Annotated in this window: 49 protein-coding genes and 3 pseudogenes (1 of these 52 only partly in view); 27 read left to right on the forward strand and 25 right to left on the reverse strand. The window is 71.3% G+C overall.

Going from position 1 to position 57,671, the window contains the following annotated elements; translation table 11 throughout:
* Nucleotides 1-106 carry the 3' portion of a RidA family protein gene (locus tag O7629_RS32905; protein ID WP_278174240.1) on the forward strand. 308 nt of this gene lie to the left of the window's left edge, so only the last 106 of its 414 coding nucleotides appear in the window; its start codon lies beyond the left edge, outside the window; it ends in the stop codon at nt 104-106.
* Between the two features lie 44 nt (nt 107-150).
* Here O7629_RS32905 and O7629_RS32910 read toward each other — a convergent pair whose 3' ends face one another.
* The 4 genes from O7629_RS32910 to O7629_RS32925 form a co-directional block, all read right to left on the reverse strand.
* Nucleotides 151-795: a response regulator transcription factor gene (locus tag O7629_RS32910; protein ID WP_278174807.1), complete on the reverse strand. Its 645-nt coding sequence runs from the start codon at nt 793-795 to the stop codon at nt 151-153.
* Nucleotides 796-842: 47 nt separating this feature from the next.
* Complete coding sequence (locus tag O7629_RS32915) at nt 843-2,087, reverse strand: histidine kinase (RefSeq protein ID WP_278174242.1); 1,245 nt, start codon at nt 2,085-2,087, stop codon at nt 843-845.
* Between the two features lie 80 nt (nt 2,088-2,167).
* Entirely contained in the window at nt 2,168-4,261 is a 2,094-nt protein-coding gene (locus O7629_RS32920) for a serine hydrolase domain-containing protein (protein WP_278174243.1), read from the reverse strand.
* 82 nt (nt 4,262-4,343) lie between these two features.
* A complete protein-coding gene (locus O7629_RS32925) occupies nt 4,344-4,706 on the reverse strand; it encodes a helix-turn-helix domain-containing protein (protein ID WP_278174244.1) in 363 nt (120 codons plus the stop codon).
* Between the two features lie 322 nt (nt 4,707-5,028).
* On the opposite strand from O7629_RS32925, the gene O7629_RS32930 reads away from it, so the two are divergent.
* Nucleotides 5,029-6,060, forward strand: a complete 1,032-nt coding sequence (locus tag O7629_RS32930) for a TerC family protein (RefSeq protein ID WP_278174246.1) — start codon at nt 5,029-5,031, stop codon at nt 6,058-6,060.
* Between the two features lie 15 nt (nt 6,061-6,075).
* Here O7629_RS32930 and O7629_RS32935 read toward each other — a convergent pair whose 3' ends face one another.
* Nucleotides 6,076-7,836 carry a S8 family serine peptidase gene (locus O7629_RS32935; protein ID WP_278174248.1) on the reverse strand — a complete coding sequence of 587 codons (1,761 nt, stop codon included), beginning with the start codon at nt 7,834-7,836 and terminating at the stop codon, nt 6,076-6,078.
* 636 nt (nt 7,837-8,472) lie between these two features.
* Between O7629_RS32935 and O7629_RS32940 the strand changes: the two genes are divergently transcribed.
* Nucleotides 8,473-9,489 carry an aldehyde reductase gene (locus O7629_RS32940; RefSeq protein WP_278174250.1) on the forward strand — a complete coding sequence of 339 codons (1,017 nt, stop codon included), beginning with the start codon at nt 8,473-8,475 and terminating at the stop codon, nt 9,487-9,489.
* Nucleotides 9,490-9,509: 20 nt separating this feature from the next.
* Here the strand turns inward: O7629_RS32940 and O7629_RS32945 are convergent, their stop codons facing one another.
* Entirely contained in the window at nt 9,510-10,145 is a 636-nt protein-coding gene (locus tag O7629_RS32945) for a hypothetical protein (protein WP_278174251.1), read from the reverse strand.
* A gap of 654 nt (nt 10,146-10,799) precedes the next feature.
* On the opposite strand from O7629_RS32945, the gene O7629_RS32950 reads away from it, so the two are divergent.
* The 3 genes from O7629_RS32950 to O7629_RS32960 all read left to right on the forward strand — a co-directional run bounded on the left by O7629_RS32950 (nt 10,800) and on the right by O7629_RS32960 (nt 12,366).
* On the forward strand, nt 10,800-11,456 hold the full coding sequence (locus tag O7629_RS32950) for a hypothetical protein (RefSeq protein WP_278174252.1): 657 nt from the start codon (nt 10,800-10,802) through the stop codon (nt 11,454-11,456).
* A gap of 382 nt (nt 11,457-11,838) precedes the next feature.
* A complete protein-coding gene (locus O7629_RS32955) occupies nt 11,839-12,117 on the forward strand; it encodes an NUDIX hydrolase (RefSeq protein WP_278174254.1) in 279 nt (92 codons plus the stop codon).
* Nucleotides 12,118-12,129: 12 nt separating this feature from the next.
* Complete coding sequence (locus O7629_RS32960; RefSeq protein WP_278174255.1) at nt 12,130-12,366, forward strand: hypothetical protein; 237 nt, start codon at nt 12,130-12,132, stop codon at nt 12,364-12,366.
* A gap of 29 nt (nt 12,367-12,395) precedes the next feature.
* Here O7629_RS32960 and O7629_RS32965 read toward each other — a convergent pair whose 3' ends face one another.
* Nucleotides 12,396-12,539, reverse strand: a complete 144-nt coding sequence (locus tag O7629_RS32965; protein WP_278174256.1) for a hypothetical protein — start codon at nt 12,537-12,539, stop codon at nt 12,396-12,398.
* Nucleotides 12,540-12,676: 137 nt separating this feature from the next.
* Here O7629_RS32965 and O7629_RS32970 point away from each other — a divergent pair.
* From O7629_RS32970 to O7629_RS32980, 3 genes and pseudogenes are all read left to right on the forward strand, one after another.
* Nucleotides 12,677-14,157: pseudogene (locus O7629_RS32970) on the forward strand (IS1634 family transposase).
* A 334-nt stretch (nt 14,158-14,491) separates the two neighbouring features.
* Nucleotides 14,492-14,770: an NUDIX hydrolase gene (locus O7629_RS32975; RefSeq protein ID WP_278174254.1), complete on the forward strand. Its 279-nt coding sequence runs from the start codon at nt 14,492-14,494 to the stop codon at nt 14,768-14,770.
* A 12-nt stretch (nt 14,771-14,782) separates the two neighbouring features.
* A complete protein-coding gene (locus O7629_RS32980) occupies nt 14,783-15,019 on the forward strand; it encodes a hypothetical protein (RefSeq protein ID WP_278174255.1) in 237 nt (78 codons plus the stop codon).
* Nucleotides 15,020-15,048: 29 nt separating this feature from the next.
* On the opposite strand, the gene O7629_RS32985 is transcribed toward O7629_RS32980, so the two are convergent.
* Together O7629_RS32985 and O7629_RS32990 are read right to left on the reverse strand one after the other, a co-directional pair.
* Complete coding sequence (locus O7629_RS32985) at nt 15,049-16,410, reverse strand: hypothetical protein (protein WP_278174257.1); 1,362 nt, start codon at nt 16,408-16,410, stop codon at nt 15,049-15,051.
* A gap of 152 nt (nt 16,411-16,562) precedes the next feature.
* Nucleotides 16,563-16,736 carry a hypothetical protein gene (locus O7629_RS32990; protein WP_233606159.1) on the reverse strand — a complete coding sequence of 58 codons (174 nt, stop codon included), beginning with the start codon at nt 16,734-16,736 and terminating at the stop codon, nt 16,563-16,565.
* Between the two features lie 155 nt (nt 16,737-16,891).
* Here O7629_RS32990 and O7629_RS32995 point away from each other — a divergent pair, with 155 nt between their 5' ends.
* The 3 genes from O7629_RS32995 (at nt 16,892) to O7629_RS33005 (ending at nt 19,840) form a co-directional block, all read left to right on the forward strand.
* Nucleotides 16,892-17,092 (forward strand): hypothetical protein, encoded by a 201-nt coding sequence (locus tag O7629_RS32995; protein WP_278174259.1) that lies wholly within the window; start codon nt 16,892-16,894, stop codon nt 17,090-17,092.
* A gap of 304 nt (nt 17,093-17,396) precedes the next feature.
* Entirely contained in the window at nt 17,397-17,660 is a 264-nt protein-coding gene (locus tag O7629_RS33000; RefSeq protein ID WP_278174808.1) for a DivIVA domain-containing protein, read from the forward strand.
* A complete protein-coding gene (locus O7629_RS33005) occupies nt 17,657-19,840 on the forward strand; it encodes a hypothetical protein (RefSeq protein ID WP_278174260.1) in 2,184 nt (727 codons plus the stop codon). The genes O7629_RS33000 and O7629_RS33005 overlap by 4 nt, the downstream gene beginning before the upstream one ends.
* Before the next feature lie 213 nt (nt 19,841-20,053).
* On the opposite strand, the gene O7629_RS33010 is transcribed toward O7629_RS33005, so the two are convergent.
* Nucleotides 20,054-20,698, reverse strand: a complete 645-nt coding sequence (locus O7629_RS33010) for a LysE family transporter (protein ID WP_278174261.1) — start codon at nt 20,696-20,698, stop codon at nt 20,054-20,056.
* 196 nt (nt 20,699-20,894) lie between these two features.
* Here O7629_RS33010 and O7629_RS33015 point away from each other — a divergent pair, with 196 nt between their 5' ends.
* The 4 genes from O7629_RS33015 (at nt 20,895) to O7629_RS33030 (ending at nt 25,567) form a co-directional block, all read left to right on the forward strand.
* Nucleotides 20,895-22,169, forward strand: coding sequence for an ABC transporter substrate-binding protein (locus O7629_RS33015; protein WP_278174262.1), 1,275 nt, complete (start codon nt 20,895-20,897; stop codon nt 22,167-22,169).
* A 78-nt stretch (nt 22,170-22,247) separates the two neighbouring features.
* On the forward strand, nt 22,248-23,201 hold the full coding sequence (locus O7629_RS33020) for a sugar ABC transporter permease (protein WP_278174809.1): 954 nt from the start codon (nt 22,248-22,250) through the stop codon (nt 23,199-23,201).
* Entirely contained in the window at nt 23,198-24,046 is an 849-nt protein-coding gene (locus tag O7629_RS33025) for a carbohydrate ABC transporter permease (RefSeq protein ID WP_278174264.1), read from the forward strand. The genes O7629_RS33020 and O7629_RS33025 overlap by 4 nt, the downstream gene beginning before the upstream one ends.
* Nucleotides 24,047-24,295: 249 nt before the next feature.
* Complete coding sequence (locus tag O7629_RS33030; protein ID WP_278174266.1) at nt 24,296-25,567, forward strand: hypothetical protein; 1,272 nt, start codon at nt 24,296-24,298, stop codon at nt 25,565-25,567.
* On the opposite strand, the gene O7629_RS33035 is transcribed toward O7629_RS33030, so the two are convergent.
* Nucleotides 25,542-26,171 carry a winged helix-turn-helix transcriptional regulator gene (locus tag O7629_RS33035; protein WP_278174267.1) on the reverse strand — a complete coding sequence of 210 codons (630 nt, stop codon included), beginning with the start codon at nt 26,169-26,171 and terminating at the stop codon, nt 25,542-25,544. The genes O7629_RS33030 and O7629_RS33035 overlap by 26 nt on opposite strands.
* Nucleotides 26,172-26,233: 62 nt before the next feature.
* Between O7629_RS33035 and O7629_RS33040 the strand changes: the two genes are divergently transcribed.
* Nucleotides 26,234-27,169: an SDR family NAD(P)-dependent oxidoreductase gene (locus tag O7629_RS33040; protein WP_278174268.1), complete on the forward strand. Its 936-nt coding sequence runs from the start codon at nt 26,234-26,236 to the stop codon at nt 27,167-27,169.
* On the opposite strand, the gene O7629_RS33045 is transcribed toward O7629_RS33040, so the two are convergent.
* The 7 genes from O7629_RS33045 to O7629_RS33075 all read right to left on the reverse strand — a co-directional run bounded on the left by O7629_RS33045 (nt 27,134) and on the right by O7629_RS33075 (nt 34,690).
* Nucleotides 27,134-27,745, reverse strand: a complete 612-nt coding sequence (locus tag O7629_RS33045; RefSeq protein WP_278174269.1) for a DUF3558 family protein — start codon at nt 27,743-27,745, stop codon at nt 27,134-27,136. The two genes, O7629_RS33040 and O7629_RS33045, sit on opposite strands and share 36 nt — an antisense overlap.
* The gene (locus tag O7629_RS33050; protein ID WP_278174270.1) at nt 27,742-28,617 is read right to left on the reverse strand and encodes an LPXTG cell wall anchor domain-containing protein; all 876 of its coding nucleotides are present in this window, start codon (nt 28,615-28,617) and stop codon (nt 27,742-27,744) included. Before O7629_RS33050 ends, O7629_RS33045 begins: the two co-directional genes overlap by 4 nt.
* A 190-nt stretch (nt 28,618-28,807) precedes the next feature.
* Complete coding sequence (locus O7629_RS33055; protein ID WP_278174272.1) at nt 28,808-31,513, reverse strand: LuxR family transcriptional regulator; 2,706 nt, start codon at nt 31,511-31,513, stop codon at nt 28,808-28,810.
* Nucleotides 31,514-31,603: 90 nt separating this feature from the next.
* Complete coding sequence (locus tag O7629_RS33060; RefSeq protein WP_278174274.1) at nt 31,604-32,515, reverse strand: oxidoreductase; 912 nt, start codon at nt 32,513-32,515, stop codon at nt 31,604-31,606.
* Nucleotides 32,516-32,517: 2 nt separating this feature from the next.
* Nucleotides 32,518-33,105 (reverse strand): TetR/AcrR family transcriptional regulator, encoded by a 588-nt coding sequence (locus O7629_RS33065; protein ID WP_278174275.1) that lies wholly within the window; start codon nt 33,103-33,105, stop codon nt 32,518-32,520.
* Nucleotides 33,102-34,046 carry an oxidoreductase gene (locus tag O7629_RS33070; protein WP_278174277.1) on the reverse strand — a complete coding sequence of 315 codons (945 nt, stop codon included), beginning with the start codon at nt 34,044-34,046 and terminating at the stop codon, nt 33,102-33,104. Before O7629_RS33070 ends, O7629_RS33065 begins: the two co-directional genes overlap by 4 nt.
* Before the next feature lie 68 nt (nt 34,047-34,114).
* Nucleotides 34,115-34,690: a TetR/AcrR family transcriptional regulator gene (locus O7629_RS33075; protein WP_278174279.1), complete on the reverse strand. Its 576-nt coding sequence runs from the start codon at nt 34,688-34,690 to the stop codon at nt 34,115-34,117.
* 101 nt (nt 34,691-34,791) lie between these two features.
* Here O7629_RS33075 and O7629_RS33080 point away from each other — a divergent pair, with 101 nt between their 5' ends.
* From O7629_RS33080 to O7629_RS33095, 4 genes are all read left to right on the forward strand, one after another.
* On the forward strand, nt 34,792-35,190 hold the full coding sequence (locus tag O7629_RS33080) for a hypothetical protein (protein ID WP_278174280.1): 399 nt from the start codon (nt 34,792-34,794) through the stop codon (nt 35,188-35,190).
* An 80-nt stretch (nt 35,191-35,270) separates the two neighbouring features.
* Nucleotides 35,271-35,870, forward strand: a complete 600-nt coding sequence (locus O7629_RS33085) for a DM13 domain-containing protein (RefSeq protein ID WP_278174282.1) — start codon at nt 35,271-35,273, stop codon at nt 35,868-35,870.
* Between the two features lie 5 nt (nt 35,871-35,875).
* Nucleotides 35,876-36,607 carry a response regulator transcription factor gene (locus tag O7629_RS33090; RefSeq protein ID WP_278174284.1) on the forward strand — a complete coding sequence of 244 codons (732 nt, stop codon included), beginning with the start codon at nt 35,876-35,878 and terminating at the stop codon, nt 36,605-36,607.
* Nucleotides 36,600-37,706, forward strand: coding sequence for a HAMP domain-containing sensor histidine kinase (locus O7629_RS33095; protein WP_278174285.1), 1,107 nt, complete (start codon nt 36,600-36,602; stop codon nt 37,704-37,706). The genes O7629_RS33090 and O7629_RS33095 overlap by 8 nt, the downstream gene beginning before the upstream one ends.
* A 13-nt stretch (nt 37,707-37,719) precedes the next feature.
* Here the strand turns inward: O7629_RS33095 and O7629_RS33100 are convergent, their stop codons facing one another.
* Together O7629_RS33100 and O7629_RS33105 are read right to left on the reverse strand one after the other, a co-directional pair.
* Complete coding sequence (locus O7629_RS33100; RefSeq protein WP_278174287.1) at nt 37,720-39,327, reverse strand: ABC transporter permease; 1,608 nt, start codon at nt 39,325-39,327, stop codon at nt 37,720-37,722.
* Nucleotides 39,324-40,226, reverse strand: a complete 903-nt coding sequence (locus O7629_RS33105; protein WP_278174289.1) for an ABC transporter ATP-binding protein — start codon at nt 40,224-40,226, stop codon at nt 39,324-39,326. Before O7629_RS33105 ends, O7629_RS33100 begins: the two co-directional genes overlap by 4 nt.
* Before the next feature lie 171 nt (nt 40,227-40,397).
* Between O7629_RS33105 and O7629_RS33110 the strand changes: the two are divergent.
* From O7629_RS33110 to O7629_RS33130, 5 genes and pseudogenes are all read left to right on the forward strand, one after another.
* Nucleotides 40,398-40,538 (forward strand): annotated as a pseudogene (locus O7629_RS33110) (helix-turn-helix domain-containing protein); the annotation flags it as partial.
* A 174-nt stretch (nt 40,539-40,712) separates the two neighbouring features.
* A pseudogene (locus O7629_RS33115) lies at nt 40,713-41,156 on the forward strand (helix-turn-helix domain-containing protein); the annotation flags it as partial.
* On the forward strand, nt 41,153-42,007 hold the full coding sequence (locus O7629_RS33120; RefSeq protein ID WP_347403710.1) for a ThuA domain-containing protein: 855 nt from the start codon (nt 41,153-41,155) through the stop codon (nt 42,005-42,007). The pseudogene O7629_RS33115 and the gene O7629_RS33120, both read left to right, overlap by 4 nt.
* Before the next feature lie 146 nt (nt 42,008-42,153).
* Nucleotides 42,154-46,815, forward strand: coding sequence for a hypothetical protein (locus tag O7629_RS33125; protein WP_278174291.1), 4,662 nt, complete (start codon nt 42,154-42,156; stop codon nt 46,813-46,815).
* Between the two features lie 28 nt (nt 46,816-46,843).
* On the forward strand, nt 46,844-50,485 hold the full coding sequence (locus O7629_RS33130; protein WP_278174292.1) for a hypothetical protein: 3,642 nt from the start codon (nt 46,844-46,846) through the stop codon (nt 50,483-50,485).
* Nucleotides 50,486-50,608: 123 nt separating this feature from the next.
* Here the strand turns inward: O7629_RS33130 and O7629_RS33135 are convergent, their stop codons facing one another.
* The 4 genes from O7629_RS33135 to O7629_RS33150 all read right to left on the reverse strand — a co-directional run bounded on the left by O7629_RS33135 (nt 50,609) and on the right by O7629_RS33150 (nt 54,753).
* Nucleotides 50,609-52,348 (reverse strand): family 43 glycosylhydrolase, encoded by a 1,740-nt coding sequence (locus O7629_RS33135; RefSeq protein WP_278174811.1) that lies wholly within the window; start codon nt 52,346-52,348, stop codon nt 50,609-50,611.
* Nucleotides 52,349-52,953: 605 nt separating this feature from the next.
* Nucleotides 52,954-53,250: a DUF397 domain-containing protein gene (locus O7629_RS33140; protein WP_278174812.1), complete on the reverse strand. Its 297-nt coding sequence runs from the start codon at nt 53,248-53,250 to the stop codon at nt 52,954-52,956.
* A 105-nt stretch (nt 53,251-53,355) separates the two neighbouring features.
* Nucleotides 53,356-54,366: an ADP-ribosylglycohydrolase family protein gene (locus tag O7629_RS33145; protein WP_278174294.1), complete on the reverse strand. Its 1,011-nt coding sequence runs from the start codon at nt 54,364-54,366 to the stop codon at nt 53,356-53,358.
* 45 nt (nt 54,367-54,411) lie between these two features.
* On the reverse strand, nt 54,412-54,753 hold the full coding sequence (locus O7629_RS33150) for a hypothetical protein (RefSeq protein ID WP_278174296.1): 342 nt from the start codon (nt 54,751-54,753) through the stop codon (nt 54,412-54,414).
* 348 nt (nt 54,754-55,101) lie between these two features.
* On the opposite strand from O7629_RS33150, the gene O7629_RS33155 reads away from it, so the two are divergent.
* Nucleotides 55,102-56,151, forward strand: a complete 1,050-nt coding sequence (locus O7629_RS33155; protein ID WP_278174298.1) for a glycoside hydrolase family 11 protein — start codon at nt 55,102-55,104, stop codon at nt 56,149-56,151.
* Between the two features lie 112 nt (nt 56,152-56,263).
* Here the strand turns inward: O7629_RS33155 and O7629_RS33160 are convergent, their stop codons facing one another.
* Nucleotides 56,264-57,463, reverse strand: a complete 1,200-nt coding sequence (locus O7629_RS33160) for an RtcB family protein (protein ID WP_278174299.1) — start codon at nt 57,461-57,463, stop codon at nt 56,264-56,266.
* Nucleotides 57,464-57,671: the final 208 nt, after the last annotated feature.

Genomic DNA, 57,671 nt, shown 5'->3' on the forward strand with positions numbered 1-57,671 from the left:
ACTCGCTATCCCGCAGCCGTTCCCACCGTCGTCGCTGATCGGCGTCGAGGTGCTGTACGCCCCCGACGTGCGCGTCGAGATCGAGGCCGACGCGGTCCTGGACTGAGCGGCCCGGCCGTGCGGGCGGCTGCGGCCGAGCGGGCTGTGGCGTCAGCGCGGAACCAGTCCGTTCTGGTACGCCCACACCACGGTCTGCAGCCGGTCCCGTACGCCGATCTTCGCCATCGCCCGTCCCAGATGCGACTTGACGGTGCTGGTCTCGATGAACAGTTCGTCGGCGATCTCGTTGTTGGACAGGCCCCTGGCGAGCAGCCGGACGATCTCCGCCTCCCGGGGGGTCAACTGCTGCGCGGCCGCCGACTCGGGTGACGCCGCCGGACGTCGTCGGGCGAATTCGGCGATCACCCGGCGGGTCACCGCCTGGTCGACCAGGCCGTAGCCGGCCGCCAGCCGGCGGATCGCGTCGATCAGGTCCTCGGGCTCGCAGTCCTTGAGGATGAATCCGCTGGCCCCGGCTTCGAGCGCGCCGAAGACGTACTCGTCGAGGTCGAACGTGGTCACCACCAAGACCGCTGGCGGTGACTCGCCGGCTTCGGCGAGGATCTGCCGGGTCGCGGTGAGCCCGTCCCCGCCGGGCATCCGCACGTCCATGCAGATCACGTCGGGGCGCAGCCGGCGGGCGGTGCTGACCGCCGCCGACCCGCTCGACGCCTCCGCCACCACCTCGATGTCGGCGGCCTGCTCCAGCAGCACCCGGAAACCGGCCCGGACCACCGCCTGGTCGTCCACCAGCATCACCCGGATCGTCCCGGCACCGGCGTCAGCCCCGGCTTCCGCAGTGGTCACGACCGCTCACCTCCGTCGTCCGTCAGCGTCACAGTGACAGACCAGCCGCCGTCGGCGGTCGGCCCGTCCGCGAACCGGGCACCGATCAACTGGGCCCGTTCCCGCATGCCGACCAGGCCGACGCCGCTGCTGCTCCGGGCCGCCGGCTCCGGGCGTCGGGCCGGTGGTGCGTTCACCACCGCCAGCGAAACCTCACGCGGCAGATACCGCAGCGTGACCTGGACCGGAGCGCCCGGCGCGTGCTGCCGGGCGTTGGACAGCGCCTCCTGCACCGTCCGGTAGAGCGCCACGTCGGCGATCGGCGACACCGGGCGGGGCGTCCCGTCGACGGTGACGTCGACCGGCGTACCGAGGTCCCGGGCGGTCCGGACCAGTTCGTCGAGCACGGCCAGCCCGGGCACCGGAACGGTGCCCTCGCCGTCGAGGTACGGGCCGGCACCGTCGGTCCGGTCCGGCGGACCGGCACGCAGCACCCCGACGACCAGTCGCAGATTGTCCAACGTCGCCTTGCCCTGCGCCCGGATCCAGGCCACCCCCTCCTTTGCCGCGGCCGGATCCCGGTCGATCAACTGCTGCACCGCCGCCGCCTGCACCACCATGCCGGACAGGTGGTGCGCGGCGACGTCGTGCAGCTCCCGGGCCATCTGGGTGCGTTCCGCGCCGATCGCCGCCCGTACCTTCGCCTGCTGGGTCCGGACCGCCTCGGCGGCCTGCTGACGGAGCAACCGCACATAGCGCCGGTGGGTGGCCACATAGCTGCCGACGAACGCGCCGCCGAGATAGGACAGCGCGCTCGACCCCGCCGGGCCGACCGCCGGCAGCAGGCCGGACGATGCCGCCACCGCGGTGCCGACCGAGGCCGCCGCCTCGACCGCCACCGCCGTCCCGACCAGCGCGAAGGACCGCCGGGTCGGCAGCAGACCCCCGATGGTGTACGCCACGACGAACGGCGCGAACCCCCGAATCGTCGCGTCCGGTGGAGACGACGCGATCATCACGACCTGGACGCCGACCACGGCGGCGAGGCAGACCAGCGGGCGGACCCGGCGCAGACACAGCAGCAGGGCCTGTCCGACGGCGAGGCAGACCAGCAGCCACTCCCGTGCCGGGGCGAGCGCGAACGCGTCCGGCGGCGTCACCACCCAGAACAGCGCCGCCAGCATCGTGAACGTCAGTGCGGCGACGCCGGCCGCGAGCAGACAGTCACGGACGAACGGCCGGCCCTCGATGTGGTCGTTCATGGTCGTCGGCATCCTCTGTTCCAGGTCGTGACAAACCGCGACGGGCGGTCTGGCCGGTGTCGAGTTGGCGGTTCGTGCTGTCAGTAGGAGATGTCCGGCGCGAGCAGCATGAACTCGATAGCGAACCATCCCGTACCGGCGAGGGCCAGCAGAACCAGGATGCTGCCGGCGGTGCGCGACCAGCCGACCCGACGGCGGACGTCGTCGACCAGCCGGACCGCCGCCGGGACCACCCCGAGCAGGCCGATCAGCTGGAACAGCTGCACGGTGCGCAGCGAGACGGTGGAGAGATCCTCCAGCCTCATGATCAGCACCAGACCCACCGCCCAGCTGGTGAGCGCGAGCAGGGCACTGCCGACGGCGACCCGGCTCAGCACCCGAGCGGTGCGTCCGGCCCGGTCGCGGGGTGCCCGGCGCAGGACCCGCCGGCCGATCGCCCCGACCGGCCAGGCGAGGACGGTGAGCAGCAGGACCACCGCCGACGCCCCGATCACGCCGAGGGCCAGGACGGTGCCACGGGCCGGTTCGACCGGCAGTAGCGCGAACGCGGAGTCGAAGGCGATCGCCTCCACCTTGCCGCCGGCCGCCCGCATCGCGATGGTGTGCTGACCGCCCACCTCACGCCACACCCACGGCTCGATCTCCTCGTAGACGGCGGCGGAATCGGACAGCGGACGCGGCTCGAACAGCAGGCGGCCGTCGTCACGGACGCTCACCGTGGTCCGCCCGGTCAGGCCGATCAGGGTCAGGAAGTTGCTCCGGACGGTGCGGGAGCTTTCGTACGTGCCGGCGGCCATCGCGGCCCGCTCGGCCGAGCCGGCCGGCGCGTTGGACACCGCCGCCGCCTCTGCCCCTGCAGCCGGCGTCGCCGCCGGGAAGTAGCGGTCGGCGAACTGTTCGGTCAGGGTCAGCCGCAGCTCGTGGTTGGCCAGCGCCGACGTGCCGGTGCTGTTCAGCGAGACGAAGAAGCCTGCGCCTTCCTCCGGGTAGATCTGCAGGTGGCTGTGGAAGTACAGGGTGTCGCCGCCGTGTCCGATGATCCGCCGACCGTTGCGGCTCTCGTCGAAGAATCCGAGGGTCATCCGGGGGCCGGCCGCGAGCGTTCCGAGCGACGCCGCGTCCAGCGCCGGCTGGTGCATCAGGTCGAGTGTCGACGCGTCCAGCAACGGCTGGTCACCGACCGGTTCACCCAGGTGGGCGAGCATGAACCGGGCCATGTCCGGGGCGGAGGCGCTCATCGCCCCGGCCGGCGGGGTGCCGACGATCTCGAACGGGCCGGCCTGGGCGGACGCGGTGGCGTACCCCTGCGACATGCGGCCGGCCAGCGGCGCGGGCAGCGGCTGGACGAAGGACGACGACGTCATGCCGAGCCGGTCGAAGATGTTGCGCTGGACGTACTCCTCGAACGGGACGCCGCTGACCCGCTCGACGATGTAGCCGGCCAGCGAGTTGCCGTAGTTGGAGTACGCCGGCACGGTGCCCGGCCGGAAGATCTGCTCCGGTGGGTCGGTGACCAGCGCCTCACGCAGATCGGCCGGGGTGCCTTCCTGCCCGATCAGGCCGGCGATTCGTTCCTCGAAGCCGGGGGTGTGGGTCAGCAGGTGCCGCAGGGTGATCGGCTCGTCGAAGCTGCGGGGGAGGTCGAAGTCGAGGTAGCGGTCGATGTCGGTGTCGAGGTCGAGACGGCCGTCCTGAACGAGTTGCATGACGGCGGTGGCGGTGGCGAGTTTCGACACCGAGCCGATCCGGAACAGGTGCTGCTCCGGATCGACCGGTACCGCTGTGTCGCCGGTGTCGCCGGTGCCGGTGTCGGCGTGGCCGTACCCCCGGGTGGTGACGATCTTGCCGTCGTGGACGACGGCGACGGTGGCCCCGGCGATGTCGTTACGCTCCAGCGCGGCCGGGAGCACGTCGTCGAGCCAGGCGTCGACGTCACCGCCGTCCAGCGGAGCTGGTTCGACGGCGGCTGCCGGGGTGCCGTCGGCCGGGGTGGTGGCTGTCGGGGTCGGGTCCGGTGCGGCGGCGCCCGCGTCGCGCCCGGCGACGCCTGCGCCGGCGCTCGCGCCGACGGCGACCGCGATCGCCAGGGCGGCGCCGACGCGCCGCAGTCGGCCGGTGGGCCGGGGCAGGTACGGCCGGTACCCGGTCTGCTCTGAGGGATTGCTCTGGATCATGCACAACAGCCTGCTGTGGCGGCGCGGCCAGGCCATCTGGCGCAGGGCCACATTCGACTTACGACCTTGGTAGGAGGTCGGATCAGCCTCCGGTAGGCGGCTCGGGTCGTGGCTGCGCCGGCCCGGGCCGGTCTGATCGCCGGGTGAACAGGTCGAGCAGGTCGCCGATCTGCCGGTTGGCTTCGGCAGGGTGTCGAAAGTGCCCGGTCGGGTCGACGGTGTACTGGTTACGGCGGCCGACGCGGGTGCGGCGCAGGTACCCGGCGGCCTCCAGGTCGGCGACGATGCCCTGGGCCGCGCGTTCGGTGATCCCGACGGACGCGGCGACGTCACGCAGCCGTACCGTCGGGTCCCGGGCGATGGCAAGCAGCACGTGCGCATGGTTGGTGAGGAAGGTCCAGCCCCGGGTGGGTGGCCGCGCGCCGGGCTTGGCTGACGCTGGCACCGACATGCTGATCCGCCGTCCCCTCGTTGTCGCGCGGCCTTCAGACGCAATATACGTAGGACGGTACGTGAAAGCGGGATCGTAGGTCCGGCCGATCGCCGCCGCGTCGGGTGTGGCGGTCCGGCCCTTGACGTGCGAACCATACTTCGCGAATACTTGTACGTAGTTCGAGGGGGAGTACCCGCGTACCGCCGCGTCGTCGTCAACACGGGCCCGGACCTGCCGCGCCCCGGCGACGCAGCCACCACCCGGTGGCCTGGGGAGACCTTCGTCCAGTAGCGCCGGCCCTGACCACGGGTCGGCCGGGCGAAAGGTCTGTCCGTTGACCGTTTCCTGGTGGGTCTGGGTCGCGCTGATGCTGGCGGTCGCCGCGATGTTGGCCGTCGACCTGTTCCTGCACCGCGACAACCACGTCATCGGCTTCCGTGAGGCCGCCATCTGGTCCGGCGTCTGGATCGCCGCCGGCCTGCTGTTCGGCGTACTGCTGTGGGCCTGGCAGGGCGGCGAGGTCGCCGGCACCTACTACGCCGGCTACCTGATCGAGAAGGCGCTGTCGATCGACAACGTCTTCGTCTTCGCGCTGGTCTTCAGCTACTTCGCCGTCCCGGCCGCGTACCAGCACAAGGTGCTGTTCTGGGGCGTCATCGGCGCCCTGGTGTTCCGGCTGGTGTTCATCTTCGTCGGCGCCGAGCTGCTGGAGACGTTCTTCTGGACCGCGTACCTGTTCGGCGCGTTCCTCGTCTACACCGGCTACAAGATGGCCTTCCGGCACGACGAGCAGACCCCACCGGACCGCAACCCGGTGGTCCGCCTGGTCCGCCGGGTCATCCCCACCGACCCCGCCTACCACGGCGAGAAGTTCTTCACCCGCGTCGACGGCAAGCGCGTCGCGACCCTGCTGTTCGTCGTCCTCATCGCGGTCGAGGCCACCGACCTGATCTTCGCCATCGACTCGATCGCGGCGATCCTGGCCATCAGCACCAGTACGTTCATCGTCTGGACGGCGAACGCCTTCGCCATCCTCGGGCTGCGCAGCCTCTACTTCTGCCTCGCCGGGCTGCTGCGCCGATTCGTTCACCTGCACTACGGCTTGGCGGTGCTGCTCGCCTTCGCCGGCGTCAAGCTGATCCTCTCCGAGACCCCGGTCGGCAAGCTGCCCATCCCGGTCACCCTCGGGGTCATCGTCGTCACCATCGCGGTGTCGATCATCTGGAGCCTGCGCAGCACCAGCGGAACCGGCGGCGGTGACGCCATCGGCGGCGGTGGCGACGACGTCAGCGGGCCGGACGCCGGTGTCTCCGGTGCCCGACCCGCTGAACCAGCTGATCAACCTGACCGTTCAGTTGTCAGATGATGGTCCGGCCCGTCGTCAGACGACGGTGCAGGGCGTTCCGTTCAAGGTGAACGCGGTCGGCTCCGCGGTCCCCGAACCGGTGCCGTTGAACCCGATGTTCGCCGTGCCCTGCGGCAGCAGCGTCGAGTTCCACGTCAACGAGGTCGCGGTGACGTCCTGGCCGCTCGTACCGTAGGTGGCGGACCACCCGCTGCCGAACGAGTGCCCACTGGGCAGGGTGAAGGCCAGGGTCCAGCCGTTGATCGTACTGGTGCCGGTGTTGGTGATGACGATGTTGCTGGTGAACGTGGAGCCACCGCTGTTGATCGTGTAGGACACCTGGCAGGTGCCCGCCCCCGTCGGCGTGTTGACGGTGACCGCCGACGAGAACGACGACAGGTTTCCGGCCGCGTCCTCAGCCCGTACCCGGAACTGGTAGCCGGTCCCCGGGGTCAGCCCGGTCGCCAGGAACGAGTTCGTCGCCGAGGTGCCGGCCGGCGTGAACGTACCGCCGCCGGTGGCCCGCTCGATCTCGTAGCCGACCACCCCGACGTTGTCGGTTGACGCGGTCCAGGTCAGCGTGGCCGAGGTCGCGGTCACACCCGAAGCCACCGGGGTGCCGGGGGTCGACGGCGCGACAGTGTCGGTCGACGTGCTACCCGGGTCGGCGTACAGCAGCAGGTTCGGCGACCCGGTGCCGATGCCGCTCAGCACGTTGCTGGTGGCCGCGCTCAGCAGCGCCGCCTTGGCCTGCGCCATCGTCGCGCTCGGGTTGGTCTCCAGGTACCGGGCCACCCAGCCGGTCACGTGCGGAGCGGCCATCGAGGTGCCCGACCAGCCGGAGGCGACGGCGCTGTCGCTGCTGTTGCCGGCCGAGGTGATGCTGTTGCCCGGAGCGAAGACGTCGATGCAGGAGCCGTAGTTGGAGCTGGACCACCGGCTGTCGGTGATGGTGGTCGCGCCCACCACGATGCCGTCCGGCGACCGCGGGTTGTTGTTGCAGGCGTCGCTGTTGTTGTTGCCCGCCGCGAACACCGCCAGCACCCCGGCGTCGATCATGTTCTGGGCGGCCGTGTTCACCACGACGCCGTAGTTCTGCAGACTGAGATTCGCCACCGAGCGCGGCGGTGCGTTCGTCGCCACCCAGTCCATGCCCTCGATGAGGTCCGCGTTGGTGCCGCCGTTGCTGCAGTTCAGCACCCGCACGTCGCGGATCTGCACGTCCTTGGCGACGCCGTACGTGGCGCCACCGACGGTGCCGGAGACATGCGTGCCGTGGCCGTGGCAGTCGCCTGGGCTGTTGCCGTCGTTGACGGCGTCGTAGGCCCACTGCGCCCGGGTGCCGAAATCGTCGTGCGTGGTACGGATCCCGCTGTCCAGGACGAACACGGTGGTCCCGGTGCCGTCGGTGTCGTAGCTGAACTCCTGGTCGAGCGGGAGGTTCCGCTGGTCGACGCGGTCCAGACCCCAGGACGGGGGATTGGGCTGGGTGGTCGCGCCACCACCGGTCACAGCTGGCTCGACGGCCTGGACCACGGCGTCGGCCTGGACGTACTCGACGTTCGGGTTGGCCCGCACCGCCTCGAGAGCGTCGGCGTCGAGCTTCGCGGAGAATCCGTTCAGCACCGTCGCGTACGGGTGGACCTCCCGGCCACCGGCCCGCTCGGCGACCACCACAGGGTCGTTCGCCGCGCCGCCGGTGAGCGGCTGGTCCTTGAGAACGACAATGTAGCCGCCGTTAGGCGTGCCATTCTCGGCAGGTAGCAGGGGAGCGGGAGAAGTCGCCGATTGAGCCATCGCTGGAGTGGCGCCGAGAACTACCAGAAGTGCGGAAGTCGCGGCTGTCGCGATTGCCTGGCGACGGTATCGATGCGGTCTGGACATAGGAGAAACTGGCCTCCTGGGCGCGGTGACGCATGGACTACCGGTGAATTGACGGCTTGCCCGGCTCGTCAGCTGCCGGGATCACCGGGCGCTGTGGCCGGACAGAGTGCTCGAGCCCCGTCTGCTGCAATGAGAGCACGGGTGTCGGCGTTCGCCAATGCCCGGACTATTTGAAACCTGAATGAACTATGTTAAGGATGCGGGGTGGCCAGGGGCTGTTCACAGGATCGAAAAAAGCGACTGCCCACGTGATTGCTCTCACGTTGCCAAACGATGCACTGGTCGATCTGCACCGGTCGTGCGCCCTCTCGGGGCTGCCGGGCTACTGCGCCGCCGGGGTTGTCGGCGAGAGCGGGTTGGGCCGCCGGCTGCGGGCACCAGCAGCTCAGCAGGATAGTGATCCGTCGATCCCGCGACCACCGGTGCTGTCGCAAGCCCGGGAACATCGGCCCAGCCCGGTCTCAGACATGGGTGTCACCGGTACTTTCGGCGCAGTCCGGGGCGGGGTGCGTTGCCCGTTCACAGTGCGAGTGGTGTCGGGAGTCGGCGATGAGTGGTGAGCAGGTGCTGGTGACAGGAGGCTCCGGCTTCGTCGGGGCGCACTGCGTCGTACGACTGCTGCTGCAGGGGTACCGGGTGCGTACCACGGTGCGTTCGGCGGGTCGTGCCGCCGACGTACGCACGATGCTGCAGACGGGGGGAGCGGAACCGGGTGACGCGCTCAGCTTCGCCGTGGCCGACCTGACTGCCGACGACGGCTGGGCCGAGGCGGTGGCCGGATGCGACTACGTACTCCACGTCGCCTCTCCGGTGCCGCTGGCCGAGCCCCGCGACGAGAACGAACTCATCGCGCCGGCACGCGACGGGGTGCTGCGGGTGCTGGGCGCGGCACGTACGGCCGGGGTGAAACGTACGGTGCTGACGTCGTCGATCGCGACGGTAAAGCACGGTCACCCGGCAGACAAGCGGCTGTTCACCGAACAGGACTGGACCGATCCGGAACAGGGGCGGGTCTCCGCGTACGCGAAGTCGAAGCTGCTCGCCGAACGCGCCGCCTGGGACTTCGTGCGTAAGGACGGCCAAGGCATGGAGTTGGTGGTGGTGAACCCGGTCGGCATCTTCGGTCCGGCCCTCGGACCGGACAAGTCCCTGTGGTCAGAACAGATCGACCGGATGCTGACCGGACGCCAGCCCGTCCTGGCCCGGATCCACATCGGTGTGGTCGACGTACGGGACGTCGCAGACCTACACGTACGGGCGATGACCGATCCGGCGGCGGCCGGGGAGCGGTTCCTGGCCAGCGCCGGCACCATGTCGATGCGGGACATTGCGGTGTTGCTGCGTACCCGGCTCGGTGACGAGGCTGACCGGGTGTCGACGCGGGTGCTGCCGGACTGGGCGGTGCGTCTCGCCGCCAGGTTCAGCCCGCGGATCGCGTTCGTGTTGCCTGAGCTCGGGGCGGTACGCGAGGCGTCGAGCGAGAAGGCTCGTCGGATGTTGGGCTGGCAGCCCCGGCCGGCTGAGGAAGCCGTCATCGACATGGCGAACAGCCTGATCCAACGCTGAACGGCTGCCCGCTGACCGGGTCAGTTCAGTAGCCGCTCGGCCCAGTAGATCTGCCGGTCGGGGCCGACGCTGATCAGAGCGACCATCAGGTCGTCGACGGCGGCGGGAGCGGACGCGATCGCGAACTCGGGTGGCGTCTGGGGATGTGCCGGGTGCAGGACGAAGGAGTACGTGACGGGGGTGGCGTCGACCGACGTGACCACGACGACGCTGCCGGAGGTATAGAAGCCGCCGTTGATCTCGCGGTCACCGACGCCCTGCAGCCAGGGATAGCGCTCTTCAACAGCGTTGAGTACGCCGTCGGAGCCTGATCCGACCTGGTCCGGTCGATTCGACCTGGTGGAGATGATCCCGGGCAGGGTGCGGGTCCGTTTGTCGATCACCGCGATGATTAGCATCGCGCCGGGTTTCGGCTGCGGTGGCGGCGTCCACCTGACCTGGCCGAGGAGGACCTGGGCGCCGTCGGAGGGAACTACCAGCTGTTGACCGTCGAAGGCGGCGTCCGCGGTCGCTTGGTCGACCAGCCGCAGCGTCGCGGTCGGCTTCAGGATCTCCGGCCCGTACGGCGACCGATGGTGCCACCACCGCCACCCGGTCAGGGTGACCACGATGACTACGGCTATCGTGCCGAGAGCCAGCATTCGCCGTCGTGTCACAGTGGAAGCTAATCACATCACCCGCACCATAAGCCACTACCGGTTCTCTTGGCAGCCGTTTTCCGCCTCCCAGAAGAGCCAGGGGCTACGGGAGAGAGACTTTAGGGACACCATCGGGCGCATGCGTCACAGGGTTTGGAGAACGTCGTCCGGACATACCTCCTGAGCGCATACCGTCGCATCATGGCATCGAGGGCGAGAAGGCGGGAGTGTCCCCAACCGCCGAGAGTGGCGGAGGGGCCACCGCTGCGTGGATTCCTCTTTGGTGCCACATGGCGTCAGAACGTTCTAGCGCGCGCTGACTATCTCGAAAGCATGGCCGCACTTATCCGTGTCAGGGACTGTGCCGACATGAGGCGAGCGTCACTCCATAGCGTATGTGAGTCTCTCAGAAAGGCCCGGAGTGCGGCCCGGCGTCGTGGAATTCTCAACGGAACGATGGAGTGTGCATGGCTCAGTATCCAGGCCGCCGAGTTGTTGATTCTGGAGATGCTCGATACAAAGGATCTACAGGGCTGGCTGCCGTCCGTCCTGGAGTTGGCCAAAGGTCGTCTGAAGGCGGACGACTGTCGTGTCGTCGAGCTACGGCGGCAATCCTCTCGATGTGGGCGGTGGCTGGTAGGGGGAAGCCAACCGGAGGAGCTCCGGTGCGCCATGAAGGCCGCCCTGGTCGGCGTTCATTTGGCGATGAACAAGTATTACTCACGTATCCGGAGGCTGCGGAATGCGATGTGGTCCGCGACAATGTTGACTACGGCCACCGTTGTCGCGCTTGCCATTTGGGGTGCCTGTGCCCCGGAAACGCTCAGTCTCTGCTTCGGCTATCCGGACGATCTGGTCTGTCCGCATGACAGGGCGACGACGGGACAGGGCCCCGAGCGTCAAGTCCCAGCGGACGATCCACAGACTGAGCCGGACCGTATCGACGTCCTTTTGGTTCTGGTGTACGGCTTCATGGGTGCCGTTCTTGTGGGTATTGCAATGCTAGCCAAAATCCGCGAGTCGGCAGTGCCCTACGACTTGTCGCTCGCCTCGACTGTTCTCAAGCTGCCGGTTGGTGCACTATCCGCTTTTATCGGGATAATATTTGTTCGGGGAGAGTTTGTTCCTGGGCTGACGCAGCTCGACACAGGGGCACAGATCCTTGGCTGGAGCGCCGCTTTCGGGGGCGCCCAATACTCGGTCACCAGACTTCTCGACAAGCGGGTCAGTGAGGTTGTCAATGATTCGCGCGACGGGTCGGATCCCAAAGAAAGTCCGGATTCCAAGAATCGGTGGCGTGATGGAGACGAAGTCAGGGCTCTGCAGTAGAGGGCGACGATACTCCTGCGCCGGGATCGATCGTCATCAAGGGTGTCGCGGGACGCGGCTGTCATTAGTCTCCGGGGTGGGCCGGCGACGTGCGCCTCTATCCCGTGTACGCAATGCCTACTGGTTGAGTCTGATGCCACAGGTGCATCAAGATGCACCTGTGGCATCAGGTCTCCGGAAGCGCCATGGGATTCCTCGGAGGAACCCGAGCCGGCGGTCGAGTCGGCGGCAGCCCGGGCGGTGCGGCTGAGAGGGCAGCACTTCTCTCGGGCTGTATGGATAGGCTGGCCGGCATGGGTAGGCGACGGGTGACGAACGGCCGTTGCTGGGCCGGACTGGCGGCGACCGCAGTCCTGAGCAGGCCGACGCCCATCGCTGGCACGTGTTTGGACGACGGACCGTGTACGAGCGGCGGCCGTGGGTCAGTCTCGACCTGGTCGATGTCCAGCCGCCCGGCGGCGGGCGGTTCGAGCACCATGTCGTGCGGCTGTTTCGTGCGGCTATCGGCGTTGTCGTCAACGATCGGGACCAGGTGTTGATGCTGTGGCGGCACCGGTTCGTGCCGGACCAGTGGGGGTGGGAGCTGCCCGGCGGGATCGTCGACGAGGGCGAGAGCCCGGAGACAGCCGTAGCGCGGGAGGTCGAAGAGGAGACCGGCTGACGGCCGAACGCGATGCGTCGACTGATCTCGTACCAGCCGATGGTCGGCATGGTCGACTCGCCGCACGACGTCTACTACGCCCGAGGTGCGACGTATATCAGTCGGCCCGTCACGTCCGACGAGGCCGGCGAGGTCGCATGGGCGCCGCTCGCCGGAGTCCGGCGGCTCCTCGACCGGAACGAGATCCTGGGTTCCGGATCGATCGTCGGACTGCTGCACGTGCTGGCGTTCGGCCTGCCAGAGGGCTGAACCGCTGAGGGCTGCGACAGGCGTTTTCGTCAGGCGGCGAGGCCGAGGAGTTCGGTGGCGCGGGTGGTGAAGTGGCGTACCTCGGGGAGGCTGGCGTACGGCTTCATGCGATGTTGGAGGTCCTTGACGGTCTCCAGGGTGCGGGACGAGTTGACGGTCCTGACTCTTATCACGGGGCTGGGTTTTGGCGGACCGTAGTTCGCTGACCTGGGGTTTTGGTGTGGTGGATGTGCACTAAACCGTGGCGTCTAGGCTGTCGGGTGTGTCGCCGTACGTCCGGACTGTGAAGACGGCTTCGGGTGCGAGGGCCGTGCAGATCGTGCACTCCTCGCGGCGGGGGTCACGCGATATCGAGCACATCGGGTCGGCGCACGACGAGACGCAGCTCGCGGTGTTGAAGTCGGTCGCGCGGCAGCGGTTGGCGGCGGGTCAGGGCGAGCTCGACCTGGGGCTGGACGACAGTTCGGACGCGGGCGGTCCGTTGGAGATCACGAGTTCGCGGATGGGCACCTGTGGGACGCGTTGTGCCGCGGCTACGACCAGCTCGGGTTCGCCGAGGCGACCGGCGGTGACGAGGTGTTCCGGCAGCTGGTCCTGGCCCGGATCATCGAGCCGACCAGTAAGCAGGACAGCCTGCGGGTCCTGGACGAGGTCGGCGTCGACGCGGTGTCGTATCCGACGGTGAACCGCCGCCTGCCGCAGTACGCCAAGGCCGGCTGGCGTCAACGCCTGTCGGCGGCGTGCGCGGCGCACGCCCGGCTGGGACCGGCGTCGTTGGTGCTGTACGACGTGTCGACCCTGTACTTCGAGACCGACACCGGTGACGGGTTCCGCGAGTCCGGGTTCTCCAAGGAACGCCGCCTCGAACCGCAGATCACGATCGGGCTGCTGACCGACGCGGGCGGGTTCCCGCTGATGGTCGAGGCGTTCGAGGGCAACAAGGCCGAGACGTTGACGATGGTGCCGACCATCCGGTCGTTCATGGACGCGCACCGGCTGCCCGATGTCACGGTCGTGGCCGACGCGGGGATGATCTCGGCGGCGAACCAGCGCGCGATCGAGGACGCCGGGTTGTCGTTCATCCTCGGCGCCCGTATCGCCGAGGTTCCCTACGTGGTGTCCGAGTGGCGGCGTGAGCACCCCGGCCAGGAGATCGGTGACGGGCACGTGTTCTGCCAGCCGTGGCCCGCCGGCCCCGGCGACCGACGCCGCGACCAGGTCATCTACTACCAGTACAAGGCGGACCGGGCCCGACGCACCCTGCGCGGCATCGACGAGCAGGTCGCGAAGGCCGTCAAGGCGGTGGCGGGCAAGGCCCCGGTGAAACGCAACCGGTTCATCCACCTGGCCGGGGAGACCAGGACCGTCAACCGGACCCTGGAGGCGAAGGCCCGCGCCCTGGCCGGGCTGAAAGGCTATGCCACCAACCTCACGACCAGCCCTGACGGGGCACCGGTCACCGCTGGGTTCGTGATCGACGCCTACCACCGGCTGTTCCAGATCGAGAAGTCGTTCCGGATGTCCAAGCACGACCTCGCTGCCCGGCCGATCTACCACCACAAACGCGAGTCCATCGAGGCGCACCTGACGATCGTGTTCGCCGCCCTGGCCGTCGCCAGATGGATCGAGGACCGCACCGGCTGGTCGATCAGGAAGTTCGTCCGGACCGCCCGCCGCTACCGCACCATCCGCATCCAGGCCGGCGACCACACCCTCACCGCAGCCGACCCCCTACCCGACGACCTCCGCCACGCCCTCAAGACCATCCACGCCCACCCAGGTGCGCACTAATTTGATAAGACTCGGGTTAGTCTCCGGGGTGGGCCGGCGACGTGCGCCTCTATCCCGTGTACGCAATGCCTACTGGTTGAGTCTGATGCCACAGGTGCATCAAGATGCACCTGTGGCATCAGGTCTCCGGAAGCGCCATGGGATTCCTCGGAGGAACCCGAGCCGGCGGTCGAGTCGGCGGCAGCCCGGGCGGTGCGGCTGAGAGGGCAGCACTTCTCTCGGGCTGTATGGATAGGCTGGCCGGCATGGGTAGGCGACGGGTGACGAACGGCCGTTGCTGGGCCGGACTGGCGGCGACCGCAGTCCTGAGCAGGCCGACGCCCATCGCTGGCACGTGTTTGGACGACGGACCGTGTACGAGCGGCGGCCGTGGGTCAGTCTCGACCTGGTCGATGTCCAGCCGCCCGGCGGCGGGCGGTTCGAGCACCATGTCGTGCGGCTGTTTCGTGCGGCTATCGGCGTTGTCGTCAACGATCGGGACCAGGTGTTGATGCTGTGGCGGCACCGGTTCGTGCCGGACCAGTGGGGGTGGGAGCTGCCCGGCGGGATCGTCGACGAGGGCGAGAGCCCGGAGACAGCCGTAGCGCGGGAGGTCGAAGAGGAGACCGGCTGACGGCCGAACGCGATGCGTCGACTGATCTCGTACCAGCCGATGGTCGGCATGGTCGACTCGCCGCACGACGTCTACTACGCCCGAGGTGCGACGTATATCAGTCGGCCCGTCACGTCCGACGAGGCCGGCGAGGTCGCATGGGCGCCGCTCGCCGGAGTCCGGCGGCTCCTCGACCGGAACGAGATCCTGGGTTCCGGATCGATCGTCGGACTGCTGCACGTGCTGGCGTTCGGCCTGCCAGAGGGCTGAACCGCTGAGGGCTGCGACAGGCGTTTTCGTCAGGCGGCGAGGCCGAGGAGTTCGGTGGCGCGGGTGGTGAAGTGGCGTACCTCGGGGAGGCTGGCGTACGGCTTCATGCGATGTTGGAGGTCCTTGACGGTCTCCAGGGTGCGGGACGAGTTGACGGTGGCTGCCAGCTCGACGACATGAGCGGCGCGGGTGGCGGCGGCTTCGACGTCTGCGCGGTCGAGGTCGGCGGTGGCGAGGGCGGCGTGGCTGAGGGCGGCGCGGCGGGCGCGGCCCTGCTGGCGTGCGGCTTCGGCGGATGCGGTGGCGAAGCGTTCGGTGTCGTCGGGCTGTCGGAGGTCGCGGAAGCAGTGGGCGGCTTCGCCGTACAGGTATGGGGTGTCGATGAATCTGGCCCAGACGGGTTCGTCGTCGTGGTCGACCTGGGCGAAGGTGTGTTCGGCCTTGGCTACGGCGGCGGCCGCCGGTGCTGATTCGCCGAGTGCGGCCAGGGCGCGGGCTTCGAGGACGTGCAGGTCGGCGAGGCAGGCGGGGGAGTCGCCGTCGGCGAGGCCGCGTCGGCCGGCGCGGGCGAGCATCAGTGCTTCGCGCGGGTGGCCGAGCAGGTTGGCCTGGTCGGACATGCCGGCGAGGACGTGCGCGCCGAGTGCGGCGTGGTTGGCGGCCTGGGCCAGCCGGAGCGCCTGGATGAGGTAGCGCTGGGCGAGCCCGTGTTCGCCGTCGTCGTACGCCATCCAGCCGACGAGGTACGACTGCTCGGCTGCTGCCTCGTAGAGCGCCTGCTGCACGTCCGGCTCGTGCTCGCGCCTGAGCAGCGGCAGTACGTAGCTCTGCATGTACTCGACGAGGGCGGTGCGGGCGTGGCCGCCGCCGCGCATCACGTCCAGCTCCTGGAAGAGGGCGAACATCTCCCGGATGCCGGCCACCTGCCGCATCCCGATCTGCCGGGGGCCGCGCTCCGTCGATGTTTCGTCGAGGGTGGCGAGCAGCCAGTCCCGGCTCGGTGCCCCGAGCGCGGCGAGTACGAACGGGGCTTTGACGATGTTGCGGCGCGCGACGTCAGCCTTGCCGAGGTCGATGATCGTGTCGACTGTGGTACGCGGATGGTCGGCGTACTGCAGGCCGCGAGCGGCAAGGGTTTCCTCGTCGGTCATGCCGAAGTCTGCCGGGGTGATCCGGCGACGCAGACGTTCACTGAGCGCCCGTGCCAGCAGCGTCGGCACCGGCGGTCGCGGACGTTCGCCGCGCTTTACCCAACGGTGCACCGCCGTGTAGTCGTAGCGCAGGGCGAGCCCTTCGTCCGCCCCGAGGTCGTTGACCCGCCGGGCCAGCCCGGCCCACGAGTAGCCGGCCTCGGTGATCAATGAGGCCAGAGCATCGTTGGATCCGTTCACAGAGCACACCTCCCCATGTGACTACCGCGAACGCTACCCGCTCACACATGCAGATGAACATGGCCGCACGAGAACTCGAACTTCACATGGGGATTCACATGGTGCTGGCGATGGCTGCGCTGCGGTTATCTCTCTGAGTGACAAACGGATTGTCAATCGTCGAGTTGGGAAGGGCGGTGCTCCTTGATCCACTCGGCGACCGCCTCGCGGGACCAGATCCGCCCTGCGTTCAAGGAGTCCAGAGGTGCGGGGAAGGTGGACCTCTTGACGATCTCGGAGGCTCGTTGGCGGGAAATGCCGCCGAGCATCTGCTGAATTTCTGTCATCCCAGCCAACCGCATGCGGAGAAGCTAAGGACTTGACGAGTGTCAACCCTGTCAACTTGACGGCCCTTGCATCTGCCTAGACGAACATCGAATTCTACGCTGAATCCACGAACGAGAACCGCCAACTGATTGGAGGGGAATCGATCATGACGCAGATGGATGACGACCGTTGGCGGTCGTGTGGGTCGGACTGGGACGACCCGGGAACCGGCCTTCGGCAGGTGCCGGTCGACGTACCGCCGCCGGTGCTCATGCCCGACGCCCGGCGCGGTGACGCCGACGTCCGGCCCCGTACCGCTGCCCGGAGCGCGACCGGGCCGGGCAGCGCGCACCCCGACCTCGGCGACTGCGCCTGATCCGGATTTCCGCAGCTCACGCAAGCGGGACCAAGGTCTGCCCCGGTCGCCGTACCGCCAAGGAGGGCTGCGGTGATCGGGGCGGGGGTGGCCCCGCCCGAGTCGGCAAGGGGCAGGGCCACCCCCATCCACCACGCACACCACCAAAGCAATCACCGCACCACACAGGGGAGGAGCACTGATGATGCGAAGGATGTGGCAACGGATGCGGGTCCGCTGGGGACGCCGGCGGATGGCGTCCACCCCGCCCAGCCGTTGGCCGGCCGGCGGCGACCCCGGCGTCCACCGGGTGCCCGGCACCAACATGCGCTCGGCGGCGTACCGGCCGATCCGGCCCTGGCAGGTGCGCAACCAACGGTTCCGCCCGGTCGGCGTCACGGCCCGCGGCCTCGACCCGGTCGAAGTCGGCGCGTTCCTCGACCGCGTCGCCTACGACCTCGGTGTCCTCTACGCCGAACTCGACCGCACCTGGGAGCAGAACAACCGGATCAAGGACGCGCTGCGCCGCTGGCAGTCCACCCAGGCCGCGATGAACCAGGCCGCGATCAACCAGGCCGCCGTCCGGTGACCGAGCCCGATAACCCCGGCGTCACCGTCGTCGACTGCACCACCTGCGACGGCGGTGGCGTCACCTCCCACCGGTGCAGCTGCACCTGGTACGGCGACCAGCTGATCGTCGACGACGACCAGTTGACCGTCGGCACCCCGGGCGGGGCGGCGTACCGCGACTGTCAGGTCTGTCTCGGCACTGGCACGAACTGCGTGACCTGCGACCGCTGCGCCGGGCTCGGCCGCCGCCGCGCCCAACTCGTCTACACCGTCGCCAACGCCGACACCGCCGCCGTCGCCTCCGTCAACATCGTGCCCGGCGCGCTCGACCCGGTGCACCGCGCCGGCCGCTGGTGGCTCGACCTCGACGCCGTCGTCACCGAACTGGCCGACCGGGTCGGCGCCGACCACCTCTACGACCCGGCTGCTGCACCCGAACGGGAACTTCTCGTCGGCGGGCTGGTGCTGCCCCGCGACTGGCGACCCGACCTGCCGCAGGCACGGCGGCACGCCCTGGAAGCGGTGGCGATCGCCAACTACACGTACCACCCGTGGCAGCTCTGGCTGGGCCGGACCGCCCCGCCGGACCGCCCCGACCCGGCCCGCCACCTCGGCCGACTCTGCGCCCTCGCCGAACTGCTCTGCCTCGACCTGGTCGTCGAAACCCGGCCCGACCCGTACGGCGACGACCGCTACGGCTGGCAGTTGCGCCTCGAACTGCCCGACACCGGAGTCGGCGACGCGTTCGCCAGCGGCGTCGGCAGCACCGAGAGCCTCGACGCGGCGATCGTCGCCGCCGACGCGACCCGCCTCGCCACCGGGATCGGCGACCGTGGTGTCGACGTACCCGCCCACTACCTGCGCCCCGGCCGACCCGGCCCGCCGATCGGGCCGCCGAAACTCGACCTGGACCAGCTCGAACGCCGCATGATCGCCGACTGCACCGCACTCGGCACCGGTGAGGCCACCCCCGGCGCGCAGGCCATCTGGCGCGACGGCCGCTGGTGGCACACCAGCCTGCGGGTGGTCGCCGTCGTCGAGGAACTCACCGAACGCACCACCGGACAGATCTCCCGGCGTACGGTCGACAAGCTCGCCCGCTCGTGGCAACCGCCGCCGCCCAGCTGGCAGGGGCCGGCGATCCCGTCCGAACCCTGCCCGTACTGCGTACCGGAGCAGGGGTTGCGCCGCTGCGTCTGCACCGTCGGCGCGCCCGCCGCCGACCCGGAGTGCCGCCACTGCGGCGGTGCCGGGCGCAGCGGCCGGTACGCCGCCGGCCTCAGCCGTTGCTTCAGCTGCGGCGACACGCTGCGCATCCGGCACGGTGCGGTCGTCACCGTCACCGACGGGCAGCACTGGGCCCGCCACCTGAACTGGGCACTGCCCGACGAAGCCACCGCCGAGCTGTCGCAGATCGGCAGCCAGCCGGGCGGCAAACCCATCCACCAGGTGCCGCCGCAGTTCCGGCTCCCGTTCCACGTCGGCGATTTGACGGTACGCGGCCAGCCGATCGGCCCGGACCAGCTCGCGCCGCTCGACGAGTACGAGATCCTGCTGGTGCAGGAGCTGTGGTACGGCTACGTCACCCTCGACCACCCTGGGCAGGACCCGCTGACCGCGTACCTGGCGAACGTCGCCAACGGGCACCCCGGCGGCCGGGTGCTGCTGCACGCCGCCGAGCCGGACGCGCCACCGCTGGCGCGGGTGCTCGCGTTGGCGTACGGGCTGGGGCTGGCGCTGATCGTCACCGTCGCCGACCACCGCAACGACGCCGGTACGCCGTACCGCATGCAGGGGGTGTCGTGGGGCGCGTACTTCGCCGCGCCCGGTGCCGCGATCGGCCTGCGGGCCTACCCGCACCGGCCCACCCTGGGGCACGCGCTCGCCCAGGCCGTCGAGTACGTGTGCGCCGCCACCCGCTCGGCGACCCCGGTCGACCCGGGTACGCCGATCGCCGTACCGCAATCCGTACCGCAGAACGTGCCGACGCCAGCGGCCGACGGTGACTCCGACGACCTGGTGCCGTCGCTGTCGGTGCTCGCGGGGTACTACGCCGGCGAGACGGTGATCGTCTCGCTCGCCGCGTCCCACTGTGAGGTGCACGTACGCGAAGGTCCCGAGACCACCCGCCGGGTCGCCACCGCCGCCGACCTGCCCGCCGCCGTCGCCGCCCTGCGCCTGCGCCCACCCGCCACCTGACGATCCACACGGCCGGCAGCAGCCCGCGTCGATGTGAGGCTGAGATACCCTACGCCGCAATCATTCGGTATCTCAGCCTCACATCGCCGCATGCGATTTCCCAGGTATTGCAGCCCGCCGTACCGCATGCGTGCACGATGTCTCGATCATCACCCGCACCTGCTCGATGAAGATCGAAGACGGTGACCGACCTCGTCGAGCCCTGACCGTCGGTCAGCTGACGGCCTGCCAGGCGAGGCGGATGGCGAGCAGGCCGATGATGCCGTTGCCAACCAGCGCCGTCACCAGCCGGCCGCGTGGGCTGGCGAGCGTACGGCCGAGAAGCGCGCCACCGGATGCCAGCAGGACTTGCCAACTGGCCGAGGCAACGAACGCCGCTGCGACGAACACCGCCCCGACGAGTAGCAGGCTGCTGGTCGAATCTGCCGCTCCGCCCTGGTGGCCGACCACGAGCGCGGCGAAGTAGACGATCGTCATCGGGTTGAGCAGGGTCAGCCCGACGAAGGTGGCGTACGTCCGGATCAGGGACCTGGCCGGTGTCGACCGGGTCGCGTCGGCCGGCGCGCGGCTCGCCCGGACCGCGACGACGATGCCGCGTACGGCGATCGCGGCGAGCACCACGGCGGCGGCCGCCTGCAGGACGGCGATGGCCGGGCTGACCAGCCTGGCGACGGTCACGCCGCCGACGACCGCGGCGAGGGCGTACAGCCCGTCGGCGGTGGCGACGCCGAGCCCGGCCGCCGCGCCGTGGCGCAGCGACACCCGCGCGGCAAGGGTGACGATCAGGACCCCGATCGCGCCGACCGGGACCGCGATGCCGTAGCCGGCGAGCAGTCCGGAGGTCAGCGCGTCGATCACGGCAGGACTATGCCGACCCGCCGGATCCGGCGACAACCAGTTTTTTTGCGCCCTCGTCCGGTTGACGGCATCCATTGCATTGACTACCGTCACTCCCAGTCTGGAGATGTTAACGTTCGTCAATGTCTTGCGCGTAGGGGTGATCCTGACAATCGCTGAAGCCGCGGCAGTCGACGACCACCGTATGGAGGGCCGCTTGAAGCGCGTCGTCACCACCGCCACCGCCGTCGCTGCGGCGGCGGCCATGATCCTGACCGCCGGCTGTACGCCAGGTTCGGGCGGGTCCGGATCGTCCGATCCGAACACCTTCGAGTTCTGGTCGTTCACCGGGATCAACCAGCAGGCGTCCGTCGATGCGTACACCAGTGACCGACCGGACATCGACGTCAAGCTCACCGAGGTAGGCGACACCAGCGAGACGGCCCAGGCGCTCACGGCGGCACTGGCCGGCGGCAAGGTGCCCGACCTGGTGCTGATCCAGGGCGACAACATGCCGAAGTTCATGCAGGCCCCGGAGAACTTCGTCGACCTGACCACGCTCGGCGCCGACCAGATGACCGGTGACTACCTCGACTGGGTCATCTCCCAGTCGACGACCGAGGACGGCAGGGTCATCGGAATACCGACGGACGTCGGCGGCATGGCGATCGCGTACCGGACCGACCTGTTCGCCGCCGCCGGCCTGCCCACCGACCGGGACGAGGTCTCCGAGCTGTGGCCGACCTGGGACGCGTTCCTGGAGGTCGGCGAGCAGTACGTCGCGGCTACCGGCAAGCCGTTCCTGGACAACACCCCGACGAGCATCTTCTTCCAGGCGGTCAACCAGGGCGCGGAACGCTACTACGACGAGAACCGCGAACTGTCGTACGACAAGAATCCACAGGTCAAGGCGGCGTTCGACCTGACGTTGCGGATGTACGAGGCGGGCATCTCCGGTCGGATCGCCTCCTGGACGCCGGCGTGGACCGCCGGCATGAGCAAGGGCGACTTCGCGGTGATGTCGGCACCGTCCTGGATGCTCAACGCGATCAAGACCAATGCCCCGGACAGCGCCGGAAAATGGGACGTCGCCACCATTCCGGGTGGTTCCGGGAACTGGGGCGGCAGCTACCTCGCCATCCCGGCGCGGGCGCAGAACCCGGCGGCGGCCTGGGACTACATCGCCACGATGCAGTCGCCCGAGGGCCAGCTCGCGCACTTCCTGGAGCACGGGGCGCTGCCGACCACGCCGTCGGTCTACACCGACCCGCAGTTGCTCGCGAAGACCGACCCGTTCTTCTCCGACGCGCCGATCGGCCAGATCTACACCGAATCAGTGGTGAACATCGAGCCGTTCTACATCGGCCCCGACGACGCCACCATCGGCACCGAGCTGCTCAACACGCTCACCAGCGTGGAGCAGGGCCAGGTCGAGCCCGACGAAGCGTGGGACACCGCGTTGACCAACGTCAGGAACGCCCTCCGCGGCTGAGCAGACGACTGACCTGCGGCGGCCGCCGGAGCCTCCAGCCGGCCGCCGCACGTGCGGAAGGTGAGCGCTGTGACCACCATGCTCAGCCCGGCCACGGCCCGCAAGGACACCGGCCGGCCGACCCGGTCCCGTCAGATCCAGCAGGGCGTACGGGAACGACTGGCGCCCTACGCGTACATCGCGCCGTTCTTTCTGCTCTTTTTCATCTTCGGGCTGTTCCCGCTGCTGTTCACGTTCTACATCGCCCTGTTCGACTGGAATCCGATCGGCGAACGCAGCTACGTGGGGCTGAAGAACTTCTCCGATCTCGTCGACGACCCCCGGTTCTGGGGTGCGCTGCGCAACACGTTCAGCATCTGGGTGCTGTCGACGGTTCCCCAGCTGCTGATCGCGCTCGGCATGGCGCACGTGCTCAACCACGTACGGCTGCGGGCGGCCACCCTGTTCCGGATGTCGATGCTGGTTCCCTACGTGACCTCCGTGGCCGCGACGACCATCGTCTTCGCCCAGCTGTTCGACCGCGACTACGGCATGCTCAACTGGCTCCTCGGGCTGCTGGGATTCGAGCACATCGACTTCACCGCGTCGCTGTGGGGCAGCCACTTCATGATCGCGGTGATGGTCGCCTGGCGGTGGACCGGCTACAACACGCTGCTGTACCTCGCCTCACTGCAGGCGGTTCCCCGAGACCTGTACGAGGCCGCCGCCGTGGACGGTGCCAACGGCTGGAAGCAGTTCCGGCACATCACCGTTCCCTCGCTGCGGCCGATCATCGTGTTCACCGTCATCACCTCGACGATCGGCGGGCTGCAGATCTTCACCGAGCCGCTGCTGGCCAACCCGGTGGGTGGACTCACCTGCGGCGCGGCGCGGCAGTGTCAGACCCTCACCCTGTTCCTCTACGAGCAGGCCTTCGGCCGGTTCCACTTCGGCTACGGCGCGGCCATCGGTGTCGCGCTCTTCGTGCTGGTCGTGATCATCTCCGCGATCAACTACCTCCTGGTCACCCGGATCCGCTCGGAGCGCCCATGAATCCCGCACCGCACCGGCGACGCAGCGCCAACCGGATCCACCCGGCCGTGTACGTGGCGCTCGGCGGCATGGTGTTCTTCAGCGTGTTTCCGCTCTACTGGATGTTCGTGGTGGCCACCACCGATTCGGCCACCGCGTACAGCCTGCCGCCGCACGTGCTGCCCGGTGGCAACTTCTTCCACCTGGCCAGCCTGGTCTTCGAGATCGTGCCGTTCGTGCAGGCGCTGATGAACAGCCTGGTCGTGGCCACCTCGATCGGCGTCGGTCAGGCGTTCCTCTGCGCGCTGGCCGGGTTCGCCTTCGCCAAACTGTCCTTCCGGGGCCGCAACACGTTGTTCCTCATCGTCGTGCTGACGATGACGGTGCCGACCCAGCTCGCCGTCGTACCGCAGTACCTGATCATGTCCCGCTTCAACTGGGTGGACACCCTCCAGGCACTGATCGTCCCCGGGCTGGTGAGCGCGTTCGGCATCTTCTGGATGCGGCAGCACATCGGCAACGTGGTCAACGACGAGCTGATGAACGCCGCCCGGGTGGACGGCGCGACGACCTGGCAGATCTTCTGGCGGATCGCTTTCCCGGTGGTCCGCCCGGCGGCGTTGATCCTGGGCCTGTTCGGCTTCGTCAACGCCTGGAACGACTTCCTGTGGCCGTTCATCGTGCTGAAGTCCCCGGAGCGGTACACCGTCCAGATCGCCATCAAGGCACTGCAGAACAACCGGGACATCGACCTGGGCCTGGCCATGTCCGGCTCGTTCCTGGCCACCTTGCCCGTGCTGGTGTTGTTTGTCTTCGTCGGCCGGCGCCTGGTGCAGGGGATCATGGAAGGGGCGTTCAAGGGGTGACCAGATCCAGCGTCGCCCCTAACCCGGCTGTCCGATCCTGACGGTCGTCTGTGTACTACCGTGCTTCGGCTTAGTGTGCCCGGTGTCAACGGCTACGCCGGATAGTCAACTCTGTCGATGTTGTGACGTTTTCGGCGCACTGGGTCGGGGAGCATCTGGCGCACCCACCGGCGGTTCCCGGATGCCGCGCGACGTGCACGGCCCGACCGCCGCGACAAGCAAGAAGAGGGGCTGGTCGCCATGCTGATCATGGATCGACGACGACAGCGGCGGTGTCTGGCCGCCATCCTGGCCGGCGTACTGCTGACCGCCGGCCTGACGCCACCGGCCGCGACGGCCGCCCCGACGGCGGCATCGCAAGCGGTGTGGCAGGTGGATCCGCTCGGCTCACCGGTGCCGGACCCCACCTCGATCCGGCTCGTCGGGGCGGTGGCGGTGCGAGACGCGCCAAATGCCAAACAGCGGCCGTACGTGTTCAACGTCGTCGACGGTGAACTGTGGCTGAACTGGTGGAACGGTGGACAGTGGATCTGGACCGGGTTCGGTGGTGTGCCGTCGGGCAGCCCGATCGCCAAGGCCGTCGGGGCGATCACGGTCCAGGACAGGTCGAACGGGGCGGACTACCCGTACGCCTTCGTCAGCACCGCCGACGGGCACCTGTGGGTCAACCGGTGGACCGGCGACAGATGGCTCTGGCAGGACCTGGGCCTCCCGTTCGACGGTGTCCGGGTCGCCACGCCTGTCGGTGTCCTCGCGGTCCAGCAGACTCCGGACGGCCCGCAGGTGCCGCAGACCTTCGCGGTCGGCTCGGACGGCAACCTGTGGCTGCACAACTGGGTCAGCGGCACGGGCGACTGGCTCAACTACGGCACCCCGCGCACCGGCACGTTCGACAATTTCCGGGAGAGCCGGGTGGTCGGCGTCGCGAACCTGCGGACCACCGCCACCGGCCCGGACCGCGCCCAGGCGTTCCTGCTCGACCGGCAGGGCAACCTGTGGCGCGGCGCGGACACCGGCTATTCCTGGGCCTGGACCAACCACGGTCTGGCGCCGTTTCCGAACGCCGGCGCGACCAACGGCGTCGGGGCGACGACGGTTCTCGGTGCCCCCGGCGAGGGGACCTTCCCGCTCGCCGTCGTCGGCAACCTCAGCATCATGTACGCGCTGAGCTGGACCGGCAGCGAGTACAGGTGGACAGCTCAGGGTGGTCCCGGTTCCGTGGTCTATCTGCGGCGCACCGGTGCGGTCGCGGTCCGGGACACTCCACTGGTGCGGCAGCGGCCGTACGTGTTCACCGTCGATCTGGAGGGTGGCGTGATCGAGTGCAACTGGTTCACGCCGCAGCAGCAGTGGACCTGGTCGGCGCAGGCGGGTACGGACGCCCTCGGCATCGACCCGACCGCCGGGGTCGCCGTCGGTATCCAGGATGCCCCGCTGCTGCCGGAGCGGCCGTACGTCTTCTACTGGTCCCGGCAGGGTCCCACCCAGCTGATGGTCAACTTCCGGGGCCTGGCGCCCTGACCGGCTGGTCGGCGGCGGTGCCCGTGGTGGCCGCCGCCCAGCGGGCGAGGGCTTCGCCGACCCGGTGGAAGCCCTCGCCTGCGGCGCTGAAGGCGTACCTGCCGTCGGCGAGCCGCTGGATCAGCCCGCGCTGCTCCAGGTCGGCGAGGCGCTGGGTGAGGGTGACCTGGTTGACGCCGGTGTCGCGGGCCAGGTCGGTGAAGCGGCGCGGCCCGACCAGCAGTGCGCAGTGCAGCTCCAGCATCCAGCGTTCCTGCATCAGTGCCAGCAGGCCGTCGAGCTGGTGGTGGCGGGTGTCCGGGTCGCTGGTGTCGCCGGCCCAGGTCGCCATTTCGGCGAGCACCGGGCGCAGTCCGGTGCCGGTCGACGTCAGTGTGTAGCGGGTGCCCGGTGGGGTGGTGTCGATCACCGTACGGCTGACGACCCCGACGGCCTCCAGCTCGCCGAGCCGGCGGGCGAGAGTGCTCGGCCCGACCGCCGGGACCGCCCGGCGCAGGTCGTTGAAGCCGGCCGGTCCGTCGAGCAGCGCGTGCACGATGTGCAGCGTCCAGCGGCCCCGCAGCCGACCCACGGCGGCCAGCAGTACGCCCTGCTCGACCTGCACGTCGCCACTGTATCCAGCGGCACACTTGTTAAAGCTCAGTAGCTAGTACTATTTTCTTAGTCATGACTGAGTCAACGAAGCGGGCCCTGGTCACCGGTGGTACCGGCGGGATCGGCCTGGCCACCGCCCGTGCCCTGGCCGGCCACGGCTACGCCGTCACGATCGTCGGGCGCGACCAGCAGCGAGGCGACGCCGCCCGCGACCAGGTGAGCGCCGCCGGTCCGGTTCCCGCCCGGTTCATCCGGGCCGACCTCTCCGCACTGTCCGCCGTCCGCGCACTGGCCGACGACACCCGCGCCGCCGGCCCGCTCGACCTGCTGGTCAACAACGTCGGCGGGGTCTACCGCCAGCACTGGCACACCGTCGACGGCATCGAGGCGACCTTCGCCATGAGCCATCTCTCCGGCTATCTGCTCACCGAACTGCTGGTCGACGACATGGTCGCCGCCGGCCGGGGGCGGATCGTCAACCTCACCTCGGGCGCGATCCGGCTCGCCGACCGCACCCCGCTGGACCGGGTCGAGGTGGCCGGGCGCTACTACGGGTTCTCCGCGTACGGGCGGGCGAAGCTGGCCAACCTCGCGTACACGATGGGTCTGGCCGACCGGCTCGCCGGCACCGGCGTCACGGTGCTCGCCGCCGACCCGGGGGCCAGCGCCACCGAGATGGGCCGGTCGATGCGTGCGGACCTGTTCCCGATGCCGGCCCGGCTGGCCTTCCCGCTGATCTACCTCAACCTGTTCCGGACCAGCGCGACCGACGCCGCCCGCAGCTCCATCGCCGCCGCCACCGGCGACCTGCCATCCGGTACCGCCGCCTCCGGCGACCTGCCATCCGGTACGGTGCTCGGCCCGAAGGGCACACCGGTGCGCCCGGACGCGCGGGCCACCGACCCGACGGTCATCCAGACCGTCACCGCGCTCAGCCAGGCGACCTGCGCCTCCACCCGCACCGACAGCCGGTCAGCGACTGCGGGACAGGATGCGCTGCCCGAGTAGCGTCACATGGATCAGATCGGCGGTCTCGTCCGTACCGTCGCCGGTCTTCACCGCGAGCAGCAGCCCGGTGTCGGCGGCGGTGAACGCGGCAGTGACGCCGCCACGCTTGGCCACGCCGATGCCGACCGTTCCCGGGAAGGTCACCGAGCCGGCACCCAGCCCGGTCGCGCCGTCGCGGGTGGTGAGCTGGTCGATGTAGTCGGCCTGCAGGTTCTCCGGCGGCACCACACTCAACCGGACGAGCTGCCCGGCCGGGTCCTGCCACACGCATTCGCCGAAGCCCGCCCCGTAACCGGTGCCGGTTGGCTCCGGGACCTCGTCGAAGACGGTGGCCAGCTCCGGCCGGGTCAGCAGGGTGCACGGGTCACTGAAGTCCGGACCGTCGGCGGTGGTGCCTGCGGCGGGCGTCGCGGCCGCTGCGGAACCGGCCGATGCCGACGGCGCGTCCCCAACGGCGGGTCGGCCCGCCCCACCGGCTCCCGGGCCGGCCGGGTCGCCGCCGCAAGCCGCGAGCGCCGCGAGCATGGCCACGAGCAGGCCGGCACCGGACACGCGGTTCGAAGCCGTCGGAGTCATCGGTCACCTCCACTGACGAACCGGATGCGCCGCCGACGTACCCCGGCGAGCAGGGCCAGGCCGGCGGCGACCAGGACGACACCGCCGACCGCGTACGCGATGCCGGCCGCTCCGGTGACCGGTAGCTCGCCGCCTGCGCTCCCGCCACCGCCCGGTGTCGCAGCCACGGTCGGCGTGCCCGGCGTGGCTGGCAGGCTCGCCCCGGGCGTCGGGGTTGCCCCGGGCGTCTGGGGCGGACTCGACGCGTCGCAATCCGCCGGTGGGGCGTACGTCCCGGTCATCCAGGTCGGGGCGTCGAGCGCGAACGGCCCGGTGATCAACTGGTACGCGGTGCCGTCGGGCAGCGCGAAGGCAAGCTCGGTGGTGCCGGGCGGGACCGGCGCCAGGGTCTCCCCGGCCGGGAACGTGTCGGCCGTGACCAGCAGCAGACCGTCGACGGCCGTGGTGCCCCGGTTGGTCAGCGTCAACTCCAGCCCGGTGCAGCCGTTGTCGGCACTCACCTCGAGGACCGGGGTGCCGGTGCAGCCGTCCGGTGCCCGGAACGGCACCGGCGGGGTGTCCCGTTCGCCCGCGCGCCGGATCACGAACAGGTCGCCGTCGGCCGCACCGTACCGGTGGAATCCGCTGCCGACCATGGTGAACTCCTCCACCACGACGTCGTTGCGCAGCACCACGGTGCCGACCGGCTCCACGCTGTCGTCCAGCGGGTCGGAGGTCCACCGTACGTCCAGCGCGCCGCAGAGCATCTCCACCGCCAGGGTCGGTGGGGCGGCCGCTGCCGGTGCGCCGACTCCGAGCACGAGCCCGGCGGCGGCCACCGAGGCGGCGCCGACGACGCCGGGCAGCTGGCGGATCAGCTGGCGTACACGCATGACAGGACTACCTCTTCCAGGGAGCCACCGAGACAGCGGCCACGACGGCAGCCGGGGCGGCGATGTTGATCGAGCAGAGCGGGCACAGTCCAGCACGACACAGACCGATCCGGCGTGAGCGGTGGCCTACTCAATTTCGGCGCGCGGGACACTCAGCGTGGTACCCGGCACGGGCATCCGGTGCGCCGGTTCAGCGCGAGATCAACGCCGCCCGCAACTCGGCCCGACCGGCGACGCCCAGCTTGGTGTACGCACGGTGCAGGTGGTTCTCCACGGTCCTGGCCGACAGGTGCAGCCGGGCGGCAATCTCCCTGGTGGACTCGCCGTCGGCGGCCGCGAGCGCCACCTCCCGCTCCCGGCCGGTCAGCCCGGCGGCCGGTCGACGACCCCGCCGTAGGGCCGGCGTCGTCGGCTGTTCGCACCGGGCCAGCTCCCGGTCGGCGAGCAGCCGGGCCGTGGCCGCCGCCCGCCCGGCCCCGGCCCCGGCCCCGGCACCGGACGCGGCACCGGACGTGGTGGCGGCCGTCGCGAGCGTCGCCGCCTCCGCCGCGTGCAGTGGCATGCCGTACCCGGAAAAGTCCCGCGCGACCCGCAACAGACCTGCGGCGTCCCGGTCGGCGGCCGCAGTTGCGTAGTCGACCACGACCCGCCCCAGCGTCCACCGGTCCGGTGGCGGATGGTCGGTGAGGAGCCGGACGGCGACGGTGGCGCCGCCCAGCCGGATCAGGTCCAGGACCCCGAGGGTGCCGGCTCCGACGGCCCCGGTCGTCCCGTGCCGGACCACTTCCTGCTCCAGCAGGCGCAGCCCGTGGTCGGTGTCACCGGTCAGCGTGGCCAGCCAGGCCCGACCCCGGGCGACCTCGATGTCGAACAGTCGCACTCCGTCCGGCCCGCCGGGATGCCGGTCCAGGTCGGCGGCCGCCTGCCCAGCGGTGGTCAGATCGCCGAGCTGGGCGGCGGCCTGCAGCCGCAGCCCGGCCGCCCACCGGCGCACCCCACGCAGCTGGACGTCGTCGGCGACCAGGTACGCCTCGTTCGCCCAGCGAAGCGCGGTCGCCGGCCGGCCCCGCAGCAGCGCGACCTTGGCGAGGAAGAACGCGGCGAGCGCCTGGCCGACCCGGTCCGGCGGTTGCAGACTGGCCCGGTAAGTCGACTCGGCGGCGGCCAGCGCGCCCGCCACGTCCGGCAGATCGACCAACAGCGACGCGACGGCCGCCGGGAAGCCGTCCGACTGCACCTGGCCGGGCCCGATGTGCCGGTGCGCCACCGGGACCACGTCCGCCAGCAGCTTGTCGGCTTCGGTGAACCGCCCGGCGAGCAGCAGTCCGCAGCTGGCCGCGCCGGCTGCGGCCAACCGCAGGTCGACCGACCCGGCGGTGTGAAACAACGCCAGCGCCGGCGTCACGACGGAGCAGTCGAGCCGGTACGCCCGCAGGTACAGCCGGACCGCGTCGAGCTGTTCGCGACAACCCGGTTCGGTGGCCGCGACGGCGTCCAGAGTGGCGCGAGCGGCCGCCACGTCGTCGGCGCCGTGCACCAGGATCACCGCCAGTTGAATGGCGATCTGGGTCCGTTCGGCGTCACCGTGCCCCGGCCCGGTGACCGCCGACCTGCTCAGTTCGGCGCTACGGCGTACCGCCTCGTCGAGCCGGCCCTGCTGAAACAGCGCGCGTACCACCGCCAGCCCGGCGGTCACCGCACCACCGGCCTCGTACGCCCGTTGCCCGAGTCGCGCGGCCAGTTCGTACTCCCGCAGGTACGCCGCTTCCCGCGCGGCGGCCAACATCAGGTCGACGTCGATGTCACCACCGCCGTCGAGACGCCACAACGCGACCCGCATCACGTCTGCGCCATGCAATTGCCCGGCAGCTTCGAGCGTGTCGGCGAGTCGGCGGCTGTGCCGCAGCCGGGCCAGCTCCGGCGTGGCGGCCCGCAGCATCTCGGCGTACAGCGGGTGGCTGAGCTGGACAATCTGTTGCCCATCCACGGTGGCGACGGTGACCAGGCCGCGCCGCTCCAGCGCTTCCAGCGTCGCCGACCCGGCTACGGCGACTGCGGCCGGCAGCGGCAGGTGCTGACTGAGGGCGAGTAGTTCCAGGGCGTCGCGTTCGGCCGGGTCGGCGGCCGTCAGCCGGCTGCCCAACAGCTCGGTGAGGCGTGGTGCCGCATCCAGCGGCCCGGCCAGCCGCCAGATGCCGGCCGGTCGGTCGATCAGCCCGGCCTCCCGGGCCGAGGTGATCAACTCACGCAACAGCAGCGGGTTGCCGGCGGCCGCGTCCCTGAGCCGGCGCAGCGTCCGGCCCTCAACCGGCCCGCCCAGCACGGCCACCACCAGCGTCTCGGTCTGCGGCGGGCTCAGCGGCGCGAGATCGATTCGGTGTACGCCCGCGTCCTTCCACAGCGCTGTCACCGCGTCCGGTGCGGGCTCGTCGGTACGTACCGTGACGAGCACCGGCACCGTACCGTCGGCCACCAGCTGATGCACGACCGCGGCGGAGACCTCGTCGAGCAGGTGCGCGTCGTCGATGACCAGGACGTTGCGGGTCCCGCCGACCGCTGCCCGGAGCCCAGCCAGCGCGCGCTGCACCGGTGTGGACGGCGGCGGCGTGGTGGGTGTCAGCGGTCTGGTGGGTGTCAGCGGTGGGATCAGGCCGGCGAGCGCGGCCAGCGGCAGGCCGGTGCCCGAACCCGAGGCGTGGGCCCGCGACAGCCGCCAGCCGGCGGCGGCCAGACCGGCTGCGACCTCCTGCGCGAGCCGGGTCTTGCCGACGCCGGCCGACCCGGCGATCAGTACGCCGCGCCGGTGCGTCGGCGGGCCGCTCAGCGCGGCCCGTATTGCCCGCAACTCGTCCTGCCGGCCCACCATCGGCGGCTGGTCCACCGCCTCGCGACTCATGGGGTCAGGTTCGCAGGTGGCGTCCACTGCCGGCCATCGGACCGGCCGTCGAGTTCCCGACCCGGCGGCCGGCGGCGGGGCGTGCCGCGGCTAGCCGGCGACGGGGAACTCGACGCCGGTCAGCTTCTCGCTCTCCGTCCACAGCCGGCCAGCGGTGGCGGCGTTGTCGGCCGCCGGGCTGCGTCGCGCGGCGACCGGCGGGCCGACCGTCTCGAACCGTCGGCCCGGCCCCCAGTAGCTGCCACCGTCGACTGCCGGGTCGGTGGCGGCGCGCAGAGTCGGCAACGCCCCGTCGTGTGGCGTCATCGCGATCAGCCGGCCGACGGCGGTGACGAAGCCACCGGTGTGCCGGGCCAGGTCGGTGGCGGTCCACCCGGGATGGGCGGCGGTGGCCAGCACCGGCGACCCGGCCCCGGTCAGCCGGCGCTGCAGTTCCAGGGTGAACAGCAGGTTGGCGAGTTTGCTCTGCCCGTACGCGCCCCACCGACGGTAGCGACGCTGTTGCCAGTTGAGGTCGGCGAAGTCGATCCGGCCGGCGCGGTGGGCGTTGCTGGCGACGGTGACCACCCGGGCGCCGACGCCGGTGGACAGCAGCAGCGGCAGCAGCCGGCCGGTGAGCGCGAAGTGGCCGAGATGGTTGGTGCCGAACTGCAGCTCGAAGCCCTGCCGGGTGCGCCGCAACGGGGTCAGCATCACCCCGGCGTTGTTGATCAGCAGGTCGATCCGGCCGTGGTCGGCACGGTACGCCTCGGCGAACTCGGCCACCGAGTCGAGGTCGGCCAGGTCGAGCCGGGCGCAGCTCACCGTGCCAGTCGGCCGTTCGGCGCGGATCCGGTCGGCTGCGGTGCCGGCTCGTCCGTCGTCGCGGCAGGCGAGCACCACGTGGGCGCCCCGGGCGGCGAGCATCCGGGCGGTCTCGAAACCGATGCCGGAGTTCGCGCCGGTGACTACGGCGATCCGGCCGCTCTGGTCCGGCAGGTCGCCGAAGGTCCACGGTGTCATCGTCACTCCCGGGCCAGGTTCTCGCCGCCGGCGAACACGATCGTCACGGCGGTCCGCATTCCGTTTCGGTACTCGTCGACCGACGAGAGCTTGTGTTTCAACCCGAACGAGGCGGCGTGCAGATGCTCGGCCAGGTCCCGGGCGGACAGGCCGGCGGCCCGCCACCGGTCGGCGACCCCGCTGTCGGCGAGGACCTGCTCAACCCCGTCGACCAGCCCGCGCTCGATCCGCTCGGCCAGCGAGCAGCGCAGCGTGGCCGCGGTGGTCAGCAGCTCCTCGAAGTTGCCGTGCACCGCGGCCCCGACCGATGGGCCCTGGCACGCTTCGAACGCGGCGAGGATCCGCCCCGGCGGGTCGAGGTCGTCGCGGGCGAAGGCGGCCCCGGTCGCCGCGCACACGCCGGTCACCATCCGGTCCACGGCGGCGACGAACAGCTCGTCCTTGGTCTTGAAGTGCAGGTAGAGCCCTTGCCGGGAGATGTCGGCCGCGCGGGCCAGGTCGTCCATCGAGGTCTTCCGGAACCCGTACCGGATGAACACGTCGATCGCGGCGTCGGCGATGGTGTCCCGTCGGGTACTGCCCGACGTCACGCCGGGCGCTCCGTACGTCCCAGTGCCGAGAACGGGTACGCCACCCCGGTCAGCTGTTCGCTCTCGGACCACAGTCGGCTGGCCATGACGGTGTCCTTGGCCCGTGCGGAGCTGCGGGCCGGCGCGGGTGGCCCGGAGGTGCCGAACCGGCGGGCCGGACCCCAGTAGCTGCCGGCGGCGGCCTGCGGGTCGGTCGCGGCGCGCAGGCTGGGCAGCGCCCCGGCCGATGGTCGCATCCGAATCATCCGCTCGATCCGCGACCGGCTCTCGTCGGTGGACCGGCCCTGGTGGCGGCCGATCTCGGTCGAGGTCAGGCCGGGGTGGGCGGCGACGGCCCGCACGGTCGACCCGGCCTCGGTCAGCCGGCGCTGCAGTTCCAGGGTGAACAGCAGGTTGGCGAGTTTGCTCTGCCCGTACGCGGCCCACGGCCGGTAGCGGCGTTGCCGCCAGTTGAGGTCGTCGATGTCGATGCCGCCGGTCCAGTGGGCCAGGCTGGAGACGGTCACCACCCGGGCCGCCGGTGCCGCGTCGAGCAGCGGCAGCAGTTCGCCGGTGAGCGCGAAGTGCCCCAGATGGTTGGTGCCGAATTGCAGCTCGAAGCCCTGCCGGGTGCGTCCCAGCGGCGGTGCCATCACGCCGGCGTTGTTGATCAGCAGGTCGAGCCGGTCGTGGTCGGCGCGGTAGGCGTCGGCAAACGCGGTGACCGAGTCGAGGTCGGCCAGATCCAGCTCGGCCCCGGTCACCACGCCGGCCGGCTGACCGGCCCGAATCCGGTCCAGCGCCGCTTCGCCCTTGCCCTTGTCCCGGTACGTCAGCACCACGTGTGCGCCCTTGCCGGCGAGCATCCGGGCGGTCTCGAAGCCGATGCCGGTGTTCGCCCCGGTCACCACCGCGACCCGGCCGGTCTGGTCGGGAATGTCATCGAATGACCATGCAGCCACGCTGACGCCTCGCTTCTCCGTTGCCTACTTGACATCCGCGACAAGCTTTACTTGATGTGCTCAATCTGTCAAGTGTGCTGGTCCGGCGTTGGCTCGAAGAGCAGTCGGATCACCGGGCCGGCGAGCGCCGCCGGGTCGTCGTCCGCGTCGTGCGGCAGTGCTCCGGACAGCCACAGGGTGGCGAAGCCGTGCACGATCGACCAGGCAGCCAGGCGCGCGTTGTCCCGGTCACCGGCCGGTACCCGGGTGTCGTCCAGGCTGTCCCGTAGCGCCCGGCCGGCCCGCTGCCGGGCGGCGGTCAGCTCTGGCGCGTCGAAGTGCAGCAGGCTCGGTTGGAACATCACCTCGAAGTGCGCCCGGTGGGTCGCGGCGAACCGCACGTACGCCTGGCCGGCGGCGAGGATGTCGCCGCCGGCCGCCGCCAACTGGGTCGCCAGCAGGTCGAGGCCCTCGGCGGCGATCGCGGTGAGCAGGCCGGTCTTGTCGCCGAAGTGGTGTGTCGGGGCGGCGTGCGAGACCCCTACCCGTCGGGCCAGGTCGCGCAGGCTCAGTGCCGCCGCCCCGGATTCGGCGATCGCCTCGGTGGCGGCGGTCAGCAGGGCCCGCCGCAGGTCGCCGTGGTGGTACGGCTGTTGCCGCATCACGCCTCCCCTCATCTTGCCGTTGACAAGATGCTACCCGGAGCGGCTATCTTGTCGGTGACAAGATGCCGGGCGCGTGTGGCGCCGACCCCGAGGAGCACCTGATGAGTACGGCGGACCGATGGCTGACCGTGATTGCGCTGGTCAGCGTCCCGACGGTGATGTTCGGCGGCTACTCGTTGATGCGGCTGGCCGCCGCCCGAAGACTGACCGACTTCCAGCTGTCGCTGTTCCGGGCCGGCCACGCCCACGCCGGCGTGCTGCTGGTGCTGACTCTGACCGCACTGAGCATCGCCGCCCGCGCCGGACTGTCCGACCCGTACACCTGGGTGGTCGGCGCGCTGCTGGCCGCCGGCACGATCAGCCAGTCCGGCGGCTTCTTCCTGCACGCCGGGATCGGCCGCCCCGGACAGTGGTCGTTCGGCAACACCCTGACCGTGCTCGGCGCGGGGCAGCTCACCGTCGCGCTGCTGCTGCTCGCGTACGCCGTCGCAACCAGCTGACCTGCCGGTACGCCGACCGTAAGACTTTTGCAAGAGATCAACTACGGTCGGCCGGGCGCTGCCGCCGTAGGCTGATCCGCGTGTGGAAACGACTCCTTGCCAACCCGTTGAGCTGGCTGGTCGCCGTCGTCGTCGCCGCCGGACTCGCGTTCGGCGGCTACTGGTACCAGCCGTGGAAACTGTTCACCGACGACGTGGTCGACGAGGCGCTGCCGCAGGTGCAGATCGCGGCGACCGGCACCCCGGCAGCGGACCCCGCCGCGTCCGGGTCCGCATCGCCCGGGTCAGCATCGCCCAGCGCCGCACCGGCCAGCCCGTCACCGGCCGGCAACCAGCTGCTGGCCTCCGGCGAGTTCGTCACCCACGAGCACGAGACCAGCGGCACCGCCGAGGTCGTCCAGTTGGCCGACGGCCGCCGTCAACTCGTGTTCCGCGACTTCGCCACCTCCAACGGCCCGGACCTGCGGGTCTGGCTCTCCGACCAGCCGGTGCTGGACGGCCGCGACGGCTGGTTCGTCTTCGACGACGGGCAGTGGGCCGAGCTGGACCGGCTCAAGGGCAACCGGGGTGACCAGGTGTACGAGATCCCCGCCGACGTCGACCTGACCAGCCTGACCAGCGTCTCCATCTGGTGCAAACGCTTCTCGGTGTCGTTCGGGGCAGCCGAGTTGGCCGCCTGACAGCCATGGTCGCGCCCACCACCGGCGGACCGTCCCTACGGGTGCTCGTCGTCGACGACGATCCCACCGTGTCCGATGTGGTCCGCCGGTACCTGGAACGAGCCGGCTACCAGGTCACCCGCGCCGCCGACGGGGTCGCCGCGCTGGCCGCGGTCGACCAGTGCCGGCCCGACCTGGTGGTACTGGACCTGATGCTGCCCGGGTTGGACGGTCTGGAGGTGTGCCGGCGGCTGCAGCGGCAGGCCAGCGGCGTACCCGTGATCATGCTGACCGCACTCGGGGAGGAGTCCGACCGGGTGATCGGCCTGCAGCTCGGCGCCGACGACTACGTCACCAAGCCGTTCTCGCCCCGGGAGCTGGTGCTGCGGGTGCAGTCGGTGCTCCGCCGCTCCGGGCCGCCCCCCGGCCCGGTCGGCGGTGAACCTCCGGTGGTCCGCGACGGCGAGCTCGCGCTGGACACCAGCCGGCGGTCGGCCCGGCTCGGCGACACCGAGCTCGCGCTGACCACCCGTGAGTTCGACCTGCTGCTGCACCTGGTCCGCCACCCGGCGAAGGCGTTCCGCCGGGAGGAACTGCTTGCCCAGGTGTGGGGCTGGAACTTCGGTGACCAGTCCACCGTCACCGTCCACGTGCGACGGCTGCGGGAGAAGGTCGAACGGGATCCGGCCCGACCCCGACGGATCGTCACCGTCTGGGGCGTCGGCTACCGCTACGAACCGGCGGCCGGCAATGCCTGACCTGCCCACCGGCGACGTCCTCGCCGTGTTCGCCATCGGGCTGGGCGCATCGTTGCTGATCGGTGTGCCGGGCGCGGTCGCGCTGCGGCTGCTGCGCCGGCACAGCATCGTCGTGCACCTGACCGTCCTGCTCACCGTCACCGTACTGGCGGTCCTCGCCGGCGTCGTCGGCGCGGCCCAGGCGATGTTCCTGTCCGTCCACGACCGGGACGTGGTGCTGCTGGTGCTCGCCGCGTCCGGAGCGGTCAGCCTGGCTGTCGGCTGGTGGCTGGGTGCCCGGCTGGCCCGGCAGGCGGTCTGGGCCGACCAGCTGCGTCAGCGCGAACGCCAGGCCGAGGCGAACCGGCGGGAGCTGGTCGCCTGGGTGTCGCACGACCTGCGGACGCCGCTGGCGGGGCTGCGGGCCATGGCCGAGGCGCTGGAGGACGGCGTCGTCGCCGACCGGGCCACCGTCGCCGACTACCACCGGCGGATCCGGGCCGAGACCGACCGGATGACCCAACTCGTCGACGACCTGTTCGAACTGTCCCGGATCAACGCCGGCGCGTTGCGGCTGTCGCTGCGCCGGGTGCCCCTCGCCGAGGTGGTCTCCGACGCCCTGGCGTCGGCGGAGCCGCTGGCCCGGGCGCGGGGCATCCGGCTGGTCGCCGCCGAACGCGGCTGGCCGTCGGTCACCGCCAGCGAGCCGGAACTGGCCCGGATCATCGGCAACCTGCTTCGCAACGCGATCCGGTTCACCCCGTACGACGGGGTGGTGCAGGTCAGCGCGGGCCGCGACGGCGGTGCCGCCTGGCTGGCGGTGCACGACACCTGCGGCGGCATTCCCGAGGCGGACCTGCCGAGGGTGTTCGACGTGGCGTTCCGGGGCGAGACGGCGCGCAGCCCCGCTCCCGCCGGCCCGCCCCGAGCGGGGTCGCGGGTCGGGCCGGCGTACCTGCCCGGTTGGGCCGGACCGCCCCGTCCCGAGCCGCCGCCGGCCGGCGGCGGGCTCGGCCTGGCGATCGTGCGCGGCTTGGTCGAGGCGCACGGCGGTCGGGTCGAGGTGGCCAACGCCGGCCCTGGCTGCCGGTTTCTCGTCCACCTGCCCGCCGCCGGTTGACCCTCGCGCACGGTCAGCCGACCGGCAGGTCCCGCCGCCGCAGCCCGATCATGCCGGCGGCGGCGGAGCCGGCCGCCAGCAGTGCCAGGACGACCAGCGGTACGGCCGACACCTGCCCGCCCGGCAGGCTCGGCAGATGCGTGAACGGGGAGAGATCGCGCAGCGGCTGCGGCAGTTGCAGCAGCGCACCGAACAGGTCGAGTCCGACCGTCACCGCCAGCACCGCCCACCCGGCCATCGCCAGCCGGGGCACCAGCCCGACCAGGGCGAGCGCGACCGCCGCGAGCAGCCACACCGCCGGCAGCGTCGCGAACGCACCGACCAGCACCCGGGCCGTCGTCGGGCCGACGTCACCGCCGGACAGCCCGTACGCCGCACCCATCGTCGACCCGGCACCGGCCATCAGCACGACCGGGCCGACCAGGGCGAACAGCAGATGACTGGCCGCCCAGCGGGACCGGGACACCGGTGCGGCGAGCACCGGCTCGGCCCGACCACTGGTCTCCTCGACCCGCAGCCGGCCCACGGCGGCGATCGCGTACCCGGCCGCCCCGACAGCGAACAGGCCGAGCATCGCGGCCAGGAACAGGTCGACCAGGCCGGCGGCCCCGCCGAGCCGGGCGAACAGGTCACGCAGTGTGGGATTGTCGGTCAGCATGTCGCCGACCCCGCCGGCCACCGCGCCCAGCAGCGCACCGGTGAGGGCGAACCCGGCCGTCCAGCCGGCCAGCGGCCCCCGGTGCAGCCGCCAGGCCAGCGCGACCGGGCCGGCCAGCCGGGGCCCGCCGGTCGCCGGCCCGGTGCCGGCCGCCAGCAGCCCGGACCCCAGGTCCCGGCGGCCGTGCAGCCCGGCCGCGACGGCGACCAGCCCGGCGGTCGCGGCGGCGAGCGGGCCGAGCACCCACCAGGCGTCGTCGGCGTACGGACGTAGCCGCATCACCCAGCCGAACGGCGACACCCAGCTCAGCCAGCCCAGCGGCCCGCCGGTGTGGGCGCTGAGGTCACCGACGACCCGGCCGGCCACGGCGGCGCCGAGTACGCCGGCGGCGATCCCCCGGGCCGCTGCGGCGGTGGTGGCGAGCTGGGCGGCGACCGCCCCGACAGCGGCGAACAGCCAACCGGCCGCGGCGAACTGGGCACCGAGGGCGGCCGACCCGGCGACCGGCAGCCCCTGGCCGGCCAGCCCGGCGGCGACCGCCGCGGCGAGCAACAGGTTGGCGGCGAAGACGACGACGAGGGCGGCGGCCGGGCCGGCGTACCGGCCGATCGGGGCGGCGCCGAGCAGTTCCCGCCGGCCGGCCTCCTCCTCGGTACGGGTGTGCCGGACGACGGTGAGCAGGCTGATCAGCGCCACGATGACGGTGACGATGCTGATCCGCCAGGCGACCAGCCCGCCGAGGTCGGCGGTGTGCACCGGGCCGTACAACGCGACCAGCGCGGCGTTGGCGTTGCTGGTCTGCGCGAACGCCGACCGTTCGGCGGCGGTGGGGTAGAGGGCGGGGAAGGCGGCGGCGAAGTTCGCCGGCATCACCGACAGCCAGATGATCCACAGCGGCATGACCAGCCGGTCGCGGCGCAGGATCAGCCGGACCAGCTGCCCGGTGCCGGCCAGCGGGTTCACCGCCGTGCTCCGGTGCCGTGGTAGTGCCGCAGGAACAGTTCCTCCAGCGTCGGCGGCTGGCTGACCAGCCCGCGTACGCCGGCCTCGGCCAGCCGGCGCAGCACCTCGGGCAGCGCGGCCGGCTCGACCTCGCAGCGCAGCCGGGTCCCGTCGACCCTGAGCCCGTGCACCCCGGCCAGGTCGGCCACCTCGGGCAGGTCGGCCACCTCGGCCAGGTCGGCGACGATCGTGGTACGGGTCAGATGCCGCAGCTCGGCGAGGGTGCCACTTTCCACGGTCCGTCCGTCGCGGACGATGGTGACCCGGTCGCACAGCGCCTCGACCTCGGCGAGGATGTGGCTGGACAGCAGGACGGTCCGGCCCTGCCGGGCGGCGTCGGCGACCCGGTCGCGGAACACCGCCTCCATCAGCGGGTCCAGCCCGGAGGTGGGCTCGTCGAGCAGCAGCAGCTCCACGTCGGCGGCGAGGGCGGCGATCAGCGCCACCTTCTGTCGGTTGCCCTTGGAGTAGCTGCGGCACTTCTTCGTCGGGTCCAGCGCGAAGCGCTCCAGCAGGTCGGTGCGGCGGCGCCGGTCGAGGCCACCGCGCAGTCGACCGAGCAGGTCGATCACCTCACCGCCGGTCAGGTTCGGCCAGAGGCTGACGTCGCCCGGCACGTACGCGAGGCGACGGTGCAGGGCGACCCCGTCCCGCCACGGGTCGCCACCGAGCAGCGACACCTGCCCGCCATCGGGCCTCAGCAGGCCGAGCAGCACCCGGATGGTGCTGGTCTTGCCGGCACCGTTGGGGCCGAGGAAGCCGTGCACCTCGCCGGCCGCCACGCTCAGGTCGAGCCCGTCCAGCGCGGTGCTGCGGCCGTACCGCTTGGTCAGGCCCCGGACCTGGATCGTTGTTTCCATATCTAGAAAGCTACGTTGCGTTCGCAAGGTGGTCAATGAAAAGCCCGCCACCAGCGGGCATTACTGCGTTTAATCGGGCCTTGCGTTGCAATGGCGGTTGCGGTTAACGCAACGATCGGCCAGGATGTGTTGCAATGAATTGAGGCTGAACGCAGCGGAGGGCGGGGGCGGATGCCCGGCGGACGGTTGACCTATCAGGACCGGCAGCGCATCGAGCAGGCACTCGCCGACGGCGCCGGCTACGCCGAGATCGCCCGCCGACTCGACCGCCCGACCTCCACGATCAGCCGGGAGGTCGGGCGCAACGGCGGGCCGGGCGGCTACCGGGCCACCGCCGCGCACCGGGCCACCGCGCACCGGGCCCGCCGTACCGGACCGGTCACCCGGCCGCCGGCCGGCCAGAGCACCGGGTACGGCCGGGACGCGGCCGCCGTGCAGGCCTTCGAGCAGCAGTTCGCCGCCCTGATGATCCAGTCCGGTTTCCCTCGGATGACCGCCCGGGTGCTGGTCAGTCTCTTCGTCAGCGACGGCGGTGCACTCACCGCCGCCGAGCTGGTCGACCGGCTGCGGGTCAGCCCGGCGTCGATCTCGAAGTCGATCGCTTTCCTGGAGCGGATCGGCTTCGTCACCCGGCGACGCGAGCCGGGGCAGCGGCGCGACCGGTACGCCGTCGACGACGGACTGTGGTACCGGGCCTGGTCGCTGCGGGTGCACGTCTTCCGGACCTGGGCGGACGCGGCGACCCACGGCGCGGCCGTACTTGGGCCGGACACCCCCGCCGGGGACCGGCTGCAGTTGATGGGCGAGTTCTTCGGGCTGGTCTGCCGGGACGTCGAGCGGATCACCGCCGAGTGGCAGGCGTTCCTGTCCACCCGTGGTCTGCCGCCGCAGCCTGATGCGCCCACCGCCGTCGCGGAGCCGGTCCGGTGACCGGCGTGCCGGTCCGGCCCGGTGCCGGCCTCACCCGACGGGCGGTCGGCACCGGCCTGCTCGGCGGTATCGTGGCGCTGGTGACCACCGGCTGCACCGATTCGAGCGTCGAGTCGAGCACCGAGTCGAGCGTCGAGACCGGGTACCGGGTGCTGGTCTACAGCCGCACCACCGGGTACCGGCACGATTCCATCCCGGCCGGGGTCGCGACCGTCGGCGAACTCGGCGCGGAGCACGGCTTCACCGTCGACGCCACCGAGGACCCGGCCGTCTTCACCCCGGACAACCTGAGCCGGTACGCCGCCGTCGTCTTCCTCAACACCACCGGCGACGTGCTCGACGCCGCCGGCCGGGCCGCGTTCGAGGGCTACATCAACGGCGGCGGCGGATTCGTCGGGGTGCACGCGGCCGCCGACACCGAACACAACTGGCCGTTCTACGGCGAACTTGTCGGTGCGTACTTCGCCCAGCACCCGCCGGTGCAGCCGGCCACCGTCGAGGTCGTCGACCGGACCCACCCGGCCACCGCACACCTGCCGACCCGCTGGAAGCGCACCGACGAGTGGTACGACTACCGGACCCGGCCGACCGACGCCCGGATCCTCGCGGTGCTCGACGAGACCAGCTACACCGGCGGGCAGATGGGGCAGCCGCACCCGCACGCCTGGTGCCGGACGTACGCCGGCGGCCGCGCCTTCTACACCGGCGGCGGCCACACCATCGAGGCGTACGCCGAACCGGCGTTCCGCACCCACCTGCTCGGCGCGGTCCGCTGGGCCGCCGGCCGGTCGGCCGACGACGCCGACGGGGGCCGGTCGGCCGACGACGCCGACCGGGACGCCACAGGGTGACGGCCGGGCCCCGGGCTCATCCGGACGGTCAGCGCTGACCTCCGAAGGTCGGTAACTATCCAAGATCTGATTGAACACGGAGTGTGACGTAGCGCACGCTGCAGACCGGTCCGAGTCCGGCTGCAGCAGCCTCCGAGGAGGAGCGCGTGTCAGAGCCAGTCCGTGGAGATCTCCCCGTCGTCCGTACCGTCCTGACCAGTCTTGCCGCGTCGGCCGCTCAGCGCGCCGCAGCCGAACTGCCCCGCGACACCCGGCTGGTGCACCGCCGTGACGAACGCGAAGAACTCCTCGCCGGCCGGTTCGTCGACAGCCGCACCGGGCTGACCCCGGCCCGCAGGGTCGGCCCGTTCCGCACCCCCGGCGGAGTCGACGTCTGGTACGAAACGTTCGTCGCCGCCCGCCGGCTCCAGGTCCGCGAGGCCGGCGCCGCCGCGCCCGCGTTCGTGGTCACCCAGGCCCGGCCGCCGACCGTGCAACGTACCGGCACCGTCGTCGACATCGAAGCCGGTACCGTCTGGATTCGCGGCGACCTGTTCGGCGGGCTGCCCGCCGACGCGTACGCCGGGCTGCTCGTCACCGGTGGGACGCTGACACTGGGCACCGCGACGGTATCGGGCGACGTCGTCGAGGTGCCCGCGCCGCTGAGCGCCGTACTGCGACTCGACCCCGCACCCGACCCGCCGCCGGCCGGCGGCGTCGGCGGCTGCCACAGCGCCGGGACCGCCAGCACACTGCCCACCTCGGTGACCTTCCGCTTCAAGTCCGGCGTGGTCGAGATCGTCGGCGACCCCGGGGCGGCCAAGGCCTGGGGGCAACAGTTCCGGTTCGGCCCGGCCACCGGGGACTGGACGTTCGTCGAACAACTCTGGACGCTGGCGCTCGGCTACACCGCCGAACCGACCACGGTGGACGCAACCCCGGTCGGTGCCGACCCGGCCGGCGACCCGTTGATCGACTTCACCGGCATCGGCGCCGTCCGCGACGCCGGGCTCGGCCTGCCGGTCGTCGTCGTCACCGACCCGACGATTCTCGGCGAGGCGTCGACCGCGGCGACCTGGCTGCTGCGGGTCACCGGCCTGGCCGCCCGCTGGTACGCCCCGGACCTGCGGGAACACCCGCTGGAGAGCGCGTGGATGGTGATCGGTGCGTCCGCCGCGACGGTACTCGCCGACCCGGTCACCCCGCTGGCGTCGCCGGTCGCCCATGGCATCCAGTTATGGGCGATCGCCGGCGGGGGCGGGCACCGGCTGCCCTGGCGGCAGACCTACGACGAACCGTTCCGGCTGTACTACCGGTGCCACGCCGTCGACGGCGAGCACCTGATGGTCACCGGCCGCAGCGAGGTCGCCCTGGACCGGCCGGTGACCACCGCCGGGCAACCGGTGCCCACCCCGGGTGGTGCCGGCGCTCTGCTGCTGCACCGCCGCGACGGCGAGATCACCGTGCTGCTCGGCGCGGCGGTCCCGGTCGATGCCCGCAGCCACCACCAGTTCGCACTGCGCAACGCGCTGCTGTGGACCACCGTCCCGGCGTTCGTCTACGTCCGGGGCACCCTCGCCGGGTCGGCCGGGCCGACCGCCGACGGACCGCTGCCGGTCGACAACGGCACCGCCCAACTGGCGTTCGGGCTGCACGCCTGGGCACCGACGCTGCCCGATCCGTACGTGTCCAATGGCGCCCTCGACCGGCCCCGGATCGGCCGGGAACCGCCACCGGCGGCGCTGGTCTGCCGGATCGTCTGGACCGCGCCGGCCGACGTGCGGGTCGAGTTCGACGGCCAGCTCGGGCCGGCGGTGGCGGTCACCGGCCGTCCGGCGTCACCGGGCACACCGCAGCCGCCGCCGAAGTCGTCCGGACCCGACATCGGGTTCAGCCAGGTCGAGCAGGGCCGCATCGGGCTGGACAAGAAGACCGACGCGCAGTGGGACTCCGCCCGCCGGCTGGAGCTGGAACTGCGCGGCCAGCGGATTCAGGCCGCCGCCCGGTCCGACGCCACGTCCACCTCGATGGTCGACGGCTACCTGTCCGAGGTGGTCGGCCAGCCGCCGAACCTGCTGCTGCTGGACGTCTCCACCAACCAGGACCTGCTCGGCGTCGGGCTCGGCGTCGGCCCGAACCACCCGGACACCGAGTACGCCGTTGCCGGGCTGGCCACCCGGGCCGAGGTCGGCGCGCTGCGGGTGACTGCGCTGCCGCAGGTGCAGTGGGAACCGGTGCGCACCCTCGACACCGACCAGGACATCATCACCCTCGGCTGGTTTCCCACCCCGCTCGCCTCGGCCACCGATGGCGGCGCCACCTCACTCGGTGCCCGGTCCCAGCGGCTCGTCCCGGTGGTGCCCGCCGACGCCGTGGCCGGCACCCTCGACGCGTTCGGCGACGGCACCCCGGTCGGGATGCGCACCACGTTCCCGTTCGGCCTGATCGCGGCGGTACTGGTCCAGCCGTACGACGACGGACCGCGCCCGGCGGACCTGCTCGGACTGACCCGCCCCGAGTTCGGTGACGCCCGGGGCGGCATCCAGATCACCGCGCGGGCCGAAGGCGGCCGGCCCGACGACGGCGGCGTGTCGGCCACCTTCGCCGGCCGGATGCGGCAACTGATCAACGGGGTGGACCTGGCCAGCGGGGCCCCGCTCGGGCTGTCGGTGCTCGGCTCCACCGCCGACCCGAGCGGCAGTGTGGAGACCGTCTTCAACACCGACATGGCCACCGACCCCCGGGTGCCGGTCACCCGGATCGACCTGTCCGGCTACGGCGGCTCCAGCTTCAGCGACTGGAACAACCCGTTCGCCGCGTTCGCTGAGGCGGCCAAGGTGCAGTTCCGGGTGATGATCGGCCGGACCGCGCTGGAGGTCGTCAAGGTCAACAGCGTGCTGCACCCGTGGGGCATCCGGGTGACCCGCTCGGTCACCGTGGAACGCCGCCCCGGCGGCGGGGTGATCCGCCGCGACAGCGGCTGGCAGCCGTTCACCCCGGGCCTGTTCGACTACCGCTACCTTGACGCGGGATCGATCGCCGTCGCCCCGTACGTCTTCGATGCCGGGGTGTTCCGGGGCCTGTTCGACGTGCGCAACATCCGGCCGGCACCGGGTGCCGAGTTCGGCCACGGTGGCGCGCGGCTGGTGCCGTACCACTTCGACGCCGACCTCGCCCTCGACGGCGCCGCCGGGACGACACCGGCGACCGGGGTGCTCGGCTGGCTGCAGGTCGAGCCGAGCGGCGCGCCGGCCGCCCCGGCCGCGCTGCGGGCGTTGATCGAGGCGCAGGGGCCGGTCGGCGGGCCGATCGACACCGTCGTCGACGTCGGCGGCAGCGGCCTGCCGATGCGTGCCCAACGGATCGAGGTCGGCCTCGCCGACGACGCCGGCACCCCGGTGTTCGTGGCGACCGTCCGCGGCACCCCGCGACTGCCCCGTACCGGCTCCTGGTCCATGGTGGTCCGTCCGGTCGTCGGCGCACCGGCCGGTGGCGGCGAGGCGACCGCCGTCGCCGACACCCGTGGTACGCCGCTGATCCGCCGCTACCCGGTCGGCTACCCGGCCAACGAGCTGCCGATCGGCGAGCCGCCGCTGGCCGGCACACCGGGGGAGTACCGGTTCGCCGACGCCGCCGACCTGCTGCGGCCGACCGACCCGGCCACCGAGTACGCCTTCGTGCAGACCACCGCGACCCACGCGTTCCTGTTTCCCCGGCCGGTGGTGCCGGCACCCGGCGTGCCGCGTATCGAGTCGCGGCATCGGCCCGCGCTGGCCGACGTCCTGGCCCGGTCGACGTCCAAAGGGGCGTTCCCGCCGCCGCCGAACACCCTGGAGACCGCGCCCGGCGCGCTGCACCTGGACGTCGGGGCGGGCGGCACGCTGGCGTTCAGCGCCGCGGTGACGTTCACCAACCCGCCGACCGCGCTGCAGCTGGGCGGTGCCCCCGGGCACGGATCGGCACTGCGTTACGACACGGCGACGCTGCGCCTGGAGGTCACCGAGGACCGCTGGTCGGCCGACTTCGCCGGACTGCGGGTCTGGACCGACGTGGCCGGCCTGGCCGAGCTGACCGGGTCCGAGCTGCACATCGTCGGCGGCACCGACCAGCGGCCGCAGGTCGCCCAGCTGCGGTCGTTGCTGCTCGCCGAGATCGAGCAGATCCTGCAGTACCTGCCGTTCGTCGGCGACCGGGGGGTGCAGGGTCCGATCGACCTGGCGGCGGCGAACGCCAAGCACGAGCTGAAGTTCGAGACGAAGCTGAAGGTCGACCTGCCGGACACGGTCGTGCCGCTCGGCGACTACTTCAAGCTGAGCCTGGCGGTGGCGGTCAGCGCCGGGGTGAGCCTCACCGACGGCAAGGCCAAGGGAGGGGCAAGCCTCGGGATCGCCCTCGAAGGCAAGATCCCGGTGCTGTCGGTCGGCGTGGCGAAGGTCTTCGTCATCGTCTCCGGCAGCGTCACCTTCTCCATCGCCCTCGTCTCCGGCACGGTCACCAGCGAAAAACTGGAACTGGTCGCGTTCGCCGGCGTCGGGGTGCAGGGCCAGATCGGCCCGTTCAAGGCGTACGCGTTCCTGGGCATCGGTTTCGTGCTCGTCTACGACGCCATCGCCGGCCAGACCAAGTACGGCGGACTGGTCGCGCTGGAAGCCGGGGTGGACCTCAAGGTCGTCAAGGTCAAGATCCGGGCCGAGCTGAGAGGCCTGGTGTACGACGACGCCGGCACCACCAAGTGCGACTACTCCGGATCGGTGAAGATTCAGGTCGATCTCTTCCTGATCCTTTCGATCAGCGCGTCCTACCAGGTCACCGAGACCGCTGCCCTGTGACGACCCGGGCGGCGAAGAAGGCGGACAGATGGCAACCTCGCACAAACTCACCCTGGTGCCGTACCTGCAGCGGTGGGACCACACCGGGCGGACGCTGACCGTACGGCTGCTGGTCGCCCCGGCCACCGACCCGCTCGCGCCGCTGCTCGCCGCCCCGGCGGGCGTGCCGGCCTTCGCCGACGCACATCTCGCGTTCGCGGTGTCCCTCTCGGACACCGTTGGGGCGCTGCCGCAGCGCGACCGGGTCGACCAGACCATCGCGTTGCCCGCCGCCCCGGCGACACTGCACGCCCCACACGCCCGGAGCATCTTCACCGCGATCGGCGCGGCACTGGAGATCCCGCCCGGCCCGGCCGGCGACACGTTCGCCCCGCAACACCGCGACACCACCCGGCAACTGCGCAAGTACCTGCCGGGCAGCTACCGCCGGTCGTTCGGGTTCGTCCGCCCGCGTACCTCGCTCGCCGTCACCGACGCCAGCTACCACTGCCTGATGACCTGCCCACCGGACCCGGCACCAGCGGTGCCGCCGACGGTGATCGGCTGGGGCGAGGCGATCGCGTACGCGCTGCGCCGCCCCCGGCTCGCCGAAGCCCTCGGCCTGGTCGTCGCCCTCGACGTGCCGATCGACGCCGACCCACGACTGGCCGCCGGCGGCTGGCTATGGGCCGACCTGGCCGCCCACAGCGACTACGCCGACGCCGTCGGCGCCGACCCGGGGCTGATCCGTGCCTTCGCCACCCGGGTACCGCCGCTGCCCGCCGCCGACACCCGGCCGGTCTTCACGCCGGTGGCGTTCCCGGTCAGCGCCGACGCCACCGAGGCCGGTACCCTCGGCAACTACGACAAGGTCTTCGCCGAGACGCTGCGCTTCGACGACGGCTTCGCCAAGATCGTGCACGCCCGGCAGCCGGTCAGCGCCGACCTGCTCGACGAGACCGGCGACGGCGCGCCGATCGCCCGCGACGAAGGTGTCCAACTCGGCTGGGACGACGAGGACGTCCTCGAAGGGCAGAACCGGGCGCTCGGCGCCCCACCCGACGGTGCGGATCCGGTGCTCGCCCCCCGCGGCGTGCTCGGCTACCGGGTCGACGTCCGGCCGGCCGGCGGCACCGACTGGACCTCGCTGTCCCTGGTGGACGCCCCGCTGGCCGTCGGCGTCGACCTGGGTACGGCCCGCGAGGAACGGTGGACCGAGGTCGCCCCGGCCGAACACAGCGGCCAGCTCTGGCTACCCGCCTGGTTCGTCCGCTGGCGTGGCGGGTCACTCGTCGTCGACACCGACGACGAGCAACGGCTGATGGAGGTGCCGCCCGGCCCACCGGAGCAGGCGGTGCCGGTCGACGCCGACACTGTGCTGCCCCGCTACGGCCAGGCGTACGAGTTCCGGGTCCGGCTCGCCGACCCCACCGGTGGTGGCCCGCCGGTCGACGCCGCGCCGGGCCGGGTCGGCGAGGCACCGGTCGCGATGCTGCACCTGCGTCGGCACCGGCCGCCGGCCCGGGTCGGGCTGGACCCGTACACCGTGGAACCGGACGGCACCGTCGCGGCGCTGCGGGTGCACCGGCCGCGCCTGGGCTACCCGGAAGCGGTGTACGCCGCCGGCCCGGCCGCCCGCACCGACCTGCTCGCCCAGATCGCCGCCAACGACGCGGCGCCGCCGGAAGCGGTGACCGTGCCGGGCGTCGCCGACCCGGACGCCGTACTGCTGCAGGTCCGGGTGCTGCTGAAGGCCCCGGCGTTCGACCCGGCCGCCGACGCCGACGGGTACGTCGAGTGGTACACCACCACCCGGCTGTTTCCCGACGCCGCCACCGCCGCGCTCGACCTCGACCTGACCTGGGTCGACGCCGGTGACTACCGGTCGGTCGACGTCGCCGACCAGCTCGGCCCGGACGGGCTGGTGACCGGCCCGGTCACCGTGGTCACCGGGCGGGACCTGCGGCTGGAGGTCCGAGCGATGGGCCGCGACGACCTCGGCTACTTCGGCAGCGACGCCGCCCGGCGTGGCCCTGCCGAGCTCATCGACCTGCACGGGACGGCCGACCCGGCGAGCGAAGCCGACCTGCTGCGCCCACTGCCACCGGCCGACAGCCTTCGGTCGGTGTTCCTACGCCCGGACCCGGCCGGCACGCCGGCGGCCGTGGCGGCCGTCGCCGCCCAGACCGCACCCACCCCGGCGTTGCTCGGCCGGCTGGCCGGCGCGCTCGACCTGGTCGCCGACGGGCCGACCCTGCTCGGTCCGCCGGGGGAGCGGGTGGTGTTCGGCTGCGCCGGGCTCGGTCACCACCTCGCCCCGGACGGCGGCAGCGTCGAGTTCGCCGATCCGACCGAACTCGCCGGGCGGTGGCTGCACGCCGTACAGACGGTGGTGGACCGGGACTGGACGTGGCGCGGCGCCGGCTCACCGACGCTGACGGTGCGGCGCACCGTGCGACTGCCGGACGCCCCCAACGCGCCGCAGACCGTCACCGACGTCGGCGTGATCGAACTGGTCGACTCGGTCAACGTGCAGGCCACCACCGGTGACACCGACCGCGGCTTCGTCCGGATGGTCTTCCTCGACGCGGTGGCGGCACCGCTGGGTCCCGACGGGCTGCCGTACGAGCCACAGGTCGACTACGAACTGGAGTTCCGCCTCGAGACCGGCGACGTGGTGCGACAGGTGATCTCGTCGAGGCTGCCGATCGTCACTGCGCCGAGGCAGGTGCCCCGGGTGGTCGCCGCCGGCATCGCGCTCACCCCGTACGGCACTGACGCGTCGTACGCGGCGACCACGCCCCGGATCCGGCGACTCTGGCTGGAGTTCGCCGAACCGCTGGCCGACCCGCGTGACGCCTACTTCGTCCGGCCGTTGACCGTCACCCCGGACCCGATGCTGCTGCCCGGCACCGAACCGGTCGCGGACCCGGCCGCCGTGCCGACCCTGCCGCTGGACCCGGAACCGGTCCGGGTGATCACCCCGGGCCAGGTGCAGGACCTGGCCGGATACGCCACCATGCAGCGCCTCGAACCGGCGGCCGACAGCGACCGGCACTTCCTGGTGCCGCTGCCGCCGAACACCGACCCCGGCTCGCCGGAGCTGTTCTCGTTCTACACCTACGAGATCCGCGTCGGCCATGACCGTGGCCCGCTCGACGATCCGCTCTGGTCCACCGCCCAGGGCCGGTACGGCGAGCCACTGACGTTGGAAGGGGTGGCGCATCCGGCACCGGAGCTGGCCGCCACGGTGCTCGCCGAACCGGACGGTGCGGTGCGGGTCCGGGCCCCGTACGCCGTCGCGTACCTCGGGCTGCGCCGGGTGTCGCCGGACCCGCCGAACACCCAGCTGTGGGCGGTGCTCTACGCCCGGGTGATGCAGGCCGACGCGGGTACCCGGCGCAACGTGCAGGTCGGCCTACGTCCGTTGTGGATACCCCGACGACAGCACGGTCCGCGTTCGGTGCCGTTGCCGGTGGAGGGGGAGACGACCTGGTCGGGGGCGGAGGTGCGGGCGGCGCTGGAGACGGCCGGGTTGCCGTCCGGGCTACCGGTCAGCGTGCTTGTCGTCGAGGTGCTGCCGGAGCCGAACGGGAGCTTCGCCGACCCGCTCGGCGGCGACCTGGGCCAGGTCCGGATCCTGCGGACGTCGCCGCTGTCCGCCGTCGACCGCGACTGCTGCGTACCGTGACGCCGACCGTCCGCCAGGGCAGGCGGCGGGGTGGGCGGTGCCGGTCCGGTAGGAGCGGAGTCCCCGGGCCCGGGCAGCCGTCGGCGTCGACTGCCCGGGCCCAGGGACTCCGCTGGTTCGTGGTCAGCCCGCCGTGCAGGTGACGTTGCCGGGTAGCTGACTCGCACCGCTGGCCGATGTGATGAAGCCTGCGGTGGTCGAAGATCCGGCGGACAGCTGGCCGTTGTAGCTGGCGTTGGTCACCGTCACCTGGCTGCCCTGCTGGCTGAACGTTCCGCTCCAGCCCTGGGCGACGGTCTGCCCGGCGGGCAGGGTGAAGGTCACCCGCCAGCCGTCGATGGCGGTGGAGGTGCTGTTGGTGACCGTCAGCCGCCCCTCGTAGCCGCCCGGCCAGGACGCCGGTGCCGACACGGTTGCCGTGCAGGACGACCCAGGTGTGGTCGGCGGGGCGGTGGTCGGCGGCGCCGTTGTCGGTGGTGGCGTCGTCGGTGGTGGCGTCGTCGGTGGCGCCGTCGTGGGTGGCGGGCTGGTCGGCGGCGGGGCGGTGCCGGTGTTGAACTGCCACCAGTCGACGTTGAGCAGGTAGCCGCTGCCACCGGTGAACCGTAAGTACAGATCGTGGGTGCCGGAGGCTCCGGTGACCGGGCAGGAGACACTGGTCCAGCTCTGCCAGCCGCCGGTGCCGGGCACGTCGCAGGTGCCGACCCGGGTGCCGGTCGGGCCGCCGAGTCGCAGCTCGATGCTCCCGCCGCTGGAGTCAGCGGCCACCCGCGCCGTGAACGACGCCGCCCCGGCGCCGAAGGCAACGCCCTTCACCTTGATGTAGTCGCCGTTCTCGATCCAGCCGACGTTCATGGTGCCCTCGCTGGACCGCTCTGTTTCGATCCCGGCCGACCAGGCGACCGTCTCGGCCTCCTGACGGACGTACGGGTTCAGCGTGCCGATCTGCGGGGCGCCCGCCGTGGTCATGTTCATCGTCGGAATCGTGCCGTCGGCACGGTAGCTGAACTTCTCCACCGCGACGGAACGGGTGAATCCACCGCCGCCGGGCAGTGCGCCGTTGTGGTAGAAGAAGTACGAGCCACCGGCGAAGTCGATGACGCCGGGGTGGTTGGTGAAGCTGCCGCCCTGTCGCGGCATCACCGTACCCCGGTAGGTCCACGGGCCGGTCGGTCCGGGAGCCGTCGAGTAACCGATGAACTCGGAGCAGCATTCGGCGGCGAAGACGTTGTAGTAGATTCCGTTGCGCTTGTAGACCCAGGGCCCCTCTTCGTACAGCGTGGGCCGGTCCGGATCGCCGGTGCGGGTGCCGAACCCGGCGGTGGTCAGCGGGATCCGGGTCGGGCTCCCCGAGTACGAGATCATGTCGGGGTTGAGCCGGACATACCACAGGTTGGGGTTACCCCAGTACAGGTACGCCTGCCCGTCGTCGTCGATGAACGCGTGCGGGTCGATCTCGCCGTTGGCCACCAGCGGGTGGCCGAGCGCGTCGCGGAACGGGCCGGTCGGGCTGTCCGCCACCGCGACTCCGATCGCCATCGAGTTGGTCGCCCTGGCCTTCACTGGTACGTACCAGTAGAACCTGCCGTTGCGTTCGATGACGTGGCCGGCCCAGGCGTCGGCGCTGGCCCAGCTGAACGTGGTCAGGCTCAACGGTGACCCGTGGTGTGTCCAGTTGACCATGTCGGCGGAGGAGAACAGGTGCCAGTCGTTCATGGTGAAGTACGTCGAGCCGTCCTCGTCGTGGCTCGTGTACAGGTACACCCGGCCGTCGTGGACCATCGGTGCCGGGTCGGCGGTGTAGATGTGTTGCACGATCGGATTGTCGGCCCGGGCGGGGGTGGCGATGAGGAACGTCGCCACGCACAGCAGGCTCGCGACGAAACCGATGGCGCGGTTGCGTCTCGTTCTTGTCAAGGTGACTCCTCGCTGGAGCTCTGACGGGTGCGTGGAGATCGACCAGGCCGACTGCCGGCGGACGATGCCGGCAGTCGGGACAATCACCTGGTCATGATGCGAGGGTGCCCGGACGCCATGGAGCGATGCTGTCGACGCGTCCGTGCCACCTGCCGCGCATACGGTGCGGTACGGTGCGTCGAAGCGTGCCCTTCGCTCCCGCGACCGAGGATAGCTGTTATCGATAACATCAGCAATCCATCGATGGTCGCCGAGCGGTGCGGGTGCTCGCCGGCGTCCACAGAGGGTGGCCGGGCGATGGACGGGCTGACCTGGGTGAGGCAGATGTTTTCGCTAACAGGACTCTGCCGGTCGCCGCGAGTTGCGGTTCGGGCGCGCCCGAAGACGCCCACCACGGGGACGGGCGGGCGCTGGCCACCGGCCTCACCCGACTGGCAGCCGGGCCGCGGCGGGCGTACGGACCGTCGATAGTGTTTGTTGCTCGCTGACTGTCTTGTCGCCGACCCATCAGCATCGCCAACGCGGCCCCCGAACCGCGCTGGTGCGAATGATCACAATGACGAGAGGAAGGCTCTCCACCGTTCGTGATCGAATTGGAGACTGTGATCACGGGTCTTCGAGTCCCGGACGTGAACGCGGGTTTCGGTTCGGGCTACCTCGACACACTCTCCGCTACCGCTGCGACTGCTCTTGCGCCAACTGGGCGGTGGTGGTGACTGCGGCACGGGTCCTCCCCTCGTTCTGCGAAGACACACCCGCCGCCGTGCGGATCCGTTGGTCAGCGGGAGTCGCCTCGCCGATCTGAAAACCGCTCGACATCGAGCATCCCGAAGTATAGGCGGACGCATATGCGTCTTGCTGTCGCTCGCCTCGAAGCGGTGTCGACCGAGTTGGACATCGCGCTGCGGCACGCAGAGGCGTCGCAGGTTGCCACCGACTCGCCGACGGCCCGGTCAGTCCCAGGCCCGGCCGAGGGCGTGCAGTTGGTCGGCGTACTCGATGCGGTCCGGCCACGTCGTCGGCCAGGCCGCCGTTCCGTACGCCGCGCCGAGGAAGGCCCCGGCCAGACAGGCGATCGAGTCCGAGTCACCGGAGGTGGCCGCCCCGCGGGCCAACCCGTCCACCGGGTCGTCGGCGTGCCACAGCGCGCAGAGCAGCCCGGTGGCCAGGGCCTCCTCCGCGATCCAGCCTTCCCCGGTGACCCGGCAGGCGTCGCCGCCGTCGTCCCCGGCGGCCAACGCCGCGTCGAGCCGGTCCAGTACGTCGAGACACTCGTCCCAGCCCCGCGAGATGAACCCCGCCGGACTGTCCATTCCCGGCCGCTGCCACAGCGGGCCGAGCCAGTCGTCGCGGTACACCTCCCGCTGCCCGCGACAGTGCTCACGCAGCAGGCCCGGCAGCGCCGGCAGTGGCGTACCCGCGCGCAGCAGCCGGACCGCGATGGCGGTCAACTCGCTCGCGGCCAGCGCGGTCGGGTGTCCATGGGTCAGCCCGGCCTGCAGTTGCGCGACGCCGGCCACGGTGTCGTCGTCATAGGCGTCGACCAGGCCGACCGGGGCGACCCGCATGTTCGCCCCGCAGCCCTTCGACCCGGCGACGGTGGCCTGCTGCCAGGCCACCCCGGTGGCCAGTTCGCCGCAGGCCCGCAGGCAGGTCATCCCCGGGGCCCGGTTGTTGTCCGGGCTGGCCGCCCAGGCCAGGAACCGGGCCCGGAGCAGCGGCTCCAGCTCCTCCGGGGTGGCGGCCGGGGCGTCGTGCAGCGCCCAGCCGACCGCGAGGGTCATCTGGGTGTCGTCGGTGACCAGCGCCGGATCGCCGACCAGCTCACGTGGCCCGGCCAGGCCGTACCGGTGGTGGATCTCGGCGACCGTCAGGAACTCGGTCGGCTTGCCGAGGGCGTCACCGTACGCCAGCCCGAACAGGCACCCGGACGCCCGGTCACCACCCGCCGCCGTACCATCCACCGCGACCTCCCCGTCTCGTCCCGGTCGGCAGGCTAGCCGGGCCGGTCAACCGGCGCGCGTCCCACCCTCGGCACCCGGCACGACACCGGACGCCAGCAGGTGCGCGCTCGCGGCGAGCAGCGCCGGCTCCCGGCCGTAGACCCGGGCGATTCCGAGCGCGTGGTCGAGCACGACGTCCGCGTCCGGTGCGTCGGCCGCCGCCTCGGCCAGCGCGGTGACCCGGTCGTCGCGGTCCACCAGGTGGTAGAGCGGCCCGAGGAGCAGCGTCGCGTCGTACCCGTCGTCGGTCTCCGGCAACGCGCGTGCGTCGGCGACGTCGGCGTCGATCGCCGGCCGGCCGGACGGGCCCGCAGCCGGTCGGGCCGGTCCGGCCGTGCTCCGAAACACTTCCGGAAGCTCAGTGCGGTCGCCGGGTCGCCGGATGCGCCACGCGGCGGAGTAGGCGACGGCCATGCCGACCTGCTGATCGGCTACGCAGGACCGCTGGCCAGCTGGAACGCCCGTGCAGCCGCAGATGGGCCGGCCGGCACCGTGTTTCCGTAACGTTTCCGAAAGTTGTTGACAAGTAGTCGACTGCCTCATACCGTCGTCCCATCGACTTATCTCTATGATCGTCGATCCCCACCACCGCGCGGTACGGCGCCGATCCCCGGCGGCGGTCACCGTCCACGACAGGCTGTCGGGTCGTACCGCACCGCTGGCTCCCGCCAGCCTTCAAGAGGAGGAAACACCTACATGAAGGACACTGTCGTCAAGCCGAGAAGGCGCGGCCGCATGCGGCTGCTGATCGGCACCGCGTGCGCCGCTGCGCTGGTCGTCAGCGGCATGGTGATCGCCCCCAGCGCGCACGCCGAGGCCGACCGGTACCTCAGTTCGAACCAGACCGGTACGCACAACGGATACTTCTTCTCGTTCTGGAAGGACAGCGGCAACGCCAGCATGACGTTGCGCGAGAACGGCCGGTACTCCAGTTCGTGGGACCGCAGTACCAACAACTGGGTCGGTGGCAAGGGCTGGGCCACCGGTACCCGTCGGACGGTCAGCTACTCGGGCAGCTACAACCCGGGCAACAACAACACCTACCTCGCCCTGTACGGGTGGACGCGCAACCAGCTCATCGAGTACTACGTGGTCGAGAACTTCGGTAGCTACAACCCGAGCAGCGGCGCGCAGCGGATGGGCTCGGTCACCACCGACGGCGGTGTCTACGACATCCTGCGCAGCCAGCGGGTCAACGCGCCGTCGATCGACGGCACCCAGACGTTCTGGCAGTACTGGAGCGTCCGGCAGCAGAAGCGCACCGGCGGCACCATCACCACCGCCAACCACTTCGACGCCTGGGCGCGCGCCGGGATGCAGCTCGGCTCCAACCACAGCTACCAGGTGATGGCGACCGAGGGCTACCAGAGCCAGGGGAGCTCCGACATCAACGTCTGGGAGGGCGGCAGCGGCAACCCCGGACCGTCCCCGACCGGTAACCCCGGTAACCCCGGTAACCCCGGCAACCCGGGTGACCCGGGCCAGAGCAACTGCACCGCCGTGCTGTCGGCCGGCCAGCAGTTCGGCGACCGGTTCAACCTCAACGTCTCGGTGCAGAACGTCAGCAACTGGACGGTGACCCTCAGCCTGCACGGCGGACAGAGCCTGCAGAACAGCTGGAACGCCTCGGTCAGCGGCACGACCGGGAACATCACCGCCAGGCCGAACGGTAGCGGTAACAACTTCGGAGTGACGATCATGCATGGCGGCAACTGGACCTGGCCGACCGTCACCTGTCGAACATGACCCTGACCGACCGTCGATAGCAACCACTGTCGACAGGGCACGTCGTGGGCGGGTCGACCCTGCTGGGAGGGTCGACCCGCCCCGGTGCGCGCCCCGGTCGCCTGTCCGGTGGTCAACCCTTGACGCAGACCACCTGCCGCAGGTGCGCCACCACCTCGACCAGGTCGGCCTGCTCGGCGAGCACCTGGTCCAGGTCCTTGTACGCCGCCGGGATCTCGTCGACCACACCGGCGTCCTTGCGGCACTCCACCCCGGCGGTCTGCTCGGCCAGGTCGTCGACGGTGTAGGTCTTCTTCGCCTTCGACCGCGACATCCGTCGACCCGCGCCGTGCGACGCCGAGCAGTACGCCGCCTCGCTGCCCCGACCCCGCACGATGTAGGACCCGGTCCCCATCGACCCGGGGATGATGCCCAGCTCGCCCCGCCCGGCCCGGATCGCCCCCTTGCGGGTCACCAGCAGCGGCACCCCGTCGTAGACCTCCTCGGCCACGTAGTTGTGGTGGCAGGAGATCGGCTCGTCGAAGCGGACCGCCGGCACCGCCGTGCGCAGCACCCGGCAGAGCAGCGCCAGCATGACCGCCCGGTTGCGGGCCGCGTACTCCTGCGCCCAGGCCAGGTCCCGCCGGTACGCCGCCATCTCCGCCGTGTCGGCGAGGAACACCGCCAGGTCGCGGTCGGGCAGGTCGGCGTTGTGCGGCAGCTTCCGGGCCGCCGCGATGTGCCGCTCGGCCAGCTCCTTGCCGATGTTGCGGGAGCCGGAGTGCAGCATGAGCCAGACCCGGCCGGCGCCCGGACCGCCCTGCTCGACGCAGACCTCGATGAAGTGGTTGCCGCCGCCGAGCGTGCCGAGCTGACGCTGCGCCCGGGACTCCAGCGCGGCGACCCCGGGGTGCAGGTCGGCGAAGCCGGACCAGAACCGGTCCCAGCCGGCGGTGGGCAGGCCGTGCACCCGGCGCGGGTCGACGGGGGTCTCGCGGGCCTGGAAGCCGACCGGGACCGCGGCCTCGATCGCGGTACGCAGCGCGCCCAGGTCGTCCGGCAGCTGCGCGTCGATCAGGCTGGTCCGCACCGCGGACATGCCGCAGCCGATGTCGACGCCGACCGCCGCCGGGGCCAGCGCCTGGCGCATCGCGATCACCGAGCCGACGGTGGCGCCCTTGCCGTAGTGCACGTCGGGCATCACCGCGACGCCGTGCACCCACGGCAGCGTGCCGATGTTGCGCAACTGCTGGCTGGCCTGCGGCTCGATGGTCGCCGGATCGGTCCAGACCTTGACCGGGGCCCGGGTGCCGGGCAGCAGCGTATGACTCATGGAAACTCCTGGGCTCGGTACGGGGAGCGCGACGGTGACCCGGTGCCGGCTGCGGTACCGGCTGCGGTACCAGGAAAGGCCGGCGTGGATCGGCGAGGATCAGCGGGACAGCGGCGAGGATCAGCGGGACTGCTGGTGGGCGCGGCTCAGCCGCGTCGGGTGGTGGCGGGTTTCGCCAGCGCTCGCATCGGTGGCTCCTCGGTCGTCA

It is taken from the genome of Solwaraspora sp. WMMD792, from assembly GCF_029626105.1.
Lineage (GTDB): Bacteria > Actinomycetota > Actinomycetes > Mycobacteriales > Micromonosporaceae > Micromonospora_E.

Coding starts and splice junctions, on each gene's coding strand:
- O7629_RS32910 (WP_278174807.1), bottom strand. CDS start 795: ATGCTGGTGGACGACCAGGCGGTGGTCCGGGCCGGTTTCCGGGTGCTG.
- O7629_RS32915 (WP_278174242.1), bottom strand. CDS start 2,087: ATGAACGACCACATCGAGGGCCGGCCGTTCGTCCGTGACTGTCTGCTC.
- O7629_RS32920 (WP_278174243.1), bottom strand. CDS start 4,261: ATGATCCAGAGCAATCCCTCAGAGCAGACCGGGTACCGGCCGTACCTG.
- O7629_RS32935 (WP_278174248.1), bottom strand. CDS start 7,836: ATGGCTCAATCGGCGACTTCTCCCGCTCCCCTGCTACCTGCCGAGAAT.
- O7629_RS32940 (WP_278174250.1), top strand. CDS start 8,473: ATGAGTGGTGAGCAGGTGCTGGTGACAGGAGGCTCCGGCTTCGTCGGG.
- O7629_RS32950 (WP_278174252.1), top strand. CDS start 10,800: ATGAAGGCCGCCCTGGTCGGCGTTCATTTGGCGATGAACAAGTATTAC.
- O7629_RS32960 (WP_278174255.1), top strand. CDS start 12,130: ATGCGTCGACTGATCTCGTACCAGCCGATGGTCGGCATGGTCGACTCG.
- O7629_RS32980 (WP_278174255.1), top strand. CDS start 14,783: ATGCGTCGACTGATCTCGTACCAGCCGATGGTCGGCATGGTCGACTCG.
- O7629_RS32990 (WP_233606159.1), bottom strand. CDS start 16,736: ATGACAGAAATTCAGCAGATGCTCGGCGGCATTTCCCGCCAACGAGCC.
- O7629_RS32995 (WP_278174259.1), top strand. CDS start 16,892: ATGGATGACGACCGTTGGCGGTCGTGTGGGTCGGACTGGGACGACCCG.
- O7629_RS33000 (WP_278174808.1), top strand. CDS start 17,397: ATGCGCTCGGCGGCGTACCGGCCGATCCGGCCCTGGCAGGTGCGCAAC.
- O7629_RS33020 (WP_278174809.1), top strand. CDS start 22,248: ATGCTCAGCCCGGCCACGGCCCGCAAGGACACCGGCCGGCCGACCCGG.
- O7629_RS33025 (WP_278174264.1), top strand. CDS start 23,198: ATGAATCCCGCACCGCACCGGCGACGCAGCGCCAACCGGATCCACCCG.
- O7629_RS33030 (WP_278174266.1), top strand. CDS start 24,296: ATGGATCGACGACGACAGCGGCGGTGTCTGGCCGCCATCCTGGCCGGC.
- O7629_RS33040 (WP_278174268.1), top strand. CDS start 26,234: ATGACTGAGTCAACGAAGCGGGCCCTGGTCACCGGTGGTACCGGCGGG.
- O7629_RS33045 (WP_278174269.1), bottom strand. CDS start 27,745: ATGACTCCGACGGCTTCGAACCGCGTGTCCGGTGCCGGCCTGCTCGTG.
- O7629_RS33050 (WP_278174270.1), bottom strand. CDS start 28,617: ATGCGTGTACGCCAGCTGATCCGCCAGCTGCCCGGCGTCGTCGGCGCC.
- O7629_RS33055 (WP_278174272.1), bottom strand. CDS start 31,513: ATGAGTCGCGAGGCGGTGGACCAGCCGCCGATGGTGGGCCGGCAGGAC.
- O7629_RS33060 (WP_278174274.1), bottom strand. CDS start 32,515: ATGACACCGTGGACCTTCGGCGACCTGCCGGACCAGAGCGGCCGGATC.
- O7629_RS33080 (WP_278174280.1), top strand. CDS start 34,792: ATGAGTACGGCGGACCGATGGCTGACCGTGATTGCGCTGGTCAGCGTC.
- O7629_RS33090 (WP_278174284.1), top strand. CDS start 35,876: ATGGTCGCGCCCACCACCGGCGGACCGTCCCTACGGGTGCTCGTCGTC.
- O7629_RS33095 (WP_278174285.1), top strand. CDS start 36,600: ATGCCTGACCTGCCCACCGGCGACGTCCTCGCCGTGTTCGCCATCGGG.
- O7629_RS33105 (WP_278174289.1), bottom strand. CDS start 40,226: ATGGAAACAACGATCCAGGTCCGGGGCCTGACCAAGCGGTACGGCCGC.
- O7629_RS33130 (WP_278174292.1), top strand. CDS start 46,844: ATGGCAACCTCGCACAAACTCACCCTGGTGCCGTACCTGCAGCGGTGG.
- O7629_RS33140 (WP_278174812.1), bottom strand. CDS start 53,250: ATGCGTCCGCCTATACTTCGGGATGCTCGATGTCGAGCGGTTTTCAGA.
- O7629_RS33155 (WP_278174298.1), top strand. CDS start 55,102: ATGAAGGACACTGTCGTCAAGCCGAGAAGGCGCGGCCGCATGCGGCTG.
- O7629_RS33160 (WP_278174299.1), bottom strand. CDS start 57,463: ATGAGTCATACGCTGCTGCCCGGCACCCGGGCCCCGGTCAAGGTCTGG.